The following is a 57671-nucleotide window of genomic DNA, read 5'->3' as shown; positions in this document are numbered from 1 at the left end:
GCTCGCCGAGGGCGAGGCGGTCAACATCGAGATCGACGTGCTCGCGCGTTATCTCCAGCGGATGGAGCATTATCGTGGTCGCTGAGCCCGCGGCGCTGGCGCGGCTGCGCCACGGCTATCTCTCCTCGCCCGAAGAACTGATCGACGAGGCGCGCAACGGCCGGATGTTCATCCTGGTCGACGACGAGGATCGCGAGAACGAGGGCGATCTCGTCATCCCCGCGCAGATGGCGACGCCCGAGAAGATCAACTTCATGGCCAAATACGGCCGCGGGCTGATCTGCCTCGCGCTGACGAAGAGCCGCGTCGAGCAGCTCGGGCTCGACCTGATGAGCCGCAACAACGGCACCCGCCACGAGACCGCCTTCACCGTCTCGATCGAAGCGAAGGACGGCGTCACCACCGGCATCTCCGCCGCCGATCGCGCCCGCACGATCGCGGTGGCGATCGACTCGACCAAGGCGCGCGACGACATCGTCACGCCGGGCCACGTCTTTCCTTTGGTGGCGCGCGACGGCGGCGTGCTGGTGCGCGCGGGCCATACCGAGGCGGCGGTCGATGTCGCACGGCTCGCCGGGCTCAATCCCTCCGGCGTGATCTGCGAGATCATGAACGAGGACGGCACGATGGCGCGGCTGGACGATCTCGTCACCTTCGCGCAATTCCACCATCTCAAGGTCGGCACGATCCGCGACCTGATCGCCTATCGCCGCCGCCACGACCATCTCGTCGAGCTGGTCAGCGAGGCGCCCTTCACCAGCCGCTGGGGCGGCGACTGGACGGTGCGCGCCTATCGCAACAAGGCGACCGGCACCGAGCAGGTCGCGCTGGTCAAGGGCCGCGTCGATCCGGGCAAGCCGACCTTGGTGCGGATGCACGCACTGTCCCCCTTCGCGGACATGTTCGGCGAGGAGGGACAGCGCAGCCACCTGCTGTCGCGCTCGATGGAGCTGATCGCCGAGGCGGGCGCGGGCGTGATCGTGGTGATCGATCGCCACCGTGCCGACGCCTTCACCACCGCGGTGCGGATGAAGGCGGGCGAGGCGGTGACGATCGATATGGAGGAGCTGCGCGACTATGGCGTCGGCGCGATGATTTTGGCCGAGCTCGGCGTCCACGACATGGTGCTGCTGACCAACACGCACCATACGCTGGTCGGGCTCGACGGCTACGGCCTGTCGATCGTCGGCGAGCGCCAGATCGACTGACCCTTTTTTCTCAAAGCTGACGGAGGCCCGGCGTGGCGCATATCCTGATCGTCGAGGCACGCTTCTACGACCATCTCAACGACCTGCTGGTGACGGGCGCGCGCGGCGCGATCGAGGCTGCGGGGCACAGCTGCGAGGTGCTCACCGTGCCCGGCGCGCTCGAGCTGCCCGGCGCGATCGCCATGGCGTCCGAGCGCGGCCGCTGGGACGCGTTCGTCGCGCTGGGCGTGGTGATCCGCGGCGAGACCTATCATTTCGAGATCGTCGCCAACGAGAGCGCGCGCGGGATCATGGCGCTGACGATGGACGGCGTCGCGATCGGCAACGGCGTGCTCACCACCGAGGACGAGGCGCAGGCGATCGCGCGCGCCGACCCGGCGCGGCTCGACAAGGGCGGCGCCGCGGCCAAGGCGGCGCTGGCGCTGCTCGACCTGCGCGACCGGCTCGGCTGAGCGGGGCGGCTGTCCTACAATCGGCGCAGGGGACTATAGTCGGATGGTTATTGTCTGAGCCGAAGCGTGCTCCTGCACACGCAGGAGCGCGGATCGGGTCGGATGGATCGCCGTCCAGGACGCCCGCATGTTCGCCGACCTTACCCGTCGATCGCCCCGCACGCTCTCGCCGGCACGCGCGCCAGCGACTCAACATTCGCAACATTCGCGCGTCCGGGGCGACGCACCGGCACGCTACGCCACGCGCTTGAACCCGCGTGGCGACTCAACATTCGCGCTACGCCGGTGTCCACCCCAACCGCCCGAGCAGCGCCATCGCGGCGTGCGGCGCGCGAACCTTCGCGCCATTGATCATGAACACGAACGTGTCGCGCGGCCGCACCGGCGCCGGGTCGGCAACATAGGGCAGCCCGGCGGGGCTCTTCCCCGCCGCCCAGTCGCGCGCCACCGTCGCCCAACGGTCCAGTGCATCCGGCGCATAGCCGGCTGGCTCCTCCTCACGCGCGTCCTCCAGCCGGGCGTAGACGAAGTCGCCCGAAACGTCGGCGAGCGCGGGATAGTCGGCCGAGTCGCCGTAGACGATCGCCACCCCGGCGGCGCGGCACAGCGCGACGAACTCCGGCGCCGCGAACGACTCGTGCCGCACTTGGATCGCGTGGCGCAACGCGACGCCGTCCTGCTTCGCCGGCAACAGCGCGAGGAAGGCGCGCAGGTCGTCCGGATCGAACCTCCGCGTTCCGGCCATCTGCCACAGGATCGGGCCGAGCTTGTCGCCCAGCTCGGTGATTCCCTGACCGACGAAGCGTTGCACCGACTCCCCCGCCTCGGCCAGCACCTTGCGCGTGACGCAATAGCGCGACGCCTTGAGCGCGAAGACGAAACCGTCGGGCGCGCTCTCGCGCCATGTGGCGAAGGTCGCGGGCTTGAACGACGAGTAGAAGGTGCCGTTCACTTCGATCGCGGTGACGTGGCGGCTGGCATAGTCCAGCTCGCGCTTGTGCGGCCATTTCTCGGGATAGAAGGTGCCGCGCCACGGCTCGAAGGTCCAGCCGCCGATGCCGACTCGTATGGGTGCTTCGCTCGTCATGGCCATGGGCGTGCCGAGTCCGGCGCGCGCTGTCCATCGCCGCGGCGCCGCAAGGATCGACCGCGCTAGCGTCGACGCGGCAACACGGCGCTGCGCTGCGCCGCATGCCATTCGGCGCGGGTGAGCAGCGCGTCGAGATCCTGCGGCGCGATGTCGAAGGTCTCGTGCAGGTCGGCGAGCGCGGCGTCGATGTCGGCGGCGTGGAGCCCGGCGGCGACCGGCGCCGCGGCACGATGCGGAAAGGAACGTTTGGTGACGCGGTGGAACAGCCACCCCGCGGCGACCAGCGTCAACGAATTGAGCGCCACCGGCAGCAGCGCGAAGCCGAAGCCTGCGGCATGGACCGCGGGTCCGCCGATCACCGCGGTGAGCGCCGCCGCGCCGCCGGGTGGATGAAGGCAGCGCAGCAGCGACATGACGAGGATCGCAGCGCCGACCGCCACGCCGGCGGCGAGGGCGACGCCGGGAACGAGTTGATACACCGCGACGCCGACCAGCGCGGAGAGCGTGTTGCCGCCGATCACCGGCCAGGGCTGCGCCAGCGGGCTCGCCGGGACCGCGAAGACCAGCACCGCGGAGGCGCCGAGCGGTGCCACGATCAGCGGCAGGTCGGCGTACTCGAGCCGAAGCGCCGCGCAGATCAGGGCGGTGAGTGCGATGCCGAGCGCCGCGCCGAGGCAGGCGATCAGCCGTTCGCGGAAGTGCGCGCCGGAGAGCAGGGGCGTGAACAGGCGGAACGGCATGGGGTGGGGATGTGGCGTGCGCCGCCGGTCGCGTCAATTCGCGCCCGCGCGGGCGGAGCGCTCCACCGCCCTGCTCCGATCGGCGGGGCGTCGCGATCACCTGTAAATCAAAGCGCAGCCGGCGAGGATCGTGGCCGTGCTACGCTCCGGCCGCCGATGCCGCCGACGAATCAGGGCGAACCGACTGCCAGCAGGAGGAAAGAAGCATGGAACGCCGCACCATCCTGGGGCTTCCGCTGGCCACCTTGACCGGCGGCGCCTTGCTCAGCGAGCCAGCCGGCGCGACGACGGCGCTGCCGGCGGTGGTGCGGGCGGGCAGCGACCACGACGGCCGCCCGCACCGCATCGGCGTCAGCGCCACCACCTACAAAGTGGTGACGCGGGAGACCGGCGGCGCGCTGTTCGTGATCGAGCAGGCCAACCAGCGACGCGGCGGACCACCTCTTCATGTCCATCATGGCGAGGACGAATTGTTCTACGTCGTGGCGGGCGACTATGTCGTCCAGGTCGGCGATCAACGCTATTCGCTCGGCGCCGGGGACTGCATCCTCGGGCCGCGCGGGGTGCCGCATGCCTGGGCGTTCGTCGGCACCGGAACGGGGCGGATGGTGCTGAGCTACGCGCCGGCGGGCAAGATGGAGGCCTTCTTCAACGCCTGGGAGAAGCTCGGCTTCGCGCCGGGCGGTTACTCGCAGGAGAAGGACGCCGATTTGCTCCGCGCCTATGGCATGGAACGCCGCGGTCCACCGATCGCGCTGTGAAGGACAAGGCACCGGGCCGGTGACCGGGTGCGGCGCGACAGGACGGAAACTGGAGCGGGCGAAGGGATTCGAACCCTCGACCCCAACCTTGGCAAGGTTGTGCTCTACCCCTGAGCTACGCCCGCTCTGGCGCCTGTGCCGCCCTCGTGGAGAGGACCGGCTGGGTGAGGCGCGGCCACTAGCAGCGGCCTCGACGCCCGGCAACAGCTTTTTACACGCCCCCGCATTTTTCTGCCGCACGCGCGAATTGACCCCGATCAGCCCTGACCTTAGGTCCCGCTGGCATGACCGCTCCAACGATCCTGCTCGTCGAGGACGATCCCTCGCTCCGCATGCTCACCGCGCGCGCGCTGCAGGAGAACGGCTTCGCGGTCCGTCCCGCCTCCGCTGCGCCGGAGATGTGGCTCGCGCTCGATTCGGGGCCGGTGGACCTCGTGCTGCTCGACATCATGCTGCCCGGCACCAGCGGGATCGACCTGTGCCGCTCGCTGCGCCAGAAGAGCGACGTGCCGATCATCTTCATGTCGGCGCGCGCCAGCGAGACCGATCGCGTCGTCGGGCTCGAGCTGGGCGCGGACGATTATATCGCCAAGCCGTTCGGCACGCGCGAGCTGGTGGCGCGGGTGCGCGCGGTGCTGCGCCGCCCCGCGCTTGACCGGCGCGCCGGCGCGGGCGACCAGGGCATGCTGACGTTCGACGGCTGGACGATCAACCTGCCGCGCCGCGAACTCAGCTCGCCCAGCGGCGCGATCGTCGATCTCACCGGCGCCGAGTTCGACCTGCTTGTCGTGCTTGCCGACCATGCCCAGCGCGTGATCGCGCGCGAGCGGCTGATCGAGCTCAGCCGCACCCGGCTTGGCGATAGTTCGGACCGCTCGATCGACGTGCTGATCAGCCGGCTGCGCCGCAAGCTCGGCAGCGCCGGGGCGCCAGCGCCGATCGTGACGGTGCGCGGCGTCGGCTATATGCTCAACGCGCCGGTCGAGCGCGGCTGACCCGCGCGCGCATGCGCTCGCTGCGCCGGCCCGCGCTCGGCCTGCTCGGCCAGGTGGTGGCGATCCTGCTGCTGACCCTGGTGATCGAGTTCGGCGCCAGCACCTTGCTCTACGAGCGTGCGAGCCGCTTCGCGGTCCGCGACGACGAGGCCAACCGGCTCGCCGAGCATCTCGTCATCAGCCGCCGCCTGCTCGCAGAGCGGCCCGCGGCGCAGCGCGAGCGCATGGCGGCCGAGCTCACCACCGATCGGTACGCGCTGCGCTGGAGCGAGGCGCTGCCGCCGCCGCCGCCGATCGCCCCTGCGCTGGACGAGATGCAGCGCCAGGTGATCGAGTGGGAGCCCTCGCTCGCCGCGACCGACCTGCGGCTGCGCATCCATACTCCGGGGCGTCATTCGGTTGTTACCGGCGGGCTGCGACTGCCCGATGGCAGCGGGCTGTATTTCCGCACGCTTGAACCGGTGGCGACGATCAATCTCGCGTTCGAGCGGATCGCGCTGGCGATGGTACCCGCGATCGCGCTGATGGTGCTGGGCGGGATCCTGCTGCGGCGCGTGCTGCTGCCGCTGCGACGGCTCGCCGCCGCGGCCGAGCGGGTCGGCCACGGCGATGTCGTCCCGGTGCAAGAGGACGGGCCCGGCGAGGTGCGGCGCGTGATCGGCGCGTTCAACCGCATGCAGGACCGGATCCAGGCGCTCATCGTGGGGCGCACGCAGGCGCTGGCGGCCGTCGGGCACGATCTGCGCACGCCGCTGGCGCGGCTCCACCTGCGTACCGAGTCGCTGCCGCAGCTCGAGGCACGCGAGGCGATCGCGCACGACGTCGCCGAGATGGAGTCGATGATAACCTCGCTGCTCGCCTTTCTCGGCGGCGAGGCGGAGCCCGAGCCGCCCACGGTGGTCGACTTGGCGGTAATGTGCGCCACCGTGATCGACGACGCGCAAGATCGCGGGGCAGACGCCGAATATAGCGGGCCGGATCACTGCGAGTGGAGCGTGCGCCGGCTCGGCTTCAAGCGCGCGTTGGTCAACCTGGTGGAGAACGCGCTCCACTACGGCGAGCGCGTACGGCTGACGCTGCTGCCCGGCGACGCAGCGCTGACGATCCGTGTCGAGGACGACGGACCGGGTATCCCCGACGACCAGCTCACGCGCGTGCTCGAGCCCTTCGTCCGGCTCGACCCGGCGCGCGGGCGCGACACGGTGGGGTTCGGGCTGGGACTGTCGATCGTTCAGCTCGCCGTCGCTGCAGAGGGTGGCACGCTCGCCTTGTCCAACCGCGGCGAGGGCGGACTGCGTGCGGAGATTGTGCTGCCGCGACGCTGACGCGCTTCCTGCCGGCCGGGAGGTGGTGGTGCGGGGCGGGCAACACAACGACACGCCTTGGTCGAACGCGGGACACCACGCGGCGCTAGTGCCTGGACGATTGCTCACCAGGAGGTTGCCGCCGTGGACGACGCCAGCGAACGCGTGTTCAGTCGAGAGGTCGCGGCGTCTCAGCCGATCCTTCCCGCCCAGCGCCGGGTCGCGGGGTGATGGCCAGCCTTGCCTCATCGACCGCGGTGGCGGCGCGGCCCGGCGTGTCGATGCCCGCCGTCCGCTTTCTCGGACGCGACCTCACCGCCTCGATCGTCGTCTTCCTCGTCGCCATGCCATTATGCATGGGGATCGCGATCGCCTCGGGCGTTCCGGCCGAGAAGGGCCTGATCACCGGCATCATCGGCGGCATCGTCGTCGGCGCGATCGCGGGTTCGCCGCTTCAGGTCAGCGGCCCCGCGGCGGGCCTTGCGGTGATCGTCTACGAGCTGGTGCGCGACCAGGGCATCGGCGCGCTCGGGCCGATCCTCATCCTCGCGGGGCTGGTCCAGTTCGTCGCCGGCGTGTTCCGGCTCGGCGGCTGGTTCAAGGCGATCTCGCCGGCAGTGGTGCACGGCATGCTTGCGGGTATCGGCGTGCTGATCGTCGTCGGCCAGTTCCACGTGTTGTTCGACCATCGCCCGCTGCCAAGCGGGTTGCAGAACCTCGCGGCGGCGCCGGGACGGCTGTTCGGCCTGTCGAGCAACCTGCAGGCGACCGAGTTCGCTTTCGCCATCGGCGTCGCCACGATCCTGGCGATGCTGGCCTGGGAGAAGTTCCGCCCGCGGGCGCTGCGGCTGCTGCCGGGCGCGCTGGTCGGTGTCGTCGTCGGCACGTTGCTGTCGCTGGGGCTCGACGTCGCGCGCGTCCAGGTGCCCGCCTCGATCGTGGGCGCGATCGCGCCGCCGAGTGCGTCGGCGCTGGTGAGCTGGCTCAACCCTTCCATCTTCGCCGCGGCGCTCGCGATCGCCTTCATTGCTTCGGCCGAGACCCTGCTCTCGGCCGCGGCGGTCGACAAGATGCACGACGGCGTCCGCACCGACTATAACAAGGAGCTGCGCGCACAGGGCATCGGCAACCTTCTCTGCGGGCTTGCCGGCGCGCTGCCGATGACCGGCGTGATCGTGCGGAGCTCGGCCAACGTCCAGGCGCAGGCGGCGACGCGGCTGTCGTCGATGCTACACGGCGTGTGGATCCTCGGCTTCGTCGCCGCGCTGCCCTTCGTGCTCACCGCCATCCCGATGGCGGCGCTGGGCGCGGTGCTGGTGGTGACCGGGGTGCGGCTGGTGAGCGTCAAGCATGCCACGCACCTGTTCCGCGACTATGGCGCGCTGCCGGTGCTGATCTGGGCGGCGACGCTGGTGACGGTAGTGACGACCGACCTGCTCACCGGCGTGCTGGTCGGCATCGGCCTGACCATGCTCGAGCTGGTGCCGCATCTGCACCGTCTGCGGCTCAAGGTCTTCGAGGCGAGCGACGGTGAGTCGCACGCGATCACGCTCGACGGCACCGCCACCTTCGTGACGCTGCCGAAGCTCTCCGATACGCTCGATCGCGTGCCCGCCGGCACCAACGTGCGGATTGATGCCTCGCGGCTCGACGCGGTCGATCACACCAGCGCCGAGATGCTGCGCGACTGGTTCCAGCGCCGTCGCGCCGCCGGCGCGACGGTGGAGATCACCGGAGCGCGTGGCAGGATCGCCACACTCGGCGAGCATCGTCATTGAGCAGGTGCAGCAGCACATTTTGACATCAAGCGGAAATAATCGGGCAACATAGCCCGAATACGTCGGGAGGGTGGTTTAGCGGCTGCCCTCCCGACGCCTTTAGCGGCGCGGGGGAGAGCGAGCCCGGGTCACGAGCAGGAGGAGCCTCTGCCACAAGGGAGGTTCCATGAACTATCGTCTTCGTCTCGCCGCGGCGCTGCTCGCCACTGGCCTCGCCGTCCCCGCTGCCGCGCAGGAGACCGCGCCGCCGAAGCCTGTCACCGTGTCCGGCTCGGTCGGCCTTGTTAGCGACTATCGCTTTCGTGGCGTATCGCAGTCCGACGAGAATCTCGCGGTGCAGGGCGGCTTCACCATCGCGCACGAGAGTGGCCTCTACATCGGCACCTGGGGCTCGAACCTGGCGGGCTGGGGTACGTTCGGCGGTGCCAACATGGAGCTCGACCTGATCGCGGGCTACAAATTCCCCGTCGGCGGCGGGACGCTCGACGTCGGCGCGACCTGGTACATGTACCCGGGCGGCTTCGATAACACCGACTTCATCGAGCCTTATGCCAAGCTGTCGGGCACGCTGGGCCCCGCCTCGCTGACCGCCGGGGTCGCCTATGCGCCAAAGCAGGAAGCGCTCGGCGCCTGGTATCTCAACGGCACCTCGGCAGCGAACGGCGTGTACGACCGACCAGGCGATAAGAACGACAATCTCTACGTTTGGGGCGACGTCGCCGCGGCGATTCCGAACACCGGGCTGACCGCAAAGGCGCATATCGGCGCCTCCAAAGGCAACAAGGGACTCGGGCCGTTCGCCACCAGCGTTGCGCCGACCGGCGAGTATGTCGACTGGATGCTCGGTGCCGACTACGCGATCCCAACCACCCCGTTGACCCTGGGTGTCGCCTACATCGACACCAACATCTCCGAGCGCGAAGCGGCCTATCTCCAGCCGAGCTTCAGCAAGGGGCAGGACGGCACCGGCACGATCGCGGGCAGCACCGTGGTGGTGTCGCTGACCGCGGCGTTCTGAGCGGGAGAAGCCGTCTCGACTGATGGCGCCATCCTGAACTTGGTTCAGGATCCACCGTCGCGCGCACTCGGATCGCGAGGCGTTTGCGGCACCGTGGATCCTGAACCGAATGGAGGGTGATGCGTCGAGGAGGACGAGCCTCTTGCCTGCGCCCGATCGGGCTTCAAGCTCGCTGCTACTGGATCAGCGCCACTCGATGAGGCCCACAGGGCTCCGGGGGGGTTTGTATCCCCTGCGGCCTTCCCACATAAGGGCCCCAGCAATCGCAGGAGCGCCCCTTGGCCACGCTAGGAATGTCATCGGCAGAGAAGGAGGCCGTGCAGCGCTTCCGGTCCGAGGTCGTCGAGCCCTCGATGACTCACCTCGTCATCATCGATTTCTGGGCTGAGTGGTGCGGGCCGTGCAAGGCGTTGGGCCCTGTACTGGAGAAGGTCGCCGCCGATTACGCCGATAAGGGCGTGGTGCTGGTCAAAGTCGATACCGACAAGGACCAGTTCATCGCCGCCCAATTCCAGATCCGCTCGATCCCGACCGTCTACGCAATGTTCCAAGGGCAGCTCGTCGCCGATCTGACCAGCGCGCGCACCGAGTCGCAGCTGTGCACCCTCCTCGACCAGCTGCTCCGCCAGCTCCCGATCGCGGGCGAGGCACAGGAGCAGGAGGCCGAGCTTGAACCGCTGATCGCGATGGGCGAACAGGTGCTCGCCGAGGGAGACGCGGCGCGCGCGCTGTCGATCTTCGACCAGCTCGCCGACATGGCACCTGACCATCCCGGCGTGCTGTCGGGCCGGATTCGCGCGCTCGTCGCGGCCGGTGAGGTGGCGGAGGCCGAGGCAGCGATCGCCGCGCTGCCCGAGGAGGTCGCGGCGCTGCCCGACGTCGCGCGCGCACGCTCAGCGCTGGCGCTGGCGCGCTCCGCGCCCGCGGTGGACGATCTCACCCCGCTCGAGGCCGCGGTGGCGACCGACCCCGACAACCTTCAGGCGCGCTACGACCTCGCCAACGCGCGGATGGCCGCGGGAGACCGCGACGCGGCGGCGGAGGGCTTCCTGTCGATCGTCGCGCGCGAGCGCGACTGGAACGAGGGGGCGGCGCGCCAGCAGCTGCTTAAACTGTTCGAAGTGGTCGGGCTCGAGGATCCCTGGGTTGCGGCGCAGCGGCGCAAGCTGTCGGCGACGTTGTTCGGATGAGCGAGACCACGCGGCTCTCGATCTTCCCGCTGCCGGGCGCGCTGCTGTTCCCGCAGCTGCATCTGCCGCTGCATATCTTCGAGCCGCGTTACCGCGCGATGGTGTCGGACGCGATGGCGCGAGATCGCCGTATCGCGATGATTCAGCCGCGCCCGGACAGCGAGGATCGCGGCAAGCCCGGGCTCTTCGAGGTCGGCTGCGTCGGCCGCATCGCCGAGGTGGAGGCGCTGGAGGACGGGCGTTACAACCTGATCCTGCAGGGCCTTTCGCTGTTCCGCCTAGTGCGCGAGATCGTGGTGACGACACCGTTTCGCCAGATCGAGGCGGAGCTGCTGCCATCACCGCCGGACGAGACGCTGTCGCTCGGCGCGCGCTCGTCGCTCGAGCTGGAGGCGCGGCGCTTCGCCGCGGTGCAGGGCTATGCGGTCGACTGGAAAGCGGTCGGTCGCCTCGACGACACCAGCCTGGTCAACGGCATCGCGCAGATCGCGCCGTTCGATGTGGCGGCCAAACAGGCGTTGCTCGAGGCCGACGGCATCGCCGATCGCGCCGAGCTTCTGGTGCAGCTGATGCAGTTCTTCGGTCGTCACGACGGTGAGGATCGAGTGACGCTGCAATGAGCGCCGCGCGGTCGCCGATCGTCGACGACTGGCTGCTGGCGCGGCTGGTGTGCCCGGCGACGCGAACGCCGCTGCGCTACGATGAGGCGCGCGGGATGCTGGTGTCGGACGCGGCGCGGCGCGGCTATCCGGTGCGCGACGGCGTGCCGGTGCTGCTGATCGAGGCGGCGGTGCCGCTCGATGACCCGGAGTAGATCACCGAATTGGGTTGACCCGTTCTGGTGAAATGCTACCCGCTCCCTTCCGAGCTAATTGCAATAACTCGGCGTATCCAGGCCGACTATTGGCGCTGACCCGGATCGGCGATCAAGTATAGGTCAGCCTCCCTATCCCTAGCTAATATGCCGTAAACGGCATGTGCTTAGCACGTTCGTCAGCTTCTGCTTCATCGATGCCGCCGGATAGCGCGCTTATCGATGAATCAGGGAAGAAGATCAGACGTGATGACGACCCGCAGCGAAGCGCCCACGATCGATCGCACGTCAGGCCATCGCGCGGGGCAACGGTGCGCTGCTCCCTCGCTCGGGAGTGGCGAGGCGACGCGTGCGCTGTGTCCGGTTCTCGCTGGGCCGACGCGAGATGGTGTCAGGACGAGGATCTGATCGGTATGACCACCGCGATCGTGGCGGAGCGCGACCTCTCGCTCGCGACCATCGACCGGCTCGCCGCCGCCCTGCGCGAGGCGCTCGGCCGTGGCGATGCCGTAACACTCGATCTCACCCACGTCGCCGGCCCCGACCTCGCGCTGCTCCAGCTCGTCGAGGCGGGGCGACGCCAGGCGGAGCGCGACGGCGTCGACGTCGCGCTGGCCGCGCCTGCGGGTGCCGCACTGGTGCGCGCGCTGGAACGCGCCGGCTTCACCGCGGGCTTCGATGCCACCGACCATGATTTCTGGTTTCATGGAGACCCGCCGCGATGAGTGCCTCGATTCTGACCGTCGACGACAGCGCGAGCCTGCGCATGGCGATCCGCATCGCGCTGACCGGGGCGGGCTATGCCGTGACCGAGGCGTGCGACGGCGCCGACGGGCTGTCTAAGGCGGCGGCGACCCGCTTCGACCTGATTGTCACGGATCTCAATATGCCGAACATGGACGGTCTGAGCATGATCCGCGCGCTGCGCGAGCAGCCCGCCCAGGCGGGCGTGCCGATCGTTTTCCTCAGTACCGAGTCGGACGCGGAGGTGAAGGCGCAGGCCAAGGCCGCCGGCGCGACGGGCTGGCTGGTCAAGCCGTTCGAGCCGGAGCAGCTGATCCGGGTGGTGCAGAAGGTGCTCGGGCGGTGAGCATCGAGGATCCCACCGTCGCCTTCCGGGTCGAGGCGTGCGAGCTGCTCGACCAGGTCGAACAGGCGTTGCTCGACCTCACCCACCGGCTCGACGATGCCGCGCTGATCGATTCCGTGTTCCGCGGGCTGCACACGCTCAAAGGCTCCGGCGCGATGTTCGGCTTCGACGCGCTCGCCGCCTTCACCCACCATATCGAGAGCGCATTCGACCGGGTGCGCAAAGGTCGCGCTCGCGCCACGCTCGAGCTGGTTGCCACCGTGCTCACCGCACGCGACCATATGCGCGCGCTGGTGGAGGGCGACGCCGTGCCGCAGGACGGCGGGGCGATCCTGGCGCGGCTCGCCGCCGCGGTCGACGCTCCCGCGATCGCTCCGACCGCGCCGCCGCGACCCGCGGCGGCGGACGCGGCGACCGCCGGCTGGCAATTGTCGTTCCGCCTCCCGCGGCAGGCGCTGGCGCACGGCACCAACGCGCTCGCGCTGCTCGACGAGCTGCGCGCGCTGGGCGACTGCACCCTGGTGGCGCGACGCGACACGATCCCGCCGCTCGATCAGCTCGCCGAGCGCGACTGCCTGGTCACCTGGGACGCGACGCTGCGCGGCGACGTGCCGCGCGCCGCGATCGACGACGTTTTCCTCTTCGTGCTCGACGACATGGAGCTGAGCGCCACGCCGCTCGCGCCTGCCGACCCAACCCCCGCCGCGACCGCGGCGGCACCGGCTCCCGCACCGGCGCGCGAGCCCGACCGATCCGCGTCCGGCCAGCCCGCGCCCGATACGTTCGGCGAGCGCCGCGCCCGCGTCGTGCAGGGCGAGCTGGTCCGCGTGCCCGCGGCGCGGCTCGACACGCTGATGGATCGGGTCGGCGAGCTGGTGATCGCACAGAGCCGGCTGAGCCAGCTCGCCGGCGACCGCCACGACCTGCAGCTGCGCTCGGTCGCGGAAGAGGTCGAGCGGCTCGCCGCCGAGCTGCGCGACACGATGATGGTGCTGCGGATGGTGCCGGTGTCGAACCTGTTCGGCCGTTTCCGCCGACTGGTCCACGATCTCGCGCGCGAGACCGGCAAGGCGATCGCGCTCGAGACCGTGGGCGAGTCGACCGAGATCGACAAGACTGTGGGTGAGCGGCTGTTCGACCCGCTCGTCCATATTCTTCGCAATGCCTGCGATCATGGGCTGGAGACACCGGACGAGCGTGTCACGCTTGGCAAGGGCGCGACGGGCACGGTCCGGCTCGCGGCGCATCAGGCGGGTGGCGCGGCGGTGATCACCGTCAGCGATGACGGTCGCGGCGTCAACCGCGCGCGCGTGCGCGCCAAGACCGAGGCGAGTGGGCTGGTCGCGCCAGGCGAGGTGCTCACCGATGCGGAACTGCTCGCGCTGATCTTCCATCCGGGCTTCTCCACCGCGGCGGCGGTGACGAACCTTTCCGGCCGCGGCGTCGGCATGGACGTGGTCAAGCGCGAGATCGAGCGACTCCGGGGCACGATCGAGCTGGTCAGCACCGAGGGCGCCGGTACCACGATCACGCTGCGCATCCCGCTGACGCTGGCGATCATCGACGGGCTGCTCGTCCGCGTCGGCACGGCGCGCTTTGTCATACCGCTCGCGGCGGTGGAGGAGTGCCTCGAGCTGTCCGCCGAGGAGGACCGCCGATCGCTTGGCCGCAGCCTGATCACGCTGCGCGACCGTTTGGTGCCGTTCCTGCGGCTGCGCGAGCTGTTCGCGAGCGACGCCCCGCCCGATGCCTTCCAGAAGATCGTGGTGGTCGCGACCGGGCGTGAGCGCGTCGGGCTGGTCGTCGATCAGATCGTCGGCAGCCATCAAACGGTGGTGAAGGCGCTCTCGCCCTTCCACCGAGGGATCGGCTCGTTCTCGGGCGCGACCGTCCTGGGCGACGGCGGCGTCGCGCTGATCCTAGATGTCGCGCAACTGGTGGCACGCGGACAGCAGATTGAGGCGGCGATGGAGCAGGCGGCATGAGTGCGCTCTCCGTCAGCACCGGGTCGGGCCAGAGCTCCACCGCGGTCGCTTGGAATAGGCACGGCGAACTGGAGGTGCTCACCTTCGATCTCGGCAGCGAGCGTTTCGCGATCGAGGCGACGTTGGTGCGCGAGATCGTCGAGCCGCTGCCCGAGACCAGGGTGCCGTGCGCTCCCGCGCTGGTCGACACGGTGGTGAACCACCGTGGCCGAATCGTGCCCGTGGCTGACCTGCGCGCGCCCTTTGCCATGGTCGCCGCGCCGCCCACCGCGGAGAGCTGCCTCGTCGTGGTCGAACTCGCGCTCGATGACGAGACGCTGCTGCTCGGCCTCCGCGCCGATCGCGTCCACGAAGTGGTGACACTGGCCGAGGCGAGCAGCGAGGACGCGCCGAGCGTCGGCGTGCGCTGGCACCGCGCTTTTGTGCGGCGGCTGGTGCGCTCGGGTGACGACGTGATCGTGCTGCCGGACCTGGCCGCCATCCTCGCCCCGGCGCTCGGCGGCGCGGGCGCATGAGCGGGGCGGCGCCGCGGCGTCTTGCTCTGGCGGCCACCGGCTCCCGCGACCTGACGATCCCAACTTTGCCATACCGACCCTCTTGCCGAGGACCCCAGTGATGCGTGCCACGATCAAGCTGAAACTCATCGTCACCTTTACCGTGCTGACCCTGCTGCTGCTCGCCGTCGTCGGTGTGGCGATCACGCGGATGGGGACGCTCGACACCGCCATCGCCGCGGTGCTCGACGGGCCGACCAAGCGCGCGCTGCGCTCGCTCACGCTCAACGACGCGCTGGGCGACGTGATGCGCATGGAGAAGAACATGGCGATGACGACCGACGACGCGCTGACGCGCACGTTCGACGAGCGTCTCGGCCAGGATCGCGCGCGCGTCGAGCGGCTGATGGCCGAGGGGCTCGCCAACGCCTCGGAGGAGAACAGGCTGCGCTGGGGCCAGCTGCAGGACGAATGGGCCGCGTACAAGGCGGTCAACGACCGCATCCGTGCGCTCGCCCTCGCCAATCAGAACGCGGAGGCGGCGCGACTGTCGCTCGGAACGGCGCTCAAGCTCGGCGACGAGATCACCCGGACGGGCGACCAGATGGTCGCCGCTAACCGAGCCTCGATGCAGCGCGCCGAACAGGACACCGACATGCTTTACGCGCAGTCGCGCTGGATGCTGATGGCGACCGCCGCTGTGGCGCTGCTGGTGGCGGTGGCGGGGTCGGTGTGGATCGCGCTGCTGGTGTCGCGCGGGCTCCGCGCCGCGTCGACCGCGATCGAGGCGGTGGCGCTGGGCGATCTTGAACAGGACGTGCGCGTCCCGGGCGACGACGAGATTCGCGACCTGGTCGAGGCGGTCAACCGCATGACCGCCAACCTGCGCGGCACCGCGGCGCTGGCCGACTCGATCGCGCGCGGTGACCTGACGGTAGAACACGTGCCGCTGTCCGAGCGCGACCGGCTCGGCCACGCGATGGTGGCGATGGTGGCGCGGCTGCGTGGCGTGGTCGGCGACGTGAACGGCGCGGCGGCGCAGGTCGCGAGCGGCAGCCAGGAGCTCTCCTCCGCGTCGGAGCAGGTGTCGCAGGGGGCGACCGAGCAGGCCGCGGCGGCGGAGGAAGCGTCCGCGTCGATGGAGCAGATGGCGGCCAACATCAAACAGAATGCCGACAACGCCACGCAGACGGAGAAGATCGCGCGCCAGTCGTCGCAGGATGCCGAGGCCAGCGGCGCGGCGGTGCAAAGAGCAGTGGGGGCGATGCGCACCATCGCGGAAAAGATCGGCATCGTGCAGGAGATCGCGCGGCAGACCGACCTGCTCGCGCTCAACGCCGCGGTGGAGGCGGCGCGCGCCGGCGAGCACGGCCGCGGCTTCGCGGTGGTGGCGGCCGAGGTGCGCAAGCTGGCCGAGCGCAGCGAGGCGGCCGCGGCGGAGATCGGCGCGATGTCGAGCGACACGGTCGCGGCCGCGGGCGAGGCGGGCGAGATGCTCACGCGGCTGGTGCCCGACATCCGCCGCACCGCCGAGCTGGTGGCGGAGATCAGCGCGGCGTGCCGCGAGCAGGACCTCGGCGCCGGGCAGATCAACTTGGCGATCCAGCAGCTCGATCAGGTGACCCAGCAGAACGCCGGCGCCGCCGAGCAGATTTCCACCACCGCCGACGAACTCGCCGGCCAGGCCGAGGAGTTACAGCAGAGCATCAGCTTCTTCCGCGCCGACCAGCAGCGGCCGGGCGCGGCGACGCAGCGACGAACGCCCCGCACCGTGGCCACGCTGGCATCACGGGCGGCCACGCCGTCGCGCCGAGCAGGTGATCCGGCGCGATCGCGTGGCTTCGCGCTCGATCTCAGCAGCGGCGGTCTCGATCGTGAGGACGCCGACTTCGGTCGCGCGGCATGAGCGCGGTCGGCGAGCTCCAAGTCGTCGTCTTTGCGCTGGGCGACGAGCAGTTTGCGCTGCCGGTCGGCGAGGTGCGCGAGATCCTCGATCATCACGCGCCCTTTCGCGTCCCCAACGCCCCGGCGTGGCTGCTCGGCCGCACCGACGTGCGTGGCGCCTCGGTGCCGGTGATCGACCTACGGCTGCGGCTCGGGCTGACATCGGTCACCGTCACGCCGATGACGCGCGTGCTGGTAGTGGAGGTGCAGCTCGCCGAGCGCGCCGCGGTCATGACGCTGGGGCTCACGGTCGATCGCGTGCTCGACGTGCGCAGCTACGCCGCCGCGGCGATGGAGCCGCCGAGCTGGGCGTGCGCTGGCACGCCGAACATCTGCGCGGGGTGCTGCGCCGCGACGGTGGCTTCGCCATCCTGCTCGATCTCGCCAGCATCTTCTCGGGCGACGCCGATGCCGAGCTGCTGATCGATAGCGCGGAGGAGGGCGGCTGATCGCGCGCGCGAGAGACGGCAACGACTTCGCGCGTGCGCGGGCGGGGCGCGGCGGGGCGACCCTCTATCATGGAAGCATTCCGGCCAACCTCCGGTCGCCCCCGCCGCGGAGCCTATCGAATGAAGCGACTGATCGAAGACCTCCCCATCGCGCGCAAGCTGGTGTTCGGTATCGGCGCGATCCTGCTGCTGACGCTGGTCGGCGATGCCGCCGTGTTCGTCCAGACGCTGAGAGCACGCACGATCGGCGAAAAAAATCGTCGCTATTCCGTCCTGATCGGCGACGTCTCGGAGATGATGCAGGCCGTGACCGATCAGGAGACCGGCTATCGCGGGTATCTGCTTGCGGCCGATCCGGCCTTCCTCGATGCCTATTAGCGCGGCGGCAGCGAGCTGGATCGCGCCTCGCTCGCCGCTTTGTCCGACACGGGCGCCGTCGCGGTCTTGCGGGCGCAGGTGGAGAGCGTGCGCGGCGCGGCATCGCGCTGGCGCGAGACGGTGGCGGAGCCCGGCATCCGGCTGATGGCGGACCCACGCACGCGCGAGCGCGCGCGCGCAATCGAGCGCGCCGGTGCCGGCAAGCGCCTGTTCGACGACCTGCGCACGCGTCACGCCGCCGTCGCCGGCGCGCTTCGTGCGCTGCGCGCCGAGCGGCGTCGCGAGCAGGACACTCTCTTCGTCGCCGTCCCGTTGGAAATACTCGCCAGCGCGCTCGCCAGTGCGCTGATCGCGCTGTTGGTCGTCGCGGTGTTGTCGCGCACGCTGGCGCATCCGGTCACCTTGGTGGCGGAGGAACTGGCGACGATCGCCGACCCGATCGACACCGGCCGGCGCGACGAGATCGGGCAGATGCAGGGCAGCGTGCGCGCGGTGCGGGAGGCGATCGGCGCCGTCTCGGCGACGCTTCGCGCGGTGTCCGTCGGCGAGACCAAAACCGGCGTAACGCGGCGCTACGGTGGTCTCAGCAACCAGCTCGCCGACGATATCGACCTGATCCGCCGCAACATGCAGGTGATCGCGCGGATCGCCGATCAGGTCGCCGGCGGCGATCTCACCGCCCAGCCGACGCCACAATCGGACGCCGACATGCTCGGTCAGGCACTGGTGACGATGCTGGCCGGGCTGCGCGCCACCGCGACGCTCGCCGAGGCGGTGGCGGCGGGTGATCTCACCATCGATCATCGTGCGCGCTCGGAACAGGATCAGCTCGGCCGCGCGCTGGCGACGATGATCGAACGGCTGCGCGCGATCGTCGGCCATGCCGCGGCTGCGGCCGAGCGCGTCGCCGGCGACAGCCAGCAGCTGTCCGGCGCTGCCGAGCAGGTGTCGCAGGGCGCGACCGAGCAGGCCGCGGCGGCGGAGGAAGCGTCCGCCGCTATGGAGCAGATGGCGAGCAACACGCGCCAGAATGCGCATAACGCGGCTCAGACCGAGAAGATCGCGCGTCAGTCGGCCGCCGACGCGGCGGCGAGCGGCGCCGCGGTGCAGACGGCGACGCGGGCGATGCGCGCGATCGCGGATAAGGTCGGCATCGTCCAGGAGATCGCGCGCCAGACGGACCTGCTCGCGCTCAACGCCGCGGTGGAGGCGGCGCGCGCCGGCGAACACGGCCGCGGCTTCGCGGTGGTGGCGGCCGAGGTGCGCAAGCTCGCCGAGCGCAGCCAGGCCGCGGCGGCGGAGATCGGCGCGATGTCGGCGGAGACGAGCGAGGCCGCGACCGCCGCCGGCGAGATGCTCGGACGTCTCGTGCCCGACATTCGCCGCACCGCCGAGCTGGTGGCGGAGATCAGCGCGGCGTGCCGCGAGCAGGATCTCGGCGCCGGACAGATCAACGTGGCGATCCAGCAGCTCGACCAGGTGACGCAACAGAGCGCCGACGCCGCCGAGCAGATCGCGGCGACCGCCGACGCGCTCTCCACCGAGGCCGAGGCGCTGCGTCGCGACCTGGCCTCTTTCCGTGTCGATACTGGATCGGAGCCGATCGCGCGCGCCGTCGCGGCCGCGCGGCCGGCGTCGCGCGGCGAGGCGGCGGCGCTCGAGCGGACGGGGCAAGCCTCCGCGGCGAGATCGAAGCGCTCGCTCAAGGCGGGCGCGCTCGTCGACCGACTTCGCCGAGCGCGCGGTTCGGCGCTCGACCTCGTCGGCGATAACAGCGCGCCGGAAGCCGGATAGGTGGTGCGGTGTCGTCATATAAGAGGGCGGGGCCGGTTCGTCCGCCCCTCGCTCTTCAACACCTCGCACCGTGGCGACGCTCGCGCCGTCACAACGGTCGAGTTCTCTGCTCGTGGGAATCGGTATGCGTGCGACCATCATGTCGAAGCTGGCGCTTACGTTCGGGATCATCATCGCGCTACTCGCTGGCGTGGTCGTCGTCGGCGTCTCGCGGCTGACGATGTTGAACAGGGCGGTCAGTGAGGTGATCACCGGGCCGACGCGGCAACTCGAGCGGGCGCTCACGATCGACGGTGAGCTCGGGCGTCTGCTGATCGCCCAGAACGGCGTCATCCAGTCGGGCGACAGCGACGTCGAGCAACGTGACAACCAGGAGGCGCTGGTGGCGGCTGGCAGGATCGACACCCTGCTGGACGAGGGCAACGCGCAGGCGTCGCAACAGGGTGCGCCGCTTTGGCGCGCTGCCCGCGCGGAGTGGGAGCGCTACAAGCCGATCGACGAGCGCATCCGTACGCTCGGCATCGCCGACCGCGACAAGGAGGCCGGCGCACTGGCTGCGACGGGGGGCGATCGCGCGACCAAGCGGCTGGCGCGTGTGATGGCGGAGCTGGTCCAGATCCAGCGCGATCGGATGAAGACGGTCGATCAGGAGACCGGATCGATTTTCCAGGGCGCCCGCTCGCTGCTGCTGATCGCCGCCGGTGCGGCGCTGCTCATCGCGCTCGCGGGGGCGATGTGGATCTCGCGCCAGATCAGCGACGGGCTCAATCTGATCCGGGACGGAGTCGCGGCGATCGCGCGGGGTGATCTGACCACGCGCATCGCGACCCGCCACGACGATGAGATTCGCGCTGTCGCCGATCACGTCAACGGCATGACCGAGCTGCTCGGCCAGATCATCGCGGCGACGGCGCGGGCCTCGCAGCAGGTCGCGGCGAACGGCCAGCAGCTCTCCGCCGCGTCGGAGCAGATGTCGCAGGGCGCGACCGAGCAGGCGGCCGCGTTCGAAGAAGCGTCCGCCTCGATGGAGCAGATGGCCGCCAACATCCGCCAGACCGCCGATAATGCCGCGCAGATGGAGTCGATCGCGCGCCAGTCCGCGCGCGACGCGGAGGAGAGCGGCGCGGCGGTCCGCGACACGGTCGGCGCGATGCGCACCATCGCGGAAAAGATCGGCATCGTGCAGGAGATCGCGCGCCAGACCGACCTCCTCGCCCTCAACGCCGCGGTGGAGGCGGCGCGCGCCGGCGAGCATGGCCGCGGCTTCGCGGTGGTCGCCGCCGAGGTGCGCAAGCTGGCCGAGCGCAGCGAGGCGGCCGCCTCGGTGATCGGCGCGATGTCGGGCGAGACCGCTGCCGCCGCTACGTGGGCGGGCGACATGCTCGCGCGGCTCGTGCCCGACATTCGCCGCACCTATGACCTGGTCGCGGAGATCAGCGCCGCCTGCGGCGAGCAGGATGTGGGTGCGACGCAGATCGACTTGGCGATGCAGCAGCTCGATCAGGTGACGCAGCAGAATGCGACGGCTTCCGACCAGATCTCCGCCACCGCCGAGATGCTCGCCGGCGAGGCCGAGCGGCTCAGCCGCGAGATCGGCTTCTTCACGGTCGCCGACACCGGGGCGGCCGAGGCCGGGGCGGCGCGCCGCGAGCGCGTGGCCGCGCCCAAATCGTCCCTCGTGAGCCGAGCGGTGCGCGCTGCCGTGCCGCCGCGCGGCGTCGCCATCGCGCTGGCTAACGGGCCGGGCTGCGGCGCCGAGCGCGTGTTTCCCGCATGACCGCGTCGACGCGGGCGTTCGGAGGCTTTGTCGCGCGGCGGGAGGAGAGTCGCGACGGTACGATCGCTGCGCCTCCTGCGGCGAATGACCGACTCTCGCGCCGTGATTTCATGCGGCTGAGCGCGTATATCCTCGAGCAGTCGGGCATTCGCCTGCCGGATGGCAAGACGACGATGCTCGAGGGTCGGCTACGCCGCCGCGTCCGCGCCAGCGGCCATGCCACGTTGGCCGACTATTGCGCCACCTTGTTCGACCGCGGCGGCTTGGCGGCCGAGCGCGAGCATCTGCTCAACGCGGTGACGACCAACAAGACCGACTTCTTCCGCGAGCCACGCCACTTCGACTATCTCCAGGCCGAGGTGCTGCCGCGGCTGCGCGACGCCGGCGTGCCGCGGCTCCGCGTTTGGAGCGCCGGCTGCTCGACCGGGGCGGAGCCCTATACGCTGGCGATGCTGCTCGACTCCTTCGCTATCGATCACAGCGGCCCGGATTACGGCATCCTCGCGACCGACCTGGACACAGAGGTGCTGGCGGTGGCGCGACGCGGCGTGTTCCCAAGCACGCAGCTCGACCCCGTGCCGCCGCTGTTGCGCCAGCGCTACCTTCGCCATGCGCTCGACGGCGGCGACGAGCTGCGCATCGCGCCGGAGCTTCGCGCCGCGATCGGCTTCGCGCCGCTCAACCTGATCGACCAACATTATCCGGTGGGCGCGCCGATGCACCTGATCTTCTGCCGCAACGTGCTGATCTATTTCGAGCGCGACACGCAAGTCGCCGTGGTGCGCCGGCTCGCCGACTGTCTCGCGCCGGGCGGGCTGCTGTTCCTCGGGCATAGCGAGTCGATCGCCGGGACCGATCTCCCGCTGGTGCCCGTCGCCGGCACCGTCTTTGCGCGGGCATGAGCACGATGCGCAAGACCCGCGTCCTGGTGGTCGACGACAGCGCCAGCGTGCGGCAGGCGATGACCGCGATCCTCGCCGCGGATCCCGAGCTCGAGGTGACCACCGCTAGCGACCCGTTCGTGGCGGCGCGCCACATCCAGCAGGCGGTACCCGACGTGATCATGCTCGACGTCGAGATGCCGCGGATGGACGGGCTGACCTTCCTGCGCAAGCTGATGGCGCAGCGGCCGATCCCTGTGGTGATGTGCTCCTCGCTGGTGGAGGAGGGATCGGACACGCTGCTCCAGGCGCTGGAGGCGGGCGCGGTGGACGTGATCCTGAAGCCGCGCCTCGGCGTGGTCGAGCATCTCGCCGACGCGCACGTGCAGATCCGCGAGACGGTGAAGGGCGCGGCGCGCGCGCGGCTGCACGTCCGGCCGAGCCCGCGGACCGGGCACGATGCGCCGCAGCGCAAGCTCTCCGCCGATGCGGTGCTGCCGCCGCCGAGCGGCACCGCGATGAGCCGCACGACCGAGATGGTCGTCTGTATCGGCGCCTCGACCGGCGGCACCGAAGCGCTGCGTGAGGTGCTGGAGGCGCTGCCCGCCAACGCACCGGGCATGGTGGTGGTGCAGCATATGCCCGAGCGTTTCACGCGCGCCTTCGCACAGCGGCTCGACTCGCTCTGCGCGGTCGACGTCCACGAGGCGACCGACGGCGACACGGTGATACGCGGACGCGTGCTGATCGCGCCGGGCGGGCTGCGCCACACTTTGCTCGAGCGGCACGGCGCGCGCTATGTCGTCGCGGTGCGCGAAGGGCCGCTGGTGGCACGCCATCGCCCCTCGGTCGACGTGCTGTTCCGCTCGGCAGCGCGCAACGCCGGGGCCAATGCGGTGGGCGTGATCATGACCGGCATGGGGGATGACGGCGCACGCGGGCTGCTCGAGATGAAGCAAGCCGGCGCGCGCACGATCGCGCAGGACGAGGCGACCTCGGTGGTGTTCGGCATGCCCAAGGAAGCGATCGCGCGCGGGGCGGCCGATCGCGTGGTGCCGCTGGGCCGGATCGCGCGCGAGCTGCTCCAGGCCGCGGCGCGCTGAGCGAGGACAGGAAGGATGCTGGTGGCCCCGATCACGCCCGACCGCGATCTCACCCCGATCGAGCAGCTCGTCGACGGGCTCAACGCGCTCGCCGGCGGGCTGGAGCAGCGCTTTCGCGGAGTCGGGGAGACGCTCGCCGCCGCGATCGACACGATCGACCGGATGGCCGGCGCGCTCGACGAGGTGCAGCGTGCGCTCGCGCCCGAGCGCGCCGGTGCCGCTGTAGCCGAGCTGCGCGCCGCTGCGGCGCGGCTCACCGCGCTGCCCGAGACGCAGCGCCGGCGCGCCGAGGATGTCGCGCAGCTGACCCAGCGCACGCGCACGCTGCGCGCGCTGCTCGCCGAGATGGGCGAGGTGATGCGGCTGCTCGGCTGTTATGGCATGAGCATCAAGATCGCTTCGGCGGGCGAGCCGGCCTTCTTCCAATTCGTGGCGGTGATGCAGGCCAAGTTGGACGGTAGCGAGCAACAGCTGCGCCGCTTCGCACAGGAGTTGGAACGCTTCGGGCGGATCGTCGCCGACGTGCAGGCGACTGACGCGCGGCTCGCCGGAGAGTGCGCCAAGCTGGGCGGGCAGGCGCCGGCCGAGCTCGCCGCCAGCGCCGACGCACTCGAGACGCAGCTCGCCGAGACGGCGCGCATGGCCCGTGAGGTGAGCGCGATCACCCGCACGGTGCAGGGTGAGGTGGCGCGCGTGCTCGGCGCGATCCAGATTGGCGACAGCGTGCGTCAGCGGGTCGAACATTGCATCGCGGTGCTGCGCGTGATCGACCCGTCGGCGGGGATCAACGGCGAACGCCCGGCGCCGCCCCCGCGCGGCGCGGTGGCGCATGTCGCGCGGCTGATCGCGGCGCAGATGCGCGCGATCGCGGACGACTTCCGCCACGAAAGCATCGCGTTGCTCGACTCGCTCGCGCGACTCGGCCCGCTCGCGGCCGAGCTGCTCGCGCTGGTGGAGGCGCAGGCGGCGCGCGTCGCGGAGAGCACGAGCGAGGCCGGCGGCGATGGTGGCGCGTTGCTGCGGCTGGAGCAGGGAATCGCCGCGTTGGGGGATATCACCGCCCGCCTGTTCGACACCGACGAGCAGCTGGCGATGCTGGCCGCCTTCGTCGAGGAGACCGTGGTCGACCTCGGTCGCGGTCTGCATGCGATCCGTGCCGTGACGCTCGACGTGCAAGACATCGCGACCAACACGCGGCTGCTCTGCCGCCGCCACGGCGACATCGGCCGTGCGGTGGCGGTGATCGCGACCGAGGTCGACCCGTGCGCGCGCAAGCTCGAGCGGCTGCGCGGTACGGTGGTCGAGCAGATCACGGCGCTCGGCGGCATCGCGCTGGGCGGCGACGGCGCGGGTGTCGGCGGCGACGTTCGCGCCACGCTGCGCGACGCGCTGGCGGTGGTGCGCGCCGCCTGCGAGCGCTCGGATGCGGCGGTGGCGGGAAGCGGCGGCGAGGCGCGCCGGATCGTCGCAGCGCTCGAGCACAGCGTCGACGAGCTGCACGAGCAGCAGATGTTCATCAGCGCGCTCGAGGCCGCGTCGGGCTCTCTCCACGATTGTACCCAAGGGCATGAAACGCTGAGCCAGACCGATACGGCCAGTCTGCATGACCTGATGCCGTGGATTGCGGGGCTCTACACGATGGCGCGCGAGCGCGAGATCCACGTGGGCTTCCTGCTGCCCGGCATGACGATGCGGACGAGCGAGGTCGTGGCGCCGGAAGAGGACGAGGACGGCTTGTTCTGAGCCGCGGCGGAACCCGCGGCGCCGACATGGCTTGGGCCTGTTATCCCCCTGAAACGACAAGGACAGGACAATGACCCAGCAGGCCACTCTCTATCGCATGGTCCTGCCCGACCATGTCTGCCCCTTCGGCGTGCGCGCCAAGGCGATGCTGGAGCAGGCCGGCTTCGACGTCGACGATCAGATCCTGGCGACGCGCGACGCGGTCGACCAGTTCGAGCGCGAGCAGCACGTCGAGACCACCCCGCAGGTCTTCATTCAGGGTGAGCGGATCGGCGGCAGCGACGACCTGGAGCGCTGGCTCCGCCGCGACTGAGCGCGCTGCCGGCGCGGTTGGCGGGGGCGCGCTGCCCCCGCCGCCTCACTCAGTGGCCGACCGCTTCGCGGACCTTGTCGGCGGCCTTGGCGAGCAGGCCCTTCTCGGCCTCCTCGGCTTCTTCCTTGGTGCGGAACGCGGCGCCTTCGGGCTCGGCAGGCGGTGCGTAAACCGAGAAGAGCTTGAGCTCGCCGCTGCCCTTGTTGACGATATTGTGCTGTGCGCCCTTCGGTACGACGACGAGGTGGTTCGGCCCTGCCTTGGTCGAGTGACCGTCGATCACCACCTGCGCGTCGCCGGCGACGATGAAGGTGGTCTGGTCGGCGGGGTGCGTCTCCATCCCGATCTCCTCGCCTGCCGGAATGCTCATCAACACGATCTGTACCTTGGCGTCGCGATAGACTTCCTTCTGCCAAAGCTCGTTTTTCGACGCGAGCTCGACCATGTCCTTGTTGAAGATCGTCACGGGATCATCCTTCCTTGATGTCTCGTGAAGCCGGACGTTCGAGTTGGGTAGAGCGTTCCCGCGCCTCAGCCGCGCCGACGCGCGCGTGTCGGCAGCACCAGCTGCTCTATGAAGTTGCGGATCTCGGTCGTGCGGGTCGCCGCGTCGGTGACCTGCGAGTCGAGCCCGAGCCGCCAGGCGAGGTCGCGCCGGTCGGGTGCCGCGTGCAACGCTTCGACCAGATCGGCCTGCGCGGCGACATCGACATCGTCGCGCGCGAGCCGGTGTTCGACGAGGTCGTCGGCCTGGCGCCGCAGCGCGGCAGCGACTTCCCCCAAGTCGATCTCCGGATGGTATTGCACGCCCCAAAACACGCCGTTGCCATGGCGGATCTCGACCGCCTGGACCGCGGTCACCGCGTTGCCGGCGAGCAGCGTTGCGTCGTCAGGTAAGACGGCGACCTCGTCAGTGTGGATCGCGGGCGCGTCATAGGCCGGCGGTCGCCCCCGCAGCAGCGGATGGTCGCGCCCCGCCGCCGTCGGCGCGATGCGGCGCGCGAACCCGGCTTCGCGACGCTCACCCATCGCGCGCACGCGCCCACCCGCCGCGACGACCGCGACCTGCAAGCCCGCGCACGAGCCGAACGACGGCACGCCCGCCCCGAATACGTCGCGCATGAACGCGATGATACGACGGCACTCGGGCGTGTCGTCGTAGAGGTGGAGTGGCGAGCCGGTGAGGAACACCGCGTCATAAGCGGCAATCTCGGCGGTGCCCGGCGGCGTCGCGCTATCGTCGGCCGGAGTGATCCGGGTGATCGTCGCGCCCGGCGCGATCGTCTCGAGCACCGCGGCATAGGTCTCGCCCGAGCTGCGCCCGACGCTGGCGCGCCGGTGCGCGCGCGCCTCGGGTGGTTCGCTCTCCGCGACGAGGAAGGACAGAGCGGCGATGGGCTGATCGGACACGGTGCGCTGAAACGTGCCGGCGCGTGATCGGGTCCGTCTGTCAGTGACTTAGCGCGCCTGCCCCGTCAGCGCGGCGACGATCTCGCGCTCGGAGGCAACGTGATCCTCGATGATGCAGCGGAAGCCGAGCCCGGGCATGCCATGGTCGCTCGGTACCCTGGCCTGGGCGACGGTGAGGCCGTCGAGCGAGCGGGTGAGCCGCTCGGCGTCCGTGACGACATGCGGATGCGCCTCGAGATGGCGATAGCCGCCGGTAGTGGCGACCACCCGCCCCTCGGGGTCGACGATCGAGACGGTCGCGCGCGCGGCGCGGTTCATCACGCCGATCAGCTCCGCCACCTGCCCCTCAAAGTCGAACTCGAGGTAGCAGATCCCGACGATCACGCCCTCGCACACCACCGGCGCGACGTAGATCAGCACCTTGCGATCGTTCGACCAGGGGTTGACCCACACTTCGTCGGTGACCCAACCCGCGGTCGCGCCGCCCGACAGCACCCGGCGAAACTGCGCGAAGTCGGCGAAGTGGACATCGCGGACCGCCATATTCTCGTGCGCGCAGACCCGTACCTCGCCCTCGGCGTCGACCAGGAAGGCGTTGAGAAAATAAGGCGAATAGCCGAGCAGCGCGCGCAGCCGCTCAAGTGCGCGCGCCTCGGCGCGGGGATCGGTGTCGAGCAGCAGGCTCTCGCGGATGGCATGGTCCGAGGAGAGGAAGCGCACGTCGACCGAGCGATCGTGCAGCATGCGCGCCAGCGCGTCGGCGATCGATTGCGCCAGCTCGCCGAGCCGACCGCCCTCGAGTTCGCTGACGAGCTCCGTCGCGATCTCGCTGCCCTGGCGCAGCCGGCCGAGCAGTTCCTCGCGGAACGCGTGCGACGAGCTGCTCGCCTGCGCCGCAAGCGACTTCACTTCCTGCGCAACGACGCCGAAGCCGCGGCCAGCCTCCCCGGCGCGCGCGGCCTCGATCGCCGCGTTGAGGGCGAGCAGCTTGGTCTGCGCCGCGATCGCCTCGGAACGATCGGCATGCGCGCGCACCTCGGTGCTGAGCGATCCTAACAGTGAGCGGATGCGACGCGGCATGGTTATTCCCAGGTGAAGCGGCCGGTTTAGGGAAAGAGGGTGAACGACGCGTAACCCACACCGGTCAACCGCTCGCCGCATCATGCCGGCGGTGGGTCCTCGCCGTCCCTGGCGGTCGTAGACAGTCGCGGTTCAGAGCAATGTGCTATTTCCGCAACATGTATCCGGGGAAATGAGCCCGTAGGGGAGAACGTTCACATCTTCCTCTGGCCAGAACGGCTTAGCTGCTTGACAGCGCGAGCGCATCCTCGGATTAAATCAATTTAATTGACGTATCGCCGAAGAGCGCGTCTGCCAAGGAGGGGATTTATGAAGGGGCTCAATGGGTTGAACGCGAGCCGCGCGAAGCTGCTCGCCGCGGTGTCGCTGGTCGGGCTGCTCGGCCTGCCGCTCGCCGCCGCCGCACAGACGGGCGCAGGCACTGCCACCGGGGACGCGGGGACGACCGATCCCGATCGCGTCGCGGCACCGGATCAGGCCGGCGAAGAGCCCGCCGACATCGTCGTCACCGGCATCCGTGCGTCGCAGGCGCGCGCGATCGAGGTGAAGCGCAACGCCGACAGCGTGGTCGAGGCGATCAGCGCGCAGGACATCGGCAAGCTGCCCGACGTCACCATCTCTGACTCGCTCCAGCGCATCCCGGGCGTGCAGATTCGCCGCGACGCGGGCGAGGGCGCCGCGGTCAACATCCGCGGCCTGCCGCAGGTGACCACATTGCTCAACGGCGAGCAGTTCCTCGGCGCCAACTCGGTGACGACGGTGCAGCCGAACTTCACCGACATTCCGTCGCAGCTCTTCTCGGGCGCGACCGTGTACAAGTCGCCGACCGCCTCGCTCCAGCAGGCGGGCCTCACCGGCACGATCGACCTGCTGACGCGGCGCCCGTTCGATCTCAAGCAGGGGTTGACGTTCTCGGCCGCTGGCGAGGGCCAGTATGGCGACAAGACCGAAAAGTGGAACCCGTCGTTCAACGGGCTGGTCGCCTTCCACGGCGACCGCGTCGGGCTGCTGGTATCCGCGTCGTACAGCGACCTGACGCTCGCCAACAGCTTCCGCGGCGTGCAAGACTATGGCGTATCGTTGCGCAACGAGTCGGGCAGTGCCACCAATCAGGGTGACTTCGCGGTCGGCAACAACGGCGTCAGCCGTGGCACGCCGGTGCGCGACGCGAGCGGCAACATCACCGGCTATGATGTCAACGGCGACGGCGACGCCAACGACGCGTTCATCACGCCGCAGTCGCACACCGCGTGGAACCGCATCACCGATCGCCAGCGCTTCGGCGCCAACGCGTCCTTCCAGTTCGAGATCAACGACGCGCTGCGGCTGACCGCCGACGGCTTCTACACGCGCCAGACGCAGTACGACCGCACCGCCGGCTTCCAGTTCCAGAACATCGATTGGTTGTCGTCGCCGTTCTCGCCGACCAAGTCGCGCGACACCGGCGCGACCTCGGGCGGCTACAACGTCAACACGGTACAGCAATATACCTACGCGCTGCCGAGCTTCGACAGCTATTCGGAGACCTTCCGCACCAAGAGCGAGTCGCAGAACTACAACGTGCAGCTCGACTGGAAGCCGAGCGACACGTTCAAGGCAACCGTGCGCGGTATCTACGGCAAAGCCAACCGTGACCGTGACCAGTCGTACACGCAGTTCAGCCTGACCAACGGCCGCCAGTGGGGCTATCAGGCCGACGGATCGAAGCGCACCGAGGGCGTCGCCAACGGCGGCTTGGGCAATTATCCCGCCTCGGTCGGCGGCGACCGCACCTTCAACCCGACCGGCTATCAGGTCTACACCGACACCGCGACGGTCGATTATTCGAGCGGCGCGCCGGTGTTCGGCTTCTCGCCCGGGTTCCTCGCCCAGGCGGGCGACGCTTCGCGCTACGGCCTGAAGACGGTCTCGTCAGAGGGCAACGTCTATCAGAAGGGTGACATCTGGGCGCTGCGCGCTGATGCCGAGTGGCAGGCGAACGACCAGCTGAAGGTCGCGTTCGGCGGCCGCTACGGCGAGCGCAGCGTCAACCAGTTCACCTTTGACCGCGTCTCGCCAATCTATGCCGGCAACACCGACAATCCGGCCAACCCGGCAGCGGGCTGCCTGGTCAAGTGGAAGGCGTTCGACGTCAACCTCGATGACAAATCGTGCCCGGTCTATGACGCGCAGGGTCGCGGCTACACCGCGGGGCTGACGCGACAGGCGACCGATCCGATCTTCGCCGGGATGATCAAGCAGTATCAGCTGCCGGCGGCGGGTACGCCGACGCTCTGGGCGCTCGATCCCAAGGCGATGGACGACAGCGAGTCCTGGCAGAACAAATTCTACCCGGGTAGCCAGAACCTGATCAACCCGGCTCTGTCGTTTGACGTCAACACGCGCCAGATTTCGGGCTATGCGCAGGTGTCGGGCGAGGGCGAGCTGCTCGGCATGCCGTTCCGCGCCAACGGCGGTCTCCAGGTGGTCAGCACCCGCCTCAACGTGCGCCAGAACGTGGTCGGCGTGCCGCAGCCGTACGGGGTCTCGGGCGTCGACGCGGGTGATGTGCGCACCGAGCGGCAGTTCACCGACTTCCTGCCGTCGATCAACGTCGCCTTCGACGTCACCGATAAGCTGCGCGCGCGTGCGGCCTTCTCGAAGACGATGACGCTGCTCGACTTCCAGCAATGGGGCGGTGGTCTCAACGTCAATTACGCGATCAACACCGCCACCAACCTGTTCGAGGCGCGCACCGCCGACTCGCTCGGCAACCCGAATCTCAACCCGTGGCGCGCGACCAACGTTGAGGGCAGCCTCGAATATTACACCGGCCGGTCGAGCTTGGTTGCGGCGGGCGCTTTCTACATCGCGGTGGACAGCTTCATCGATCGCACCACCGAACTGCGCAGCGACATCCCCGACAATGACGGCGTGATCCGCCGCCAGGTCGTCACCAACACCTTCCGTCAAGGTGAGGGCGGGACGCTCAAGGGCGTCGAGCTCTCGGCGCGCCAGTCGCTCGCCGATTACGGGGTGAACGGGCTGTTCGGCGGCTTCGGCGTCGACGCCAACTACACGCTGTCGCTGGGCGATGCCGGGCTCGTCGACCTGGCCGGCAACAACCAGCCGTTCCAGGACAATTCGAAGCATCAGATCAACGCCGCGCTCTGGTTCGAGAAGTACGGTCTGCAGGCGCGCGTCGCCTACAACTATCGTTCGAAGCGACTGGTGTCGTCCAACTATGGCGGCATCGACGGCCTCGCCCAGTATCAGCAGCCGACCAATTACCTCGACGCCTCGATCTCCTATGACGTGACGCCGTTCCTTACCCTCTACGGCCAGGCCTCTAACCTGACCGCCGAGACCGAGCGCTACTATCTCACCTGGCCCGATCAGGTGCTGTACGAGAACATCTACGAGCGGCGCTTCATCGCCGGCGCGCGCGTCCGCTTCTGATCGCCCTGGTCACCGCTCTTGCCGTCGGGCAGGAGCGGTGACGGGTGAGGGACGCATCATGACGCACGCACCAATCCGCTCGATCACGATCGTCGGTGGGGGCACCGCCGGCTGGATGGCGGCGACCTGGCTGGCGCGCCGCTTCGCGCATCTCCGGCTTGCCATCACCGTCGTCGAGAGCGCCGCGATCGGCACCGTCGGCGTCGGCGAGGCGACGGTGCCCGCGATCCGCGACTTTCTCGCCGCGGTCGAGCTCGGCGAAGCCGACGTGCTGCGCGAGACCGAGGGCACGATCAAATACGGCATCCGCTTCCGCAACTGGGAGCGCGACGGTCACGACTTCTTCCATCCCTTCGGCCTGTACGGCGTGGCCGCGCGCGGCGTTGCCTTCCACCATTACTGGCTCAAGCTGCGCCAGGCGGGCGACGCGACGCCGCTCGGCGCCTATTGCCTCGCCACTCAGCTGGCCGAGCGCGACCTGTTCCTCCCGCCCGCCGAGCGGCCGACCAACGATCTCGGCGTGTTCAATTTCGCGCTCCACTTCGACGCGTCCAAGTTCGCCGCGCTGCTCAAGCGGCTCGCACTCGCCAACCATGTCCGCCACGTCGAGGGCCGGATCACCGACGTGCTGCGCGACGGCGAGCGCGGCACCGTGGAGGCGGTGCGGCTTGAGGACGGGAAGCGCATCGAGGGCGATCTATGGATCGACTGCTCCGGATTCCGCAGCCTGCTCCTCGGCGAGGCGATGGAGGTGCCCTATGTCGACTGGCGCCGCTGGCTGCCGTGCGACCGCGCGGTCGCGATCCCGTGCCGCGCGTCGGGGCCGCATCGCCCGCTCACCACCGCCACCGCGCGCCCGGCCGGCTGGCAGTGGCACATCCCGCTGCGGCACCGCACCGGCAACGGCTATGTCTATTGCTCCGACTTCGTCACCGACGACGCCGCCGAGACGACATTGCGCGACAGCCTGGAGGGCGACGCGCTCGCGCCCGCCAACCGGCTGCGCTTCACGACGGGGCATCGTGCGCGTTTCTGGGAAAAGAACGTCGTCGGGCTTGGGCTCGCCTCCGGCTTTCTCGAGCCGCTCGAGTCGACCAGCATCTCGCTGATCCAGTCGGGGCTCGACCGGCTCGCGCCGCTGTTCCCCGACCAGAGCTTCGACCCACGGCTGGCGGAGACCTACAACCGCCAGTCGGTGTTGGAGTTCGAGCGCATCCGCGACTTCCTGCTGCTCCACTATCTGCCCAACCGTCGCGACGGCGAGCCGTTCTGGGACGCGATCCGCGCGGTGCCGCCGACCGAGGGACTCCAGGCCAAGCTCGACGCGTGGCGCGCCGCGGGCGAGTTCGTGCGGCGCGAGTGGGACACGTTCCAGGATCCGAGCTGGCTCAGCCTCTACGCCGGCTTCGACGACCTGCCCGCGCGGCCTTCGCCGATGGCGGACCAATATGATCTCCTGACGCTCACCGACAGCGTGACGCGGATGCGCGAGGCGATCGAAGGCACGCTGCGATTGGCCGAGCCGCACCAGGATTTCCTCCGCCGCGTCGCCGGCGGGGGACAGTGACAGAGCGCCGCGGCGCCAACCGGGAAGAATGACGATGGGGTCGAACATGAAGCGGGCGGCATGGCTGCTGGCGGGGACCGGACTGGCGCTGGGCGCGACGATCGCGGCGCGCGCCGACGTGCCGGGCAACGGCGGGCCGTACAACGTGCGCAGCCTCGCCGGCGGGATCGGGATCGAGCGCCCGCTTGCGCGCGCCGAGGCGTTGGTCGCGGCGGGCGCGCCCTATACGCTGAGCGCCTGGGTCCGCCCGGGCTCGGCGCAGGACGGCGCGGTCGCGCTGATCGCGCTCGGCGCCGCGCCGACCCAGCGCGCGCTAATGCTCGACGGCGGCCGGCTGGTGCTGCGCGACGGCGCGGCGGTGGTCCGCGGACCCGCGCTGACGCCCGGCAGATGGGTCCATGTCGCGGCGGTGTCCGACGGTGCGCGCGCCACGCTCTACGTCGACGGGCGCCGTGTCGGCGCTGGTGCGGCGCGCGCGACTGCGGTGACGCCGGTGATCGCGATCGCGCCGCCGGGCGCGGCACATTTCGGCGGCCAGCTCGTCGGCGCGACGGCGGAGAGTGGCGCCGCCGACGCGCGCGCGCTCGCCGCGGCGGCGCGAACCCGCCCCGACTTCGATACGGTGCAGATGACCGAGATCGGCGTCGGCTGGCCGTTCCAGAAAAGCGCCAACATCGGCCTCACCGTCCAGCAGGACGCCTGGACGCTCCCAAAGTCGCGCGCTGACGCGACGACCAAGCCGGTCGCCAAGCCGCTGCCCCAGCAGCCCCTGATGCAGCCCACCGCACCGGGCCATTGGCAGCTCAACGGCTGGCAGCTCGCCGCTGCGCCCGAGGTGGCAGGTGACGGCGCTTCGCTTTCGCGGCCGGGCGTTCTCAAGGGTGACGCGTGGCGCGCTGCGACCGTGCCCGGTACCGTGCTCCAGAGCCTGGTCGACCGCGGCGTCTACCCGGACCCGTATTACGGCCTCAACAACCTCCAGATCCCCGAGCGGCTCGCCAAGCAGGATTATTGGTATCGCACGCGCTTCACCGTCCCGCCGGAGGCGGCGGGCAAGAGACTGACGCTCGTCTTCGGCGGGATCAACTACGCCTCGGAGGTGTGGGCCAATGGCGAGCGGCTCGGCACCACGCGCGGCGCGTTCATCCGCGGCCAGTTCGCCTACACGCCGGTAGCGGGCGAGAATGTCGTGGCAGTGCGCGTCTCGCCACCGCCGCACCCCGGCATCCCGCACGAACAGTCGGTCGCCGCGGGCGTCGGCGAGAACGGCGGCCAGCTCGCGATCGACGGCCCCACCTTCGTCGCCACCGAGGGATGGGACTGGATCCCCGGCATCCGCGACCGCAACACCGGCATCTGGCGTCCGGTCGAGCTGGTCGCGACGGGCGCGGTGAAGATCGGCGACCCGCACGTCGTCACCGACCTGCCGCTGCCGCGGACCGACAGCGCGGACGTCTACGTCACCGTGCCGCTCGACAACGCCGGCGCCGCCGCGCCGGTGACGGTGCGCGTTGCCTTCGGCGGTATCACGGTCGAGCGCCAGGTCACCGCCGCGCCGGGGCATAGCGAGGTCGCCTTTACCCCGCGTGACTTCCCGCAGCTGCGCGTCGCGAACCCGCAGCTGTGGTGGCCGAACGGCTATGGCGCGCCGCACCTCTACGACGTCACCTATCAGGTGAGCGACGCCGCGGGCGTATCCGACCTGCGCAAAGGCCGCTTCGGCATTCGTGAGGTGAGCTACGATCTCTCGCTGTTCGACCCCGCGGGCGCACTGCGCCGGGTCAACGTCCAGACCACCGACGGCGCGCTCGCGGGTACCAGGCTGATCGACGTGCGCCACGCCGCGATCAAGGAATCGCCGCGCGGCTGGGCCGAGTCGCTCACGCCCGCGGGCGCGACCTCGAAGGCGGTGACGCCGATCGCCGAGACCCTGCCCGAGCCGCACCTCACGCTGCGCGTCAACGGCGTGCGCATCGCCGCGCGCGGCGGCAACTGGGGCATGGACGACGCGATGAAGCGCGTGAGCTACGACTGGCTCAAGCCCTTCTTCCGGCTCCAGCGCGAGGCGCACATGAACGTCATACGCAACTGGATGGGCAACAACGACGAGGAGGAGTTCTTCGATCTCGCCGACGAGAACGGCATGATGGTGCTCAACGATTTCTGGCAGTCGACGCAGAATTTCCAGGTCGAGCCCGACGATCCCTCGCTGTTCCTCGCCAACGCGCGCGACACGATCGCGCGCTACCGCAACCATCCCTCGATCGTGCTGTGGTTCGGCCGCAACGAGGGCGTGCCCTATCCCACGCTCAACGAGGGGCTCGACCAGGCGGTGTTCGAGCTGGACGGGACGCGCTGGTTCACCGGCAGCTCGAACGTGGTCAACCTGCAGGGCTCGGGGCCGTATAATTACCGCCCGCCGGTCGGCTATTTCACCGATCTCGCCACCGGCTTTTCGGTTGAGACGGGGACGCCCTCGCTGTCGACCGCGGAGTCGATCGCCAGCTACGTGCCCGCGGCGGACCGCTGGCCGCTCGGCGACGTGCTGGCGTACCACGACTGGCATGTCAGCGGGAACGGCGACACCAAGACCTTCACCGCGACGCTCGAGCGCATGTTCGGCGCGGGCACCAGCTTCGCCGACTTCGAGCGCAAGGCGCAGATGATGAACCTCGAGACGCACAAGGCGATGTACGAGGGCTTCCTCGGCCATCTCTGGACCAAGAACTCGGGGCGGCTGTTGTGGATGACGCACCCCGCCTGGCCGTCCAACGCGTGGCAGATCTACTCCTGGGACTATGACACGCACGCGGCATACTATGGCGCGAAGAAGGCGACCGAGCCGCTCCACGTCCAGCTCAACCTGCCTGGCAACGAGCTGGTGGTGCTCAACACGACGCAGGCCGCAGCACCGGGGCTGACCGCGCGCGTGCGCGTGGTCGGACTCGACAATCGCGAGCTGTTCGCGCGCGCGGACCGCCTCGACGCCGCGGCCAACGCCGCGACGACGCTGGCGGCGGTGCCGCTCGACCGGCTGTTCGCCGATCACCCGATGGTATTGATCAAGCTGGTGCTGGCAGACGCGGCCGGGAAGACGGTGTCGGAGAACTTCTACTGGCGCGGGCGCGACGAGGGCGCCTATCGCGCGCTCAACGATCTCGCTCCGGTCGCGCTGGCGACGTCGGTGGAGAGCGCGACCGAGGGCGACGACCGCGTCGTCCGGGTGACGTTGGGCAACGACGGTGCGGTGCCCGCGCTGAACGCCAAGCTCACGCTGGTCGACGCCGCGGGCAAGCGCGTGCTGCCGGCCTATTACGACGACAATTATGTCGCGCTGCTGCCGGGGGAGAAGAAGGTGATTGCGATTCGCTATCCCGCAGGCGCCGCGAGCGCGGCGGCGGTGACGCTGGCGGGCTGGAACGTCCGCGTGACCAAGGTGGCGGTGAAGTGAGGCGCGCACTGCTCGCCGCGCTGGCGCTGGCGGCGGCGACTGGGGCGGATGCGTCCGACGTCCGCGTGCTGGCCGATGTGCACGCCTCCACCCTTTTCCGTCATCCCGGGCGTTCTCCGGGATCCATGACGCCGCGCATCTACCGCGTGGCGACCGTGTGGAACAGTGAGTCCCGGCCCACGTCCGGGATGACGGAGCCAGGGGTCGGGCGCTCCTCGCCGACCGCGACGAGCACCGTGTTCCTGCGCACGCAGGAACCCAGGACCGCGAACGCCGGCGCGCGTGACCCCGGGCTCCTGCCTCCGCAGGAGCACGCGGGCAGCGCTGCCCCCGTCGCGCGCACCAGCATCGGCAGCGTGCGCGGTACCAGCGCGGGCGGCCACCTCGTCTTCCGCGGCCTCCCTTACGCGGCTGCCCCGCTCGGCCCGCGCCGCTTCGCCCCGCCGGCACCGCCCACGCGCTGGCCGGGCGTCCGCGACGCCGCCGCTCCCGCGCCGGCCTGCACCCAGCAGGACTACACCTGGAACCGCGCCGATTACCTTCACCAGTCGGAGGACTGCCTGACGCTCGACGTCGGCACCGAGGCGCTCGCCGGCCGCCGCCCCGTCCTCGTCTGGATCCATGGCGGCGCCAATTACGCCGGTTCGCCCGGTGACATGGCCGAGTCGCCGATCGTCGCGCGTGGCATCGTCATGGTCGGTGTGCGCTACCGGCTCGGCGCGCTCGGCTTCCTCCACCACCGCAGCGCGGGCGGCGGCAATCTCGCGACGCAGGACCAGATCGCGGCGTTGCGCTGGGTTCACGAGAATATTGCGCGCTTCGGCGGCGACCCCGACGCCGTGACGATCGCGGGCGAGAGCGCGGGCGCGCAGGACGTCGGTCTGCTCGTCGCCGCGCCCGCCGCGCGCGGGCTGTTCCGTCGCGCCATCATGGAGAGCGGCACGCCCGGCTTCGGCCTGCCGTGGCGCTCGCGCGAGGAGGCGCTGCGGCTCGGCGACCAGGTCGACGACGCGCTCGGCGCGCGCGGTGACGCTGCCGCGATGCGCTCCGTAGCGGCGTGGCCGCTGCTCGTCGCGGGTGAGGCGACGCACGATCAGCTGCTGACCGACGACAGCTACCGCTGGCTGCGCACCACCGTCGACGGTACCGTCTTCCCCGCGGCGCCAGACCGGCTGCTCGCGTCGGCGCCGGGCGTCGACGTGCTGATCGGCACCAACCGGATCGAACTCGACCTTCCCGGCGGCCACTCGCGCCGCGACACCTTCGTTGCGCTGAGCTACCCGGGCCGCGAGGCGGAAGCGCGACGCTTCTACCGTCTCGACCAGCCCGAGCCGCGCGCCGACCCCGCCGACCGCGACGGCACGCGCGACCAGCGCATCGCCACCGACGCGACCTTCCGCTGCCCGGCGCAGCGCTTTGTTGCGACGATGGCGCGGCGCGGCGGCAAGGTGTGGCGCTATCTGTTCGACGGCAGCGCCACCGGCGCGCCGACGCGGCACGCGCTCGAGATCCCGTTCATCTACGCCGACCAGCCGCTCGGCCGGCTCCACCTGATCGACTATTGGGCCAATTTCGTGAAGACGGGCGACCCGAACGGCGCCGGCCTGCCGAGCTGGCCCGCGGCGGATGCGGCGCAGACCTATCTGGCGCTGGACGCCGCCGGCGCGCGCGCCGCCGTGCCACCGGCCGAGGACGTGTGCCGCTGGGGAGACTCGCTGTGATCGATCGACGCGCTGCGCTGCTGGGAGTCGCCGGCGGGATCGCCGCCGGGGCGCTCGCCACCCCCGCCACTGCGGCGGATGACGCCGCCGAGCGCCGGCTTCGCGAGGACTGGCCGTGGCTCGGTCGCTACGCCGCGGACAACCGCCAGCTGATCGAGGCGCGCGCGAGCACCGGCATCGTCTTCCTCGGCGACTCGATCACGGAGGGCTGGGGCAGCAAGCGGCCGGGCTTCTTCACGCCGGGGCGCGTGAACCGCGGCATCGGCGGTCAGACCACGCCGCAGATGGTGTTGCGCGTGATGGCCGACGTGGTGGCGCTGCGCCCGCGCGCGCTCCACCTGATGGCGGGCACCAACGACATCGCCGGCAACACCGGACCGATGACGCCGCAGCAGACGCGCGACAACGTCACCGCGATGATCCAGCTCGCGCGTGCCAATCGGATCGAGGTGCTGCTCGGCTCGATCCCGCCCGCGGCGAACTTCCCGTGGCGGCCGGGGCTGGAGACGGTAGCGCCGATCCGCGCCTTCAACGCCTGGGCGCGCGAGGCCGCGCCGCGGCTGGGCGCGCGCTTCGTCGACTACACCCCCGTGCTGGCGGACGCGGCGGGCGGGATGCGTCCAGGTCTGGCCTATGATGGCGTCCACCCGACCGAGCGGGGCTATGACGTGATGGCGACGGTGATCGAGCCGGTGCTGCGCGGGATGAAGCTGTAGCGCGGTGTCGGGGCCACTGTGCTCCCGCGACGCCGGGAGCCCAGGGCCAACAGCGCTGCGCTAGGCCGCTCTCGCTGCCTGCATGCGCAGCAACACGACGGATAGAGGGGCCTTGCTTACTTCTCGTCGCGCCGTGAATTGGCGAACAGCACCGCCGCGGCCACCGCGGCCGAGCCGATCCCCGCTGCCAGCCACGTCTTGCCGCCCTGCCAGCGACGGTCGCGGCGGAGCTGCGCCGCCTTGCCCGCGCCGGCTTCCTCGTGCGCCTTGGCGGCGGCCACTTCGGCGAGGATCTCGTTGGGTTGGTCGCTCATCGGGTCTCTCCTTTGCCCGCGCCATAACGCGCGCGGAACGCGTTGGCGAACGTCGCCAGCCCGCCCTGCGCAATCGCCGCGCGCAGGTCTGCCATCAACGCCTCATAGAAGGCGATGTTGTGCTCGGTCATCAACATCGCGCCGAGGATCTCGCCGCTGCGCACCAGATGGTGGAGGTAGGCGCGAGTCCAGGTGGCGCACACCGCGCAGGCGCAGTCAGGGTCGAGCGGCGCCTGGTCCTCGTTGAAGCGCGCGTTGCGGATGTTGATCGGCCCGTCGCGCGTGAACGCCTGGCCGGTGCGTCCCGAGCGGGTCGGCATCACGCAGTCGAACATGTCGACCCCGCGCTGGACCGCGCCGACGATATCGTCGGGCTTGCCCACGCCCATCAGATAGCGCGGCTTGTCCGCGGGGAGCTGGGCCGGGGCGTAATCGAGGCAGCCGAACATCGCCGCCTGTCCCTCGCCGACCGCGAGCCCGCCGATCGCATAACCATCGAAGCCGATGTCGACCAGCGCGTCCGCCGAGGCGCGGCGCAGCCCCTCGTCGAGCGCGCCCTGCTGGATGCCGAAGATCGCGTTGTGCTCGGCGTGCGCGCCGCCCGCGTCGAAGGCGTCGCGGCTGCGCTTGGCCCAGCGCATCGATCGCTCCATCGCCGCGGCCTGCACCTCGCGGGTCGAGGTAGTGGGGACCAGCTCGTCGAACGCCATCACGATGTTCGAGCCGAGCAGCCGCTGGATCTCGATCGAGCGCTCGGGCGTGATCAGGTGACGCGTGCCGTCGAGGTGCGAGGCGAAGGCGACACCTTCCTCCGAGCGCTTGGTCAGCTCGCTGAGGCTCATCACCTGATAGCCGCCCGAGTCGGTCAGGATCGGTCGCTCCCAGCCCATGAAGGCGTGGAGCCCGCCGAGCCGCGCCACCCGCTCGGCGCCCGGCCGGAGCATGAGGTGATAGGTGTTGCCGAGGATGATGTCGGCGCCGGCGCGCTCGACGTCGGCAGGTTTCATCGCCTTCACCGTCGCGGCGGTGCCGACCGGCATGAACGCGGGGGTGCGGATGGCGCCGCGCTCCATCCGGATCGTGCCGGTCCGCGCCGCACCGTCGCTGGCGTGGACCTGGAAGGCGAAACGCGGGGCGGCGCTCATCGCCCGCGCTCCGCCTCGGGCGCGTCCGCGTCCGGCGGCGGCGCATCGCGCCGGTCACGCTTGCTGTCGTCCTTGCCGTGGCCGTCCTTGCGCGGCTGGTCCTTGGCGTCGCCCTTCTTCGGCGGGCGGCGCCCGGCGGTGGGGCCCTGCGCGTCGACCGGCATGGTGCGATAGGTCAGCAGCTCCGCACGGCTGATGAGATGGTCGCCGTTGCGGTCATAACGTGCGAACAGGCGCGAGAAATGGTTCTCCAGCTCGTCGAGCGTGATCGAATCGTCGTCGTCGCGGTCGACCTCGTAGGGGCTCGGCAGCGCGTGCTGATCGCCGAGGAAGCGCAACGCCCAGTCGGAGAAGGCGATGTAGCGCAACTTGCCGGACTTGGCGGTGTCGATCGCCTCGAACGAGCGACGCACGCCCTCTTCCAGCTCGGCGCGATCGACCATCGCGTCACCGTTCGTGTCGAAGGTGGCGATCATCATCGCTACCGGCTCGGCGACGAGCGTGGCGGGGGTCTGCGGCGCGGCGGGCAGCGGCGCGCGGACGGTCACCGTCTCGCCCTCCTGCTGCAGGAGCGGCGCTGGCGCGGCGGCGAGGAGCAGGGCGAACGCGAACATGCCGCCGTCCGTGACAGAAGCGGGGGCGCGGGCCAAGGGGGCGGGCGGTCGCGCGCCGGTTCGCGACAAGGGCGCACCGTCCGGCCAAGTGGCGCGGGAGCTTCATTTTCGCCGTCCGGATCGGCGCCGCCGCGAGCGCGAATGTTGCGAATGTTGAGTCGCCGGCGCGGTTCGCGCGAACGTTGAGTCCGACGCGGGCGGCGGCGTGATCGTGGTGAACGGGCGTTGCCGGACGGGATGGCGGCCGGCGACGATGAGACAGAGCGGGGTGAGGGTGTGGCAGGCCGGCGCGGTGTAGGACAGCGGCTGAGTTGAGATATGGCCGTGGACCACGCGGATCCTCCCTGGCACGGCGAGGATCTGAGGAGTTGCTCCAGCGGTCATCAGCCGCTCATCCTGCTCACGCCACGGCTACCATCACTGGCCCAGTCGCAGACAGCGCGCTCGACCTCGGCTTCGCCGCGGGCGAAGTGGGGGGCGCTCGCGAGTCGCACCGCCGCCTCCCACCCAGGCCCCGGCGCGGGCATCGCGCGCGTGCCACCGCCCCCTTGTTCGTTTCGCGCCCGCTCGGCTAAGCGCCGCGCGCCAGGGCAAGCGGAGGGCGACATGGGGGCCGGATCGACGCGCATCGCGCTGCCGCTCGCATGCCTGATGCTGATCGCCGCGCCGGCGCGCGCGCAGGACGAGCGCCCGACCGGTTATCCGCGCTCGGCGAACGAGCGGCGCGAGGGCGCGGTGACGCTCTCCGCTGTCTACACCGCCGACCTTGCCGCCGATGTCGCCGGCGGGCGCGCGCGCGGTACGCGCTACCTCGACAATCTCGACCTGCAAGCCGCGCTCGACCTGGAGCGCCTGGCCGGCTGGCACGGCGCGCGCGCCTTCGGCTATGTCATCCGCGACAATGGGACGAGCCTCTCCGCGCTCAGCGGCGACGCACAGGGCGTGTCGAACATCGAGACCGCGGTGCCCGCCACCCGCCTGTTCGAGGCCTGGGTCGAGCAGGACATCGGGCGCCGCGCCTCGGTCAAGGCGGGGTTGTACAACCTCAACGCCGAGTTCGACACGACGGTGAGCGGCGGGCTGTTCCGCCTGTCGTCGCACGGCGTCGGTCCGGAGCTGGCGCAGTCGGGCCGACGCGGGCCGTCGATCTTCCCGGTGACCTCGCTCGCGCTGCGCGGCGAGGTCGGGTTCGGAACGCACTGGCTGTTCCACGCCGCGGTGCTCGACGCCGTGCCGGGTGACCCCGACCGCCCGGCGGCGACGGCGGTGCGGCTGCGCCGCGCCGATGGCGCGCTGCTGATCGCCGAGCTCGGCTGGCTCGATCGCGCAACCAAGCTGGCGATCGGCAGCTGGCGCTATACCGCTCGTTTCGCGCCGATCGGTGACCCCGCCGAGCAAGCGCGTGGCAATGCCGGCGTCTATGTGCTGGCCGAGCGACAGCTCGTTGGCGAGACACGCGGCGGCGCAGGGGTGAGCGGCTGGTTGCGCTACGGCGTGGCGGACTCGCGCTACAATGCGATCACCCATTATCTCGGCGGCGGGCTGGTGCGCTCGGGCACGTGGCGCGGACGCGACGACGACCAGCTCGGCGTGTCGCTTGCCTGCGCCTGGTTCGGCGAGCGCCACCGCATCATCGCCGATACCCGCGCGCGTGAGCTGGTGGTCGAGGGTGCCTATCGCTGGGTCGCGGCGCGCTGGCTCAGCCTCGAGCCCGACGTGCAATATGTGATCGACCCGAACGGCCGCCGCGACGTTCCCGACGCGCTGGTGCTCGCGCTGCGCGTCAAGGTCGGCCGCTGACGCAAAGTCGTTGCGTTCGGCGGGGCTGCCCCATAATGTCTGAGTAATCGTGATCTGGGTGAGCCGCGTCAGGAAGCGCGCCGCCGACCAACGGGAGGATGGGATGAAGGGACGTTTGTTCGCGCTCAGCGGCGCGCTGATGCTGGCGGCGCTCGCGCCGGCGGCGGGAATCGCGCAGGAGCCCGCCGCGCCGACCGCGACCGCAACGGTCCATGGCGACCAGCAGGGGCCGACCTACGACCGCCGCATCTTCACTCAGTTCGCCGAGCATCTCGGCGAGGGCATCTATGGCGGCCTCTACGTCGGCAACGACCGCAAGATCCCCAACACGCGCGGCTTCCGCAATGACGTGATCGGCGCGCTCAAGGGGCTGGGCGTGCCGGTGATCCGCTGGCCGGGCGGCTGCTTCGCCGACGAATATCACTGGCGCGAGGGCGTCGGGCCGAAGAACAAGCGCCCGGTCAAGATCAACACCAACTGGGGCGGCGTGACCGAGCCCAACAGCGTCGGCACGCACGAGTTCATGGAGCTGGTCGAGCAGGTCGGCGCCGAGCCCTACATCTCCGGCAACGTCGGCAACGGGACGCCGCAGGAGATGGCCGAGTGGGTGGAATATGTCACCTCCCCGGCCGGGACGCTCGCCGACGAGCGCGCGCGCAACGGGCACAAGGCGCCGTGGAAGCTGCCGTATTTCGGCATCGGCAACGAGCTGTGGGGCTGCGGCGGCAACATGCGCCCGGAATATGCCGCCGACGTGACCAAGCGCTACGCCACCTTCATCAAGGCACCGGCCGGCACCAAGGTGCTCAAGATCGCCTCGGGCGCGAACGGCGACGACTACAATTGGACCGAGGTGATGATGCGCGAGGCGGGCGAGCAGCTCGACGGTCTCTCGCTCCATTATTACACCGTGCCGGGCGGTGGTGGCTGGCCGCCGAAAGCCTCCGCGACCGACTTCGACGAGACCGGCTGGGCCGACACGCTCGCCAAGACCTGGAAGATGGAGGAGCTGATCACGCGCCACAGCGCGGTCATGGACAAATATGATCCGAAGAAGCGCGTCTTCCTCGCGGTCGACGAATGGGGCACCTGGTACGCGCAGGATCCCGGCACGCACCCCGGCTTCCTGCGCCAGCAGAACAGCCTGCGTGACGCCTTGGTCGCGGCGATCAACCTCAACATCTTCGCCAAGCACGCCGACCGCGTGAAGATGACCGCGATCGCGCAGATGGTGAACGTGCTGCAGGCGATGATCCTCACCGACGGCAGCAAGATGGTGCTGACGCCGACCTATCACGTCTTCCATATGTACAAGCCGTACATGGACGGCACGGTGCTGCCGATCGAGCTCAAGTCGCCCTGGTACAACAAGGACCAGTATGTGATGCCCGCGGTCAGCGCCTCGGCGGTGCGCGACAAGGCGGGGGTGGTGCATGTCGCGCTCGCCAACGCCGACCCGAACCGTGCGATCACGGTGCAGGCCGCGCTCGCCGGGCTCAACGCCAGCGGCGCGACCGGCCAGATCCTGACCGCGCCGGCGATCAACGCGGTCAACACCTTCGACCAGCCCAACGCGGTCGCCCCCGCCGCCTTCACCGGCGCGCAGGTGGCCGGCGGGCAGCTCAGCGTCACGCTGCCGGCCAAGTCGGTCGTCATGCTGACGCTGCAGTGAGCGAGGACGGCATGACATTGCTCTCGCGCCGTCTCGTCCTTGCGGCCGGCGCGAGCGTGGCGGCGCTGCCCGCGCTGGCGCAGCGCCGGCGCGCCGCGGCGGGAGCGGGGGGGGGCACGATCGTCAACCCCTTGGTCCGCCAGCGCGCCGACGCGCAGGTGTTCCGCCACAGCGACGGCTGGTATTACATGACCGGCTCGGTCCCCGAGTACGACCGGCTGGTGCTGCGCCGCGCGCGCACGCTTGCGGGGCTCTCGACCGCGGTCGAGCGCGTGCTGTGGCGGCATGAGAAGAGCGGGCCGATGTCGGGCTTCCTGTGGGCGCCCGAGCTCCACCTGATCGACGGCAAGTGGATCATGTACTTCGCCGCGGGCCCGAGCGGCGGCGGCGAGGACGTGTTCCGCATCCGCACCTATGCCGTGGTGTGCGACGGCGCCGACCCGATGACGGGCCGATGGACGGTGCTGGGCCAGCTCGAGACGCCGTGGGACAGTTTTAATCTCGATTCGACCAGCTTCGTCCATCGCGGCACGCGCTATCTCGCCTGGGCGCAGCGCGAACCCGGAATCGAGACCAACTCGAACCTGTACCTGGCACCGCTGAAGACCCCGCTGACGCTCGCGGCCAAGCCGGCGCGCCTCTCGGTGCCCGAGCTCGACTGGGAGATCCGCGGCTTCAAGGTCAACGAGGCGCCCGCGCTGCTGGCGCGTAACGGCCGGCTGTTCCTGACCTATTCGGCGAGCGCAACCGACGCGCGCTACTGCCTGGGGATGCTGACGGCGCGTGACGACGCCGACATCATGGACCCGCGCAGCTGGGCCAAGTCGCCCGCCCCGGTGCTCAAGACCTCGCGTGAGCACCGCATCTTCGGCCCGGGCCACAACAGCTTCACGGTCGACGAGCGCGGCCGCGACATGCTGGTGTTCCACGCGCGCGACTATGAGACGATCAAGGGCGATCCCCTGTTCGACCCCAATCGCCACACCCGCGTCGAGCCGATCCGCTACGCCGCGGACGGCACGCCGCTGTTCGACCCGCCGGTCGCGAACGGGCCGCTGGGGCGCCTCTGACACGGACGGCGGCGCGGGCTCGCGCCGCTGGCCGGTGCCGCGCCGAGGCAATGCTATCGCTTGCCCCTGCCACGCGTGGCAGCACGTAACGCTTGATCGCAGGCGCCGGTAGTTCCGCGGCTACCTGCCGGCATCGCCGTACGTTGACGCCAGCGTCGAAGGCGCGCGGAACGAGCGCCTTGACGTACAGGCTCCGGCACGGCGGCGCGCCGGCTCGTCGCACGATCGCGGCCGACCATCTCGTCCACTGCAAGTAGCTGTCCGACTAATGTTGCATGGGGTCGTGCGGTGACACGGCTGCGGAGACGCGACCCCGCCCCCTAAACACACGATCTCTGGAGTTCCCGGTAGGGCGCGATAGCACCACAATCGCTCTTGCCACCTTCTACGAACAGGCATATGTCGGAGTATTAGAAGGCGCAGCACGCGCCCGGTATCAGCGTGAGGGAGGGGATGATGGCGATGAAGGCCGCTTTCTTGGTTTCGGTCTCGGCAGGGGCGCTGCTGTTCGCGGGTGCCGCCGCGGCGCAGGACGCACCCCTCGCCCCCGGCACCGCCGCGCAACAATCCCAGCCCGCGCCCGGCGGCTCGCCGTCCGAGGACGCAGCCGGCGCCGACGACATCGTCGTCACCGGGGTGCGCGCCTCGATCATCGGCGCGCTCAACGTCAAGCGCGAGTCGGTGCAGATCGTTGATTCGATCGTCGCCGAGGATGTCGGCAAATTGCCCGACAATAACGTCGTCGAGGCGCTTCAGCGCGTCACCGGCGTCCAGGTCACCGATCGCGGTAACGCCGAGGCCGGCGCGCTGTCGATCCGCGGCCTGTCCGACCCGCTCACTACGCTCAACGGCCGCATCATCTTCACCACCACCGGCCAGTCGTTCGCGCTGCAGGACATTCCCGCCAACCTCGTCAAGCGAGTCGACGTCTACAAGACGCGCGCCGCCGACCAGATCGAGACCGGTCTCGCCGGCCAGATCGACGTGTTCACGCGGCGTCCGTTCGACTTCGACGGCTTCGCGATCTCGGCGGTGGCGCGCGGGATCTACAATGAGCAGGCCGACACGTTCAATCCGAACGTCTCGGCGCTGATCAGCGATCGCTGGGAGACCGGCATCGGCGACGTCGGCGTGCTCGTCAACGCGAGCTATGCGCGCACCAAGTTCCGCACCATGTCGGTCGCCGCCGGCGCGCAGGTGCCGTTCGCCACCGAGAACCCGCCGGCCGGATCGGGGCTGACCCCGCTCCAGCGCATCTTCCCGCTCGCGCCCGACGTGAACAGTGCGAGCGGCTTTGCGCCGGCGGCGCCGGGGCTCGGCGCCTGGTCGCCCGGCACGCGCGAGGGCCTGCCCTATGCGCCGGGCTCGACCATGCTCGTCAACGGCGTCGATACGCCTTACTACCTCTCGCGCGACGCGGTGTTCAGCGGCGACCTCTACGGCAAGCGCGAGCGCCCGGCGGTGAATGCGGCGCTGCAATGGTCGCCCAACGCCAGCTCGACCTATACGGCCGAGTTTTTCTGGAGCGGCTTCCGTCAGACCACGTACAACAGCCTGATGTTTTCGTTCGTCGACTGGTGGGGCAGCCTCGGCACCAATCCGGGCTCGACGATCTCGCTCTATCCCGACACCAACATCATCAAGACGCGCAGCGTCGGCGACGTGTTCGGCTTCAACAGCGGCGACCTGACGCGCGCCTCCACCAACAGCTTCGTCTACGCGCTCAACGGCAAGTGGGATGTCGGCAGCGGCAAGATCGTCGCCGACGCGGCCTATCAGACCAGCCGCAACGACACGACCTTCACCGCGATGCGGATCAACCGCGTCGCCAGCCGGATCGACGTCGACTTCAACGCGCGCGACGGCATCCCCTCGTACAATTTCAGCGACAACGCGCTGCTGCTCGACCCCGGCCAGTGGACCGCGGGCGAGTTCTACGACAACGCCAACCGCGACACCGGCTCGGCCTTCACCGCCACGGTCGACGCCGACCAGTCGTGGGACTCGGGCTTCTTCCGCAAGATCAAGGCCGGGCTGCGCTATGACGCGCGCAAGGCAGCGAGCGAGGTACGCACCCAGGCCGCCGACGCGGGCGGTGGGCTCGGCGTCAATTTCGGCACGCTCTCGGACAGCCTGCGCTACGTCAACAAGGGCTTCTTCGATGGGGCGGCCGACGTCCCGACCTCCTGGGTCAATGCCAACGGCTATTATCTCGGGAGCAACACCGACGAGATCCGCCGGCTGTACCAGACCAAGTTCCCCAACATCCTCACCGCGGATCAGCTCTCGCTCACGCGCGTGTTCGACATCAGCGAGAAGACGATGTCGGCCTATATTCAGGCCGACGCCGAGGTGTCGATCTTCGGCCGGCCGCTGAGCCTGGAGGCGGGCGTCCGCTACGTCGACGTCGACACCGACTTCACCTTCGTCGACCGCTACAGCGCAGGGGCGCAGCTGCGCGGCTCGCAGACCACCAGCAAGCTGCTGCCCTCGGCGACGCTCCGCTATGACATCACCGACAAGCTTCGCGCCCGCTTCAACTACGGCAAGACGCTGCGCCGCCCGGCATTCGGCGACCTCAACCCGAACTACAATCTGACCGGCGACCTCACCAGCGTCGGCTATGGCACCGGCAGCAGCGGCAACATCAGCCTGCGCCCGACCCAGTCGACCAACTACGACCTCGGGCTGGAATGGTACTTCGACCGCGACAGCGCGCTGTATGCCACGCTGTTCCGGCGCGAGATCGACGGGCTGGTGGTCGGCGCGCGCTCGCGCGTCACGGTGCTCGACACCGGGCTCAACACCAGCAGCTTCGTCGTCAACCGGCCCGAGAATGCGTCGGACGGGGTGCTCAAGGGCGCGGAGCTCGGCTTCGCCTATTTCCCGCACTTCCTCCCGGGATTCCTCGACGGCCTGGGCGCGCTGGGCAGCGTGACGATCCTCGATTCTTCGCAGAACGTGCCCGAGTTCGACGAGGCCGGCACGGTGGTGGGCCAGTTGCGCTCGTCCTTCTTCGGCGTCTCCGATCTCTCGTACAATGCGACGCTGGCCTATGATCACGGGCCGATCGGTGCGCGCCTGTCCTATGTGTGGCGCAAGGAGTTCCTGCAGCGCAACGAGGCGGCGCTGTTCGCCAACCCGATCGGGGTGTGGCGCCGGCCCGACAAGAGCCTCGACGTCCAGCTCACCGCCAAGCTCACCGACGACCTCGGCCTGACCTTCGACGCCACCAACCTGACCAAGGCCAAGCAGCAGGAATATTACCGCTTCGACTCGGCCGGCAACCAGGACCAGTTCAACCTGGGTACGCTACTGATCCCGCGCACCTTCGCGATCGGCGTGCGCTACACCTTCGACTGAGCGCATGTCGTCGGGCGAGGGTCACGAGCCCCGCCCGAGTCACGTCACGCGGGGAGAGAGACGATGGCGAGCAGAACGAGGCGCGCCGCGACGGCGCTCGCCGGTGCGAGCGCGCTGCTGGCGGGGTGTGGCGGCACCGGCGGCAACGGCGCGGCGGCGCTCGCACCGGTGGCTGCGGCGCCGGCCCCCGCGCCGAGCCCCCCGCCGACCGCCACGCCGGCACCGGCTCCCGCGACCGGTTCGATCGCGCTCACCGGCGCGACCAGTCCGGTCCACGATCCCGCGATCCTCGCCGACGGAAGCCGCTTCTATCTCTTCAGCACCGGCAACGCCGGAGACGCCGCCGGGCTGCTCGGCCTGCGCACCTCGGACGACCTCAAACATTGGACGCGGCGCGGAGGCTCCTATGCCGCGCTGCCCGCGTGGGCCGCGAGCGCGGTACCCGGCGCGTCCGGCATGTGGGCGCCCGACATCTCCAAGGCCGGCAGCGAGTACCGTCTCTATTATTCGGTCAGCACCTTCGGCAGCAATCGCTCGGCGATCGGCCTGGCCACCGCATCGGTGATCGACCCGGCCGCGCCGGCCGCGCACTGGGTTGATCAGGGGCCGGTGGTCCGCTCCGACCGGACCGACGATTACAACGCGATCGATCCCAATGCCTTCACCGACGCGGACGGGCGATCATGGCTGGTCTTCGGCAGCTTCTGGAGCGGCATCAAGCTGATCGAACTCGATCCCGCCACCGGCAAGCGGCGCGACGGCGATCCGCTGCGCAGCCTCGCCGCGCGACCGTCACCCGGGGCGATCGAGGCGCCCTTTGTGATCCGGCACGGCGGCTTCTATTATCTGTTCGCCTCGTTCGACTTCTGCTGCCGCGGCGCGGCGAGCAGCTACAACACCGTGGTGGGTCGGTCCGCCGCGCCGACCGGGCCCTATGTCGATCGCACCGGTGCCGCGATGCTGCAAGGCGGGGGCACGCCGGTGCTCGCCTCGGGGCAGGGGACGGGCAGTCGCTACGTCGGCCGCGGCCACGCTGCGATCCTGCAGCGCCCCGATGGCGATTATATCGTCTATCACGCCTATGACACGCAGCGGAACGGCACGCCGACGCTGCAGATCCAGCCACTCGCTTGGGACTCGGACGGTTGGCCGACGGCGCACTAGCGCTCGATCCATTTCCGTCCAACTGGCTCCGGCGTCCGCCGGAACCCAGGGGGGCAGGCCCGACGCCCGAGACTTTGGGCCGCTACGTTCGCAGGGCCACGTCGCTGGCTCACACCTCCATGATCACGCGCTTGCCTGCGCGCGTGCAGCCGCTCAGCGCAGCAGCGTGACCTTGGCGGTCACCGGGAAATGGTCCGACGGGTAGATGCCGCCGGGCCGGTCGGTCACGACCGTGGTGCCGCTCGCGCGGGCGCCGTCGAGGAAGATATAGTCGATCCGCCGGTCCGCCACGCCGGTGAAATCGTGAAAACTCAGGCCGCCGGGGCGCTTGCCCCAGGCGTCGGTCATCGCCGCGGCGAGGCGGCGATAGGCGGCGCTGTCGGGCGTCGCGTTGAAGTCGCCGGTCAGCACCACCGGCAGCCCCGGCGCGATCGTCGGGATTCGTTCGAGCAGCAGCGCGGCGGCGCGATCGCGCGCGCCGTCGTCCTGGTCGCGATGCGCTAGATGCGTGTCGACCAGCAGGAAGCGGCGCTTGGGATCGCTCGTCAGCGCGAACTCGCCCCAGTTGGCCATTCGCGGCAGGTCGGTGCCCCAGCTCTGGCTGCCCACTACCTCGGGGGTGTCGGAGAGCCAGAAATCGCCGTGGCGGAGCAGCGTCAGCCGGTCGGCGCGGTAGAGGATGCCCATATGCTCGTTGGCGTGGCCGCCCATGCGATCGCGCCCGAACCACCGGTACTCCGGGAGTGCGGCCACCATGTCGTCGCCCTGGCGTTGGAGCAGCTCCTGCGTGCCGATCACGTCGGGATGGACACGGCGCAGCATCGCCACGGCGGCGGCGCGGCGTGACGGCCACGGCTGCGGCCCGTCGTCCGAGGCGTAGCGAACGTTGTAGGTCATCACCTTGAGCGACGGGGCGCAGGCGCCGGTGAGTGCGACGAGCGCCAGCGCGGCGGCGCGGGCGAAACGGTGACGGTCGGTCATGGCAGGGCTCCCTCGGCGCCCGCGATGCGCGAGCGGGAGGGCGAGGGCAAGCGCCACGCGGTGATCGGCGGCCCCGGTAACGAGAACGGCCCGCCCGACAAGGTCGGGCGGGCCGCTTCGGTCAGATGTTCGGCGAGCCGATCAGCTCGACGAGGAGAGGTTCACCGCGGCATACTTGCCGCGACGATCGACCTCGATCTCGAACTCCAGCCGATCGCCCTCGTTGAGCGTCGGCATGCCGGCGCGCTCGACCGCCGAGATGTGGACGAACGCGTCGGGCTGGCCGTCGTCCCGCTGGATGAAGCCGAAGCCCTTCATGGCGTTGAAGAACTTGACCGTACCCGTGGCCTTCTCGCCGGTCAGCTGGCGCTGGGGTGCGCCGGCGCCGCCGCGTGCACCACCCGGCGCGCCGCCGAAACCGCCCTCGCGCGGCGGGGCGCGATCGGTCACCGGCATCGGCTCGCCCTCGATCTTGAGGTCGGTCGCCGAGATGCGGCCGCCGCGATCCACCAGGGTGAAGCCGAGCGGCTGGCCCTCGGCCAGGCCGGCGAGACCGGCCTGCTCGACTGCGGAGATGTGGACGAACACGTCCTCCCCACCGTCATCGCGCACGACGAAGCCGAAACCCTTCTGCGCGTTGAAGAACTTGACGACGCCCGTGCCCTCGCCGACGACCTGGGGGGGCATGCCGCGGCCGCCGCCGAAGCCGCCACCACCGCCGCCGCCGCCGAACCCGCCGCCGCCACCACCGAAGCCGCGACCACCGCCGCCGCCGCCGCTGAAGCCGCCGCCGCCGCCGAAGCCGCGGTTGCCACCGCCGCCGCCGAAGCCGCCGCGGTCCTCATAACCGAAGCCGCCGCCGCCGAACCCGCCGCCGCCGCCGAAGTCGTCACCGCCGCCGCCGAAACCGTCGCGCTTGTCGCGCCCACGTCCGCCGCGATTGCCGCGGCCGCCCTTGTCGTAACCCATAACCCTGTGCGTCTTCCCGGTCCGCCCGAACATTCTCAACGAGACCACGCGCAGGACGGCGAACGCGGTTCCCCGGGCGCAGATCCTATTGCGCCGCATCGCCCGTCATAGCCGAACAATGCAGCGCCGTCGAATCGTTGTGCGAGTCTTTTCTTCCCAGATGCACCAATCACTTGCTTCCTATCGCGCGGATAACACCGTCCGTCGCAGACGCAACCGAACGAACGCGTTGAGCCGGCGTCGCCGCCCCGCTACAGCCCCCTGCATGACAGTCCATTTCCATGAGGAAGATCTGCCCGGCGACGTGTTCGCCCCGGGTGCCGCGATCGCGGTCGACACCGAGACGATGGGGCTGATCACTCCACGCGACCGGCTCTGCCTGGTGCAATTGTCCGACGGCACCGGCGACGAGCATCTCGTCCGCTTCAACCCCGGCAGCGACTATGCCGCGCCGGTGCTGCGCGCCGTGCTCGCCGATCCGGCGCGGGTGAAGCTGTATCATTTCGCGCGCTTCGACATCGCCGCGCTCCGCCATTATCTCGGCGTCGTGGCGGCGCCGGTCTATTGCACCAAGACCGCGTCGCGGCTGGTGCGCACCTATACCGACCGGCACGGGCTGAAGGAGCTGGTGCGCGAGCTGCTCGGCCAGGACATATCGAAGCAGCAGCAGTCGTCCGACTGGGGCGGCCCCGAGCTGAGCGAGGCGCAGCGCGACTATGCCGCCTCGGACGTGCGCTTCCTCCATCGGCTGCGCGACGAGCTCGACCGGCGACTGGCGCGCGAGGGGCGCACCGCGCTGGCGCAGGCGTGTTTCGACTTCCTCCCCGCGCGCGCCGAGCTCGACCTCGCCGGCTGGCCCGAGGTGGATATCTTCGCGCATGTCTGAGGTGGCGCTGCGCACCCGCTCGGAGCGCCAGCGCTGGGCGCAGCCCGGCGGGCGCCACGATCGCCTGATCGCCACCGCCAACCGCCTGCTGCCGCTCTCGATCGGCGTGCTCTTCGCCTTTCTGGTGATGGCGCCGCTGACGATGGGGGGCGACGCCTCCTTCGTGCTCGACAAGAACAAGGTCGAGGTCGCGCGCGAGCGGCTCAAGATCCAGCGCGCGCGCTATCGCGGCACCGACGCCAAGGGCCAGCCCTTCGCGCTCACCGCGGGCTCGGCGCTGCAGAAGAGCTCGGCCGAACCGGTGGTCAACATCCGCGACCTCGCCGCCGCGATCCGGCTGTCGGACGGCCCGGCCGAGATGACCGCGCCGACCGGCCGCTACGACATGGACAGCGAGCAGGTCGACGTCGCCGGCCCGATCAAGGTGCGCGGGCCGAACAATTACGCGCTCGACACCACCGACGCGGTGGTCGACCTCAAGACGCGGCGGCTGCGCTCCACCGCGGCGGTCACCGGCACGGTCCGGCAGGGCACGTTCAGCGGCGACAGCATGCGCGCCGACCTGGAGGCACGCACCGTCACGCTCGACGGCAATGCGCGCTTGCGGATCGACCCGAGAAAATAGAAAGAGCGCTGGATGTTGCGCTCTCTCGCCCCGGTCGCCTGCCGAGTCCCGCTGCTGGCCGTGCTGCTCGCCGGCGGCGCGGTCGCGCAGACGCGTCATAACAGCGCCGCGCCGATCGACTTCGGCGCCGATCACATCGAGTTGCAGGACCGCGCCAATCGCGCTGTGCTGGCAGGCAACGTCAAGGTGCGCCAGGCCGAGATGACGCTCGACGCCGCGCGGATGACGGTCGCCTATACCGGGCAGGTCGAGAACGGGAACCCGCAGGTGTCACGGCTCGACGCCGCGGGCGGGGTGACGGTGACCCGGCCCGACCAGACCGCGCGCAGCACCTATGCGGTGTACGACCTCAACCGCCGCGTCATCACGATGCTGGGCGGGGTGCGGCTGACCCAGGCGGGCAATACCGTCAGCGGCGGACGGCTGACGATCAACCTCGACACCGGGCGCGCGGTGATCGACGGCTCGGCGGTGGCGGGCGGCGGCGGTAGCGCGGGCAACGTGACGCAGGCGCCGAGCGGGCGCGTGACGGGGACGTTCTCGGTGCCCAAGCGGAACTGAGGCACCGACTCCAACCCCACCTTGCAGGTGATCGTCGTGGAATACCTGCCTGCTCCTGCGGCGGCAGGAGCCCAGGGTTGTGCACGCTATAAGACGTTGTTTTGCTTGACCTTGGATTCCGGCTTTCGCCGGAACACGGTCACGGCGCGCCAGCTCGTCGATGACGCGACAAGGCCCCAGGCGAGGTGGACCGAACGTCTCCCCTCACCCCCGCCCGGACACCGCTCGGCACGTCCCCCCTTCAAACGCGCGCGCCGATCGGGCATGCACGTTCCCTGCCAACCGGCGCTCCGTTAGCGCTCCGGTAACCCTGTTATGCGAGGCCCGACGGCGATGGACAGCGTCACCACCCAGCTCGACCGCGAGTCGCTCGACCAGGTCGCGCCGATCCACGAGGCGCCGGTGCAGAGCGGGCTCCAGGTCGTCTCGATCGCCAAGAGCTATGACAAGCGCGTGGTGCTCACCGACGTGTCGGTGTCGGTCGGACGCGGCGAGGTGATCGGGCTGCTCGGCCCCAACGGCGCGGGCAAGACCACCTGCTTCTATTCGGTAATGGGGCTGGTGAAGCCCGACTCGGGCCGGATCATGCTCGACGGCGACGACATCACCGGCCTGCCGATGTACCGCCGCGCCATCCTCGGCCTCGGCTATCTGCCGCAGGAGACCTCGATCTTCCGCGGGTTGACGATCGAGAAGAACATTCTCACCGTGCTCGAGCTGTCCGAGCCCGACTCCGCCGCGCGCGCCGAGAAGCTGGAGCGGCTGCTCGCCGATTTCGGGCTCACCCGGCTGCGCGACGCGCCCGCGATGGCGCTCTCGGGCGGCGAGCGCCGCCGCGCCGAGATCGCGCGCGCGCTCGCGGCGGACCCGTCGATCATGCTGCTCGACGAGCCGTTCGCGGGCATCGACCCGATCTCGATCGCCGACATCCGCGGTCTGGTGTGCCAGCTCAAGGAGCGCGGTATCGGCGTGCTGATCACCGACCATAACGTGCGCGAGACGCTCGATATCGTCGATCGCGGCTATATCATCTACGACGGCAAGGTGCTGTTCACCGGCAGCCCCGAGGAGCTGGTGCGCGACGAGAACGTGCGCCGCCTTTACCTGGGCGAGAGCTTCACGCTGTAATGCCGATGCGCCGCGGACCCACTATCCCGTGAGCCTCGCCCCGCGCCTCGACCTGCGCCAGTCGCAGTCACTGGTAATGACGCCGCAGCTCCAGCAGGCGATCAAGCTGCTGGCGCTAAGCAATCTCGAGATCGAGGGCGTGATCGCCGACGAGATCGAGCGTAACCCGCTGCTCGAGTCGAGCGCGCCCGCCGACGATGGCGTCTCCGCCGCACCCGAGACCGCCGAGGCGCCGCGCGACGAGCCCGCTGGCGCCGACGAGCTGGTGATGGCGGGGGAGGGGGCGGGCGAGTCGCTCGACGTCGACATCGCTGCCGAGCGGTTCGACGACGGCCCGAGCGAGTCGGCCGCCGAGCGGATCGGCGATCTCGGCCCGGGCAGCGGCAGCGGCAGCGGCGAGGCGATCGACTTCGACAGTTTCGCCGACACCAGCGAGAGTCTCGCCGACGTGCTGCTCGCGCAGGCGGGCGCGACCTTCGACGAGGCCGACCTTTTCGTGGCGAGCGCGCTGATCGACCAGATCGACGAGGCCGGCTATCTCCGCGCCGACCTGCACGACGTCGCGCAGCGGCTCGGCGTGCCGCTCGCGCGGGTCGAGGCGGTACTCGCCGAGATCCAGAAGTTCGAGCCCACCGGCGTGGGCGCGCGCGATCTCGCCGAGTGTCTCGCCCTCCAGGCGCGCGACGCCGATCGCTACGATCCGATGATGGCGCGGCTGCTCGACCATCTCGACCTGCTCGCGCGCGGTGAGCTCGGCCGCCTCAAGAAGATCTGCCGCGCCGACGACGAGGATATGGCGGACATGATCCGCGAGCTGCGCGGCTATGATCCCAAGCCGGGCTTCCGCTACGGCGGCGATGCGCCCGCGCCCGTGATCCCCGATCTCAGCGTGACGCGTGCGCGCGGCGGCTGGCTGGTCGAGCTCAATGCCGCCACGCTGCCGCGCGTGCTGGTCAATAAGAGCTATTACAGCGAGCTGGCCGGGGGCGCGCAGGATCGCGCCGGCAAGACCTGGCTCGCCGAGAAGCTCGCCAGTGCCAATTGGCTGGTCAAGGCGCTCGATCAGCGTCAGCGCACCATCATCCGCGTCGCTACCGAGATCGTGCGCCAGCAGGAGGCCTTCTTCCTCCACGGCGTGTCACACCTGCGCCCGCTCACGCTGCGCCAGGTGGCGGATGCGATCGAGCTGCACGAATCGACCGTCAGCCGTGTCACCAGCAACAAATATCTCAGCTGCGCGCGCGGGCTGTTCGAGCTGAAGTATTTCTTCACCTCGGCGATCGCCGCGGCGGACGGCGGCGATGCGGTCTCGGCCGAGGCGGTGAAGAGCGCGATCCGCGCGCTGATCGCGGGCGAGGGCGACACGATCCTGTCCGACGACACGCTGGTGGAGCTACTCAATGCCAAGGGCTTCGGCATCGCGCGGCGGACGGTCGCGAAATATCGCGAGGCGATGGGGATCGGCAGCTCGGTACAGCGCCGCCGCGCCCGCACATTGCAGCGCGCCTGACCGATGCGGCAAGCGCGAACCTCCTCGCCGCGCAAGAAAAGCTTGGATCACCTACTCACCCGGTGGAGTATGACACGGCGCTCGGATGGGCTGGCGAGAGGTGAGGCATGAGCGACGGGGCGGCGAGCGCGGCGGGTGAGGGCTCGGCGATCGCCGCGGCGGTGCTGGCGCTGCGCGGCGCACGCGATGACTGGCGCGCCGGCCATCCGTCGGAGGAGGCACGCGCCTTCCCGTCGCGCCCGGCGCTGGAGCGCGTGGTCGAGACGCTCGCCGCCGCGCTCTTCCCGCGCCGGCTCGGCCAGTATCGCGGCAATGCGGGCGAGGAGGACGGCTTCGTCGCCGCCAAATTGCTCGCAGCCGCGACCGAGCTCGAGCGCGAGATCGGCGCGGAGCTGGCCTACTGGCAGGCCGAGGCGCGCAGCGGCGCGTTCGATTCCGAGCAAGCCGCGACGATCGTGCGGCTGTTCCTCGCCACGCTCGGCGAGGTGCGCCGGCTGATCGACAGCGACGTCGCCGCCGCTTTCCTCGGCGACCCCGCGGCGCGCAGCGCGGACGAGATCCTCGTCTGCTACCCCGGCGCGATCGCCAGCCTGCACCACCGCATCGCACACCCGCTCTACCAGCTCGGCGCGCCGATCATCGCGCGGCTGATCTCCGAGATCGCCAACGAGCGCACCGGTGTGGACATCCATCCCGGCGCGACGATCGGCGCGCATTTCTTCATCGATCACGGCACCGGCGTGGTGATCGGCGAGACCGCGATCATCGGCGAGCGCGTACGGCTGTACCAGCATGTCACGCTCGGCGCGCGCACCCCGCTGGCGGACGCGTCGGACCACCCGCGCGAGCGCTACGCGCGCCACCCGATCGTCGAGGACGACGTGGTGATCTACGCCGGCGCGACAATCCTCGGGCGGGTGACGATCGGGCGCGGCGCGATGATCGGCGGCAACGTCTGGCTGCTCGAGGACGTGGAGGCGGGGCGCACCGTCGCGCAACCGGTCGCGCTCGTGCTCGCGCCCGCCGACGGCGAGCGCTGGCGCGACGGACTGGCGGGAGACTGAGCATGGCGTCGCGGCGGCCGCTGATCGGAGTGTTGTGCTGCAACGAGGTGGCGCACCGCCCCGTGCAGGCCGTGGCGAGCCGCTTCGTCCGCCCGCTCGCCGCGGTATCGGGCGCGACGGT

Annotated in this window: 50 protein-coding genes, 1 tRNA gene and 1 pseudogene (2 of these 52 cut by a window edge); 41 read left to right on the top strand and 11 right to left on the bottom strand. The window is 70.1% G+C overall.

The window, feature by feature from the left end; genetic code table 11:
* The 3 genes in view from QBJ89_RS05515 to ribH are tightly spaced (at most 32 nt apart) and all read left to right on the top strand, a layout consistent with a single transcriptional unit that may run on beyond the window.
* Positions 1–85 carry the 3' portion of a riboflavin synthase gene (locus tag QBJ89_RS05515; RefSeq protein ID WP_277979530.1) on the top strand. It extends 539 nt beyond the left edge of the window, so 85 of the gene's 624 nt are visible here — the last part of the coding sequence; its start codon lies off the left edge, out of view; its stop codon occupies positions 83–85.
* On the top strand, positions 75–1208 hold the full coding sequence (ribB, locus tag QBJ89_RS05510) for a 3,4-dihydroxy-2-butanone-4-phosphate synthase (RefSeq protein ID WP_277979529.1): 1134 nt from the start codon (positions 75–77) through the stop codon (positions 1206–1208). The genes QBJ89_RS05515 and ribB overlap by 11 nt, the downstream gene beginning before the upstream one ends.
* Before the next feature lie 32 nt (positions 1209–1240).
* Positions 1241–1660, top strand: coding sequence for a 6,7-dimethyl-8-ribityllumazine synthase (gene ribH / locus QBJ89_RS05505; protein WP_277979528.1), 420 nt, complete (start codon positions 1241–1243; stop codon positions 1658–1660).
* Between the two features lie 277 nt (positions 1661–1937).
* Here ribH and QBJ89_RS05500 read toward each other — a convergent pair whose 3' ends face one another.
* Both QBJ89_RS05500 and QBJ89_RS05495 read right to left on the bottom strand, forming a co-directional pair.
* Positions 1938–2747, bottom strand: coding sequence for a DUF72 domain-containing protein (locus QBJ89_RS05500; protein WP_277979527.1), 810 nt, complete (start codon positions 2745–2747; stop codon positions 1938–1940).
* 65 nt (positions 2748–2812) lie between these two features.
* The gene (locus QBJ89_RS05495; protein WP_277979526.1) at positions 2813–3490 is read right to left on the bottom strand and encodes an HPP family protein; all 678 of its coding nucleotides are present in this window, start codon (positions 3488–3490) and stop codon (positions 2813–2815) included.
* 206 nt (positions 3491–3696) lie between these two features.
* On the opposite strand from QBJ89_RS05495, the gene QBJ89_RS05490 reads away from it, so the two are divergent.
* Positions 3697–4251, top strand: a complete 555-nt coding sequence (locus QBJ89_RS05490) for a cupin domain-containing protein (protein WP_277979525.1) — start codon at positions 3697–3699, stop codon at positions 4249–4251.
* A 50-nt stretch (positions 4252–4301) separates the two neighbouring features.
* On the opposite strand, the gene QBJ89_RS05485 is transcribed toward QBJ89_RS05490, so the two are convergent.
* Positions 4302–4376, bottom strand: a tRNA-Gly gene (locus tag QBJ89_RS05485).
* Between the two features lie 159 nt (positions 4377–4535).
* On the opposite strand from QBJ89_RS05485, the gene QBJ89_RS05480 reads away from it, so the two are divergent.
* The 20 genes from QBJ89_RS05480 (at position 4536) to QBJ89_RS05385 (ending at position 25301) form a co-directional block, all read left to right on the top strand.
* Positions 4536–5246, top strand: coding sequence for a response regulator transcription factor (locus tag QBJ89_RS05480; RefSeq protein ID WP_132908299.1), 711 nt, complete (start codon positions 4536–4538; stop codon positions 5244–5246).
* A gap of 11 nt (positions 5247–5257) precedes the next feature.
* Positions 5258–6571 (top strand): ATP-binding protein, encoded by a 1314-nt coding sequence (locus tag QBJ89_RS05475; RefSeq protein ID WP_277979524.1) that lies wholly within the window; start codon positions 5258–5260, stop codon positions 6569–6571.
* A gap of 260 nt (positions 6572–6831) precedes the next feature.
* A complete protein-coding gene (locus QBJ89_RS05470; RefSeq protein ID WP_277979684.1) occupies positions 6832–8328 on the top strand; it encodes a SulP family inorganic anion transporter in 1497 nt (498 codons plus the stop codon).
* A 166-nt stretch (positions 8329–8494) separates the two neighbouring features.
* The gene (locus QBJ89_RS05465) at positions 8495–9346 is read left to right on the top strand and encodes a TorF family putative porin (RefSeq protein ID WP_277979523.1); all 852 of its coding nucleotides are present in this window, start codon (positions 8495–8497) and stop codon (positions 9344–9346) included.
* A 293-nt stretch (positions 9347–9639) separates the two neighbouring features.
* Positions 9640–10536 (top strand): tetratricopeptide repeat protein, encoded by an 897-nt coding sequence (locus QBJ89_RS05460; RefSeq protein WP_277979683.1) that lies wholly within the window; start codon positions 9640–9642, stop codon positions 10534–10536.
* Positions 10533–11156: an LON peptidase substrate-binding domain-containing protein gene (locus QBJ89_RS05455; RefSeq protein ID WP_277979522.1), complete on the top strand. Its 624-nt coding sequence runs from the start codon at positions 10533–10535 to the stop codon at positions 11154–11156. The genes QBJ89_RS05460 and QBJ89_RS05455 overlap by 4 nt, the downstream gene beginning before the upstream one ends.
* Positions 11153–11350 carry a Trm112 family protein gene (locus QBJ89_RS05450; protein ID WP_277979521.1) on the top strand — a complete coding sequence of 66 codons (198 nt, stop codon included), beginning with the start codon at positions 11153–11155 and terminating at the stop codon, positions 11348–11350. Before QBJ89_RS05455 ends, QBJ89_RS05450 begins: the two co-directional genes overlap by 4 nt.
* Before the next feature lie 413 nt (positions 11351–11763).
* The gene (locus tag QBJ89_RS05445) at positions 11764–12075 is read left to right on the top strand and encodes an STAS domain-containing protein (RefSeq protein WP_277979520.1); all 312 of its coding nucleotides are present in this window, start codon (positions 11764–11766) and stop codon (positions 12073–12075) included.
* Positions 12072–12440 (top strand): response regulator, encoded by a 369-nt coding sequence (locus tag QBJ89_RS05440; protein ID WP_277979519.1) that lies wholly within the window; start codon positions 12072–12074, stop codon positions 12438–12440. Before QBJ89_RS05445 ends, QBJ89_RS05440 begins: the two co-directional genes overlap by 4 nt.
* The gene (locus QBJ89_RS05435; RefSeq protein WP_277979518.1) at positions 12437–14425 is read left to right on the top strand and encodes a chemotaxis protein CheA; all 1989 of its coding nucleotides are present in this window, start codon (positions 12437–12439) and stop codon (positions 14423–14425) included. The genes QBJ89_RS05440 and QBJ89_RS05435 overlap by 4 nt, the downstream gene beginning before the upstream one ends.
* Positions 14422–14940: a chemotaxis protein CheW gene (locus QBJ89_RS05430; RefSeq protein WP_277979517.1), complete on the top strand. Its 519-nt coding sequence runs from the start codon at positions 14422–14424 to the stop codon at positions 14938–14940. Before QBJ89_RS05435 ends, QBJ89_RS05430 begins: the two co-directional genes overlap by 4 nt.
* A 100-nt stretch (positions 14941–15040) precedes the next feature.
* Positions 15041–16825, top strand: a complete 1785-nt coding sequence (locus QBJ89_RS05425) for a methyl-accepting chemotaxis protein (protein ID WP_277979516.1) — start codon at positions 15041–15043, stop codon at positions 16823–16825.
* A complete protein-coding gene (locus QBJ89_RS05420) occupies positions 16822–17286 on the top strand; it encodes a chemotaxis protein CheW (RefSeq protein ID WP_347342821.1) in 465 nt (154 codons plus the stop codon). The genes QBJ89_RS05425 and QBJ89_RS05420 overlap by 4 nt, the downstream gene beginning before the upstream one ends.
* Before the next feature lie 146 nt (positions 17287–17432).
* Positions 17433–17690 (top strand): CHASE3 domain-containing protein, encoded by a 258-nt coding sequence (locus QBJ89_RS05415; RefSeq protein ID WP_277979515.1) that lies wholly within the window; start codon positions 17433–17435, stop codon positions 17688–17690.
* A gap of 87 nt (positions 17691–17777) precedes the next feature.
* Positions 17778–19484 carry a methyl-accepting chemotaxis protein gene (locus QBJ89_RS05410; RefSeq protein ID WP_277979514.1) on the top strand — a complete coding sequence of 569 codons (1707 nt, stop codon included), beginning with the start codon at positions 17778–17780 and terminating at the stop codon, positions 19482–19484.
* 124 nt (positions 19485–19608) lie between these two features.
* Entirely contained in the window at positions 19609–21261 is a 1653-nt protein-coding gene (locus QBJ89_RS05405; protein WP_277979513.1) for a methyl-accepting chemotaxis protein, read from the top strand.
* A 110-nt stretch (positions 21262–21371) separates the two neighbouring features.
* Positions 21372–22163, top strand: a complete 792-nt coding sequence (locus QBJ89_RS05400) for a CheR family methyltransferase (protein WP_277979512.1) — start codon at positions 21372–21374, stop codon at positions 22161–22163.
* A gap of 5 nt (positions 22164–22168) precedes the next feature.
* Positions 22169–23245: a protein-glutamate methylesterase/protein-glutamine glutaminase gene (locus QBJ89_RS05395; RefSeq protein ID WP_277979511.1), complete on the top strand. Its 1077-nt coding sequence runs from the start codon at positions 22169–22171 to the stop codon at positions 23243–23245.
* Positions 23246–23260: 15 nt separating this feature from the next.
* Complete coding sequence (locus tag QBJ89_RS05390; RefSeq protein WP_277979510.1) at positions 23261–24988, top strand: hypothetical protein; 1728 nt, start codon at positions 23261–23263, stop codon at positions 24986–24988.
* 70 nt (positions 24989–25058) lie between these two features.
* Positions 25059–25301 (top strand): glutaredoxin domain-containing protein, encoded by a 243-nt coding sequence (locus QBJ89_RS05385; RefSeq protein ID WP_277979509.1) that lies wholly within the window; start codon positions 25059–25061, stop codon positions 25299–25301.
* 49 nt (positions 25302–25350) lie between these two features.
* Here QBJ89_RS05385 and QBJ89_RS05380 read toward each other — a convergent pair whose 3' ends face one another.
* From QBJ89_RS05380 to QBJ89_RS05370, 3 genes are all read right to left on the bottom strand, one after another.
* Complete coding sequence (locus QBJ89_RS05380; RefSeq protein WP_183922399.1) at positions 25351–25767, bottom strand: cupin domain-containing protein; 417 nt, start codon at positions 25765–25767, stop codon at positions 25351–25353.
* Positions 25768–25832: 65 nt separating this feature from the next.
* Entirely contained in the window at positions 25833–26711 is an 879-nt protein-coding gene (locus QBJ89_RS05375) for a type 1 glutamine amidotransferase (protein WP_277979508.1), read from the bottom strand.
* A 48-nt stretch (positions 26712–26759) separates the two neighbouring features.
* Positions 26760–27791 (bottom strand): cache domain-containing protein, encoded by a 1032-nt coding sequence (locus tag QBJ89_RS05370; RefSeq protein ID WP_277979507.1) that lies wholly within the window; start codon positions 27789–27791, stop codon positions 26760–26762.
* A 309-nt stretch (positions 27792–28100) separates the two neighbouring features.
* Here QBJ89_RS05370 and QBJ89_RS05365 point away from each other — a divergent pair, with 309 nt between their 5' ends.
* Genes QBJ89_RS05365 through QBJ89_RS05345 form a run of 5 tightly spaced genes read left to right on the top strand, consistent with a single transcriptional unit; the run spans position 28101 to position 38684 of the window.
* Positions 28101–31229: a TonB-dependent receptor gene (locus QBJ89_RS05365; protein WP_277979506.1), complete on the top strand. Its 3129-nt coding sequence runs from the start codon at positions 28101–28103 to the stop codon at positions 31227–31229.
* Positions 31230–31287: 58 nt separating this feature from the next.
* A complete protein-coding gene (locus QBJ89_RS05360; protein WP_277979505.1) occupies positions 31288–32796 on the top strand; it encodes a tryptophan halogenase family protein in 1509 nt (502 codons plus the stop codon).
* Between the two features lie 46 nt (positions 32797–32842).
* Positions 32843–36247, top strand: a complete 3405-nt coding sequence (locus QBJ89_RS05355) for a glycosyl hydrolase 2 galactose-binding domain-containing protein (protein WP_277979504.1) — start codon at positions 32843–32845, stop codon at positions 36245–36247.
* Positions 36244–37968 (top strand): carboxylesterase/lipase family protein, encoded by a 1725-nt coding sequence (locus tag QBJ89_RS05350; protein WP_277979503.1) that lies wholly within the window; start codon positions 36244–36246, stop codon positions 37966–37968. The genes QBJ89_RS05355 and QBJ89_RS05350 overlap by 4 nt, the downstream gene beginning before the upstream one ends.
* On the top strand, positions 37965–38684 hold the full coding sequence (locus QBJ89_RS05345) for a GDSL-type esterase/lipase family protein (protein WP_277979502.1): 720 nt from the start codon (positions 37965–37967) through the stop codon (positions 38682–38684). The genes QBJ89_RS05350 and QBJ89_RS05345 overlap by 4 nt, the downstream gene beginning before the upstream one ends.
* 116 nt (positions 38685–38800) lie before the next feature.
* On the opposite strand, the gene QBJ89_RS05340 is transcribed toward QBJ89_RS05345, so the two are convergent.
* From QBJ89_RS05340 to QBJ89_RS05330, 3 genes are read right to left on the bottom strand one after another with little or no spacing between them, the layout of a single operon-like run.
* The gene (locus tag QBJ89_RS05340; protein WP_277979501.1) at positions 38801–38998 is read right to left on the bottom strand and encodes a hypothetical protein; all 198 of its coding nucleotides are present in this window, start codon (positions 38996–38998) and stop codon (positions 38801–38803) included.
* Entirely contained in the window at positions 38995–40143 is a 1149-nt protein-coding gene (tgt, locus tag QBJ89_RS05335) for a tRNA guanosine(34) transglycosylase Tgt (protein WP_277979500.1), read from the bottom strand. The genes QBJ89_RS05340 and tgt overlap by 4 nt, the downstream gene beginning before the upstream one ends.
* Positions 40140–40757, bottom strand: a complete 618-nt coding sequence (locus QBJ89_RS05330) for an EF-hand domain-containing protein (protein WP_277979499.1) — start codon at positions 40755–40757, stop codon at positions 40140–40142. The genes tgt and QBJ89_RS05330 overlap by 4 nt, the downstream gene beginning before the upstream one ends.
* A 606-nt stretch (positions 40758–41363) precedes the next feature.
* On the opposite strand from QBJ89_RS05330, the gene QBJ89_RS05325 reads away from it, so the two are divergent.
* The 5 genes and pseudogenes from QBJ89_RS05325 (at position 41364) to QBJ89_RS05305 (ending at position 49826) form a co-directional block, all read left to right on the top strand.
* The gene (locus QBJ89_RS05325) at positions 41364–42557 is read left to right on the top strand and encodes a carbohydrate porin (RefSeq protein ID WP_277979498.1); all 1194 of its coding nucleotides are present in this window, start codon (positions 41364–41366) and stop codon (positions 42555–42557) included.
* 103 nt (positions 42558–42660) lie between these two features.
* Positions 42661–44229, top strand: coding sequence for an alpha-N-arabinofuranosidase (locus QBJ89_RS05320; RefSeq protein WP_277979497.1), 1569 nt, complete (start codon positions 42661–42663; stop codon positions 44227–44229).
* An 11-nt stretch (positions 44230–44240) separates the two neighbouring features.
* Positions 44241–45287 (top strand): annotated as a pseudogene (locus QBJ89_RS05315) (glycoside hydrolase family 43 protein); the annotation flags it as partial.
* A 468-nt stretch (positions 45288–45755) separates the two neighbouring features.
* Positions 45756–48662 (top strand): TonB-dependent receptor, encoded by a 2907-nt coding sequence (locus QBJ89_RS05310; protein ID WP_277979496.1) that lies wholly within the window; start codon positions 45756–45758, stop codon positions 48660–48662.
* A gap of 63 nt (positions 48663–48725) precedes the next feature.
* Positions 48726–49826, top strand: a complete 1101-nt coding sequence (locus QBJ89_RS05305; protein ID WP_277979495.1) for an arabinan endo-1,5-alpha-L-arabinosidase — start codon at positions 48726–48728, stop codon at positions 49824–49826.
* Between the two features lie 153 nt (positions 49827–49979).
* Here QBJ89_RS05305 and QBJ89_RS05300 read toward each other — a convergent pair whose 3' ends face one another.
* Entirely contained in the window at positions 49980–50807 is an 828-nt protein-coding gene (locus tag QBJ89_RS05300; RefSeq protein ID WP_277979494.1) for an endonuclease/exonuclease/phosphatase family protein, read from the bottom strand.
* 141 nt (positions 50808–50948) lie between these two features.
* Positions 50949–51776, bottom strand: coding sequence for a cold-shock protein (locus QBJ89_RS05295; RefSeq protein WP_277979493.1), 828 nt, complete (start codon positions 51774–51776; stop codon positions 50949–50951).
* A 265-nt stretch (positions 51777–52041) separates the two neighbouring features.
* Here QBJ89_RS05295 and QBJ89_RS05290 point away from each other — a divergent pair, with 265 nt between their 5' ends.
* From QBJ89_RS05290 to QBJ89_RS05260, 7 genes are all read left to right on the top strand, one after another.
* A complete protein-coding gene (locus QBJ89_RS05290; RefSeq protein WP_277979492.1) occupies positions 52042–52662 on the top strand; it encodes a ribonuclease D in 621 nt (206 codons plus the stop codon).
* Complete coding sequence (lptC, locus tag QBJ89_RS05285; RefSeq protein ID WP_277979491.1) at positions 52655–53287, top strand: LPS export ABC transporter periplasmic protein LptC; 633 nt, start codon at positions 52655–52657, stop codon at positions 53285–53287. Before QBJ89_RS05290 ends, lptC begins: the two co-directional genes overlap by 8 nt.
* A gap of 12 nt (positions 53288–53299) precedes the next feature.
* Positions 53300–53848 carry an LptA/OstA family protein gene (locus QBJ89_RS05280; RefSeq protein WP_277979490.1) on the top strand — a complete coding sequence of 183 codons (549 nt, stop codon included), beginning with the start codon at positions 53300–53302 and terminating at the stop codon, positions 53846–53848.
* A gap of 333 nt (positions 53849–54181) precedes the next feature.
* The gene (gene lptB / locus QBJ89_RS05275) at positions 54182–54976 is read left to right on the top strand and encodes an LPS export ABC transporter ATP-binding protein (RefSeq protein WP_277979489.1); all 795 of its coding nucleotides are present in this window, start codon (positions 54182–54184) and stop codon (positions 54974–54976) included.
* A 28-nt stretch (positions 54977–55004) separates the two neighbouring features.
* Entirely contained in the window at positions 55005–56486 is a 1482-nt protein-coding gene (gene rpoN / locus QBJ89_RS05270) for an RNA polymerase factor sigma-54 (protein WP_277979488.1), read from the top strand.
* Between the two features lie 107 nt (positions 56487–56593).
* Entirely contained in the window at positions 56594–57550 is a 957-nt protein-coding gene (gene epsC, locus QBJ89_RS05265; RefSeq protein WP_277979487.1) for a serine O-acetyltransferase EpsC, read from the top strand.
* 2 nt (positions 57551–57552) lie between these two features.
* On the top strand, positions 57553–57671 hold the 5' end (the start) of the coding sequence (locus QBJ89_RS05260) for a gamma-glutamyl-gamma-aminobutyrate hydrolase family protein (protein WP_277979486.1). 637 nt of this gene lie beyond the right edge of the window; the window shows 119 of its 756 coding nt (coding positions 1–119); the start codon lies at positions 57553–57555; its stop codon lies off the right edge, out of view.

It is taken from the genome of Sphingomonas phyllosphaerae, from assembly GCF_029623345.1.
In the GTDB taxonomy this organism is placed as follows: Bacteria; Pseudomonadota; Alphaproteobacteria; order Sphingomonadales; family Sphingomonadaceae; genus Sphingomonas; species Sphingomonas phyllosphaerae_C.
Note: the sequence above shows the minus strand (reverse complement) of the source record. Positions and strands in the feature narration are given on the sequence as shown.

Excerpts from the sequence above, each read along its gene's own strand:
- QBJ89_RS05495 (WP_277979526.1), bottom strand. The coding sequence starts at position 3,490 with ATGCCGTTCCGCCTGTTCACGCCCCTGCTCTCCGGCGCGCACTTCCGC.
- QBJ89_RS05390 (WP_277979510.1), top strand. The coding sequence starts at position 23,261 with ATGCTGGTGGCCCCGATCACGCCCGACCGCGATCTCACCCCGATCGAG.
- QBJ89_RS05280 (WP_277979490.1), top strand. The coding sequence starts at position 53,300 with ATGTTGCGCTCTCTCGCCCCGGTCGCCTGCCGAGTCCCGCTGCTGGCC.
- QBJ89_RS05480 (WP_132908299.1), top strand. The coding sequence starts at position 4,536 with ATGACCGCTCCAACGATCCTGCTCGTCGAGGACGATCCCTCGCTCCGC.
- QBJ89_RS05455 (WP_277979522.1), top strand. The coding sequence starts at position 10,533 with ATGAGCGAGACCACGCGGCTCTCGATCTTCCCGCTGCCGGGCGCGCTG.
- QBJ89_RS05360 (WP_277979505.1), top strand. The coding sequence starts at position 31,288 with ATGACGCACGCACCAATCCGCTCGATCACGATCGTCGGTGGGGGCACC.
- lptB (WP_277979489.1), top strand. The coding sequence starts at position 54,182 with ATGGACAGCGTCACCACCCAGCTCGACCGCGAGTCGCTCGACCAGGTC.
- QBJ89_RS05445 (WP_277979520.1), top strand. The coding sequence starts at position 11,764 with ATGACCACCGCGATCGTGGCGGAGCGCGACCTCTCGCTCGCGACCATC.
- QBJ89_RS05430 (WP_277979517.1), top strand. The coding sequence starts at position 14,422 with ATGAGTGCGCTCTCCGTCAGCACCGGGTCGGGCCAGAGCTCCACCGCG.
- epsC (WP_277979487.1), top strand. The coding sequence starts at position 56,594 with ATGAGCGACGGGGCGGCGAGCGCGGCGGGTGAGGGCTCGGCGATCGCC.
- QBJ89_RS05440 (WP_277979519.1), top strand. The coding sequence starts at position 12,072 with ATGAGTGCCTCGATTCTGACCGTCGACGACAGCGCGAGCCTGCGCATG.
- QBJ89_RS05460 (WP_277979683.1), top strand. The coding sequence starts at position 9,640 with ATGTCATCGGCAGAGAAGGAGGCCGTGCAGCGCTTCCGGTCCGAGGTC.
- QBJ89_RS05425 (WP_277979516.1), top strand. The coding sequence starts at position 15,041 with ATGCGTGCCACGATCAAGCTGAAACTCATCGTCACCTTTACCGTGCTG.
- lptC (WP_277979491.1), top strand. The coding sequence starts at position 52,655 with ATGTCTGAGGTGGCGCTGCGCACCCGCTCGGAGCGCCAGCGCTGGGCG.
- QBJ89_RS05420 (WP_347342821.1), top strand. The coding sequence starts at position 16,822 with ATGAGCGCGGTCGGCGAGCTCCAAGTCGTCGTCTTTGCGCTGGGCGAC.
- QBJ89_RS05330 (WP_277979499.1), bottom strand. The coding sequence starts at position 40,757 with ATGTTCGCGTTCGCCCTGCTCCTCGCCGCCGCGCCAGCGCCGCTCCTG.
- QBJ89_RS05385 (WP_277979509.1), top strand. The coding sequence starts at position 25,059 with ATGACCCAGCAGGCCACTCTCTATCGCATGGTCCTGCCCGACCATGTC.
- tgt (WP_277979500.1), bottom strand. The coding sequence starts at position 40,143 with ATGAGCGCCGCCCCGCGTTTCGCCTTCCAGGTCCACGCCAGCGACGGT.
- QBJ89_RS05370 (WP_277979507.1), bottom strand. The coding sequence starts at position 27,791 with ATGCCGCGTCGCATCCGCTCACTGTTAGGATCGCTCAGCACCGAGGTG.
- QBJ89_RS05340 (WP_277979501.1), bottom strand. The coding sequence starts at position 38,998 with ATGAGCGACCAACCCAACGAGATCCTCGCCGAAGTGGCCGCCGCCAAG.
- QBJ89_RS05310 (WP_277979496.1), top strand. The coding sequence starts at position 45,756 with ATGGCGATGAAGGCCGCTTTCTTGGTTTCGGTCTCGGCAGGGGCGCTG.
- QBJ89_RS05305 (WP_277979495.1), top strand. The coding sequence starts at position 48,726 with ATGGCGAGCAGAACGAGGCGCGCCGCGACGGCGCTCGCCGGTGCGAGC.
- QBJ89_RS05325 (WP_277979498.1), top strand. The coding sequence starts at position 41,364 with ATGGGGGCCGGATCGACGCGCATCGCGCTGCCGCTCGCATGCCTGATG.
- QBJ89_RS05295 (WP_277979493.1), bottom strand. The coding sequence starts at position 51,776 with ATGGGTTACGACAAGGGCGGCCGCGGCAATCGCGGCGGACGTGGGCGC.
- QBJ89_RS05500 (WP_277979527.1), bottom strand. The coding sequence starts at position 2,747 with ATGACGAGCGAAGCACCCATACGAGTCGGCATCGGCGGCTGGACCTTC.
- QBJ89_RS05290 (WP_277979492.1), top strand. The coding sequence starts at position 52,042 with ATGACAGTCCATTTCCATGAGGAAGATCTGCCCGGCGACGTGTTCGCC.
- QBJ89_RS05400 (WP_277979512.1), top strand. The coding sequence starts at position 21,372 with ATGCGGCTGAGCGCGTATATCCTCGAGCAGTCGGGCATTCGCCTGCCG.
- QBJ89_RS05490 (WP_277979525.1), top strand. The coding sequence starts at position 3,697 with ATGGAACGCCGCACCATCCTGGGGCTTCCGCTGGCCACCTTGACCGGC.
- QBJ89_RS05415 (WP_277979515.1), top strand. The coding sequence starts at position 17,433 with ATGAAGCGACTGATCGAAGACCTCCCCATCGCGCGCAAGCTGGTGTTC.
- QBJ89_RS05355 (WP_277979504.1), top strand. The coding sequence starts at position 32,843 with ATGAAGCGGGCGGCATGGCTGCTGGCGGGGACCGGACTGGCGCTGGGC.
- QBJ89_RS05465 (WP_277979523.1), top strand. The coding sequence starts at position 8,495 with ATGAACTATCGTCTTCGTCTCGCCGCGGCGCTGCTCGCCACTGGCCTC.
- QBJ89_RS05450 (WP_277979521.1), top strand. The coding sequence starts at position 11,153 with ATGAGCGCCGCGCGGTCGCCGATCGTCGACGACTGGCTGCTGGCGCGG.
- QBJ89_RS05395 (WP_277979511.1), top strand. The coding sequence starts at position 22,169 with ATGCGCAAGACCCGCGTCCTGGTGGTCGACGACAGCGCCAGCGTGCGG.
- QBJ89_RS05320 (WP_277979497.1), top strand. The coding sequence starts at position 42,661 with ATGAAGGGACGTTTGTTCGCGCTCAGCGGCGCGCTGATGCTGGCGGCG.
- QBJ89_RS05365 (WP_277979506.1), top strand. The coding sequence starts at position 28,101 with ATGAAGGGGCTCAATGGGTTGAACGCGAGCCGCGCGAAGCTGCTCGCC.
- QBJ89_RS05475 (WP_277979524.1), top strand. The coding sequence starts at position 5,258 with ATGCGCTCGCTGCGCCGGCCCGCGCTCGGCCTGCTCGGCCAGGTGGTG.
- QBJ89_RS05300 (WP_277979494.1), bottom strand. The coding sequence starts at position 50,807 with ATGACCGACCGTCACCGTTTCGCCCGCGCCGCCGCGCTGGCGCTCGTC.
- QBJ89_RS05470 (WP_277979684.1), top strand. The coding sequence starts at position 6,832 with ATGCCCGCCGTCCGCTTTCTCGGACGCGACCTCACCGCCTCGATCGTC.
- QBJ89_RS05405 (WP_277979513.1), top strand. The coding sequence starts at position 19,609 with ATGCGTGCGACCATCATGTCGAAGCTGGCGCTTACGTTCGGGATCATC.